At 64.7% G+C, this 56,663-nt stretch carries 54 protein-coding genes and 1 riboswitch (2 of these 55 running past the window's edge); of the genes, 35 read left to right on the top strand and 19 right to left on the bottom strand.

Features of this window, described 5'->3' with window-relative positions; translation table 11 throughout:
* From ASH04_RS19090 to ASH04_RS19100, 3 genes are all read left to right on the top strand, one after another.
* Positions 1–419, top strand: the end of a protein-coding gene (locus ASH04_RS19090; RefSeq protein ID WP_156394603.1) for a hypothetical protein. Its footprint begins 424 nt before the window's first position; the window shows 419 of its 843 coding nt (coding positions 425–843); its start codon lies off the left edge, out of view; it ends in the stop codon at positions 417–419.
* Positions 420–554: 135 nt separating this feature from the next.
* On the top strand, positions 555–1,133 hold the full coding sequence (locus ASH04_RS19095; RefSeq protein WP_027496363.1) for a sigma-70 family RNA polymerase sigma factor: 579 nt from the start codon (positions 555–557) through the stop codon (positions 1,131–1,133).
* Entirely contained in the window at positions 1,126–2,142 is a 1,017-nt protein-coding gene (locus tag ASH04_RS19100) for an anti-sigma-D factor RsdA (RefSeq protein WP_051365104.1), read from the top strand. Before ASH04_RS19095 ends, ASH04_RS19100 begins: the two co-directional genes overlap by 8 nt.
* Positions 2,143–2,221: 79 nt before the next feature.
* On the opposite strand, the gene ASH04_RS19105 is transcribed toward ASH04_RS19100, so the two are convergent.
* A complete protein-coding gene (locus tag ASH04_RS19105) occupies positions 2,222–2,626 on the bottom strand; it encodes a DUF5319 domain-containing protein (protein ID WP_027496364.1) in 405 nt (134 codons plus the stop codon).
* 300 nt (positions 2,627–2,926) lie between these two features.
* On the opposite strand from ASH04_RS19105, the gene guaB reads away from it, so the two are divergent.
* The 4 genes from guaB (at position 2,927) to guaA (ending at position 9,227) form a co-directional block, all read left to right on the top strand.
* Positions 2,927–4,450 carry an IMP dehydrogenase gene (gene guaB / locus ASH04_RS19115; protein ID WP_032365609.1) on the top strand — a complete coding sequence of 508 codons (1,524 nt, stop codon included), beginning with the start codon at positions 2,927–2,929 and terminating at the stop codon, positions 4,448–4,450.
* 54 nt (positions 4,451–4,504) lie between these two features.
* Positions 4,505–5,644, top strand: coding sequence for a GuaB3 family IMP dehydrogenase-related protein (locus ASH04_RS19120; RefSeq protein WP_027496367.1), 1,140 nt, complete (start codon positions 4,505–4,507; stop codon positions 5,642–5,644).
* Positions 5,645–5,832: 188 nt separating this feature from the next.
* On the top strand, positions 5,833–7,587 hold the full coding sequence (locus tag ASH04_RS19125; RefSeq protein WP_032365607.1) for an FAD-dependent oxidoreductase: 1,755 nt from the start codon (positions 5,833–5,835) through the stop codon (positions 7,585–7,587).
* Positions 7,588–7,637: 50 nt separating this feature from the next.
* Entirely contained in the window at positions 7,638–9,227 is a 1,590-nt protein-coding gene (gene guaA, locus ASH04_RS19130; RefSeq protein WP_032365606.1) for a glutamine-hydrolyzing GMP synthase, read from the top strand.
* Positions 9,228–9,232: 5 nt separating this feature from the next.
* Here the strand turns inward: guaA and ASH04_RS19135 are convergent, their stop codons facing one another.
* Entirely contained in the window at positions 9,233–9,490 is a 258-nt protein-coding gene (locus ASH04_RS19135; RefSeq protein WP_027496370.1) for a hypothetical protein, read from the bottom strand.
* Positions 9,487–10,869: a PspC domain-containing protein gene (locus tag ASH04_RS19140; RefSeq protein ID WP_057474306.1), complete on the bottom strand. Its 1,383-nt coding sequence runs from the start codon at positions 10,867–10,869 to the stop codon at positions 9,487–9,489. Before ASH04_RS19140 ends, ASH04_RS19135 begins: the two co-directional genes overlap by 4 nt.
* A gap of 278 nt (positions 10,870–11,147) precedes the next feature.
* Between ASH04_RS19140 and ASH04_RS19145 the strand changes: the two genes are divergently transcribed.
* The 3 genes from ASH04_RS19145 to ASH04_RS19155 are packed head-to-tail and all read left to right on the top strand — an operon-like array spanning position 11,148 to position 14,100.
* Positions 11,148–12,395, top strand: a complete 1,248-nt coding sequence (locus ASH04_RS19145) for a sensor histidine kinase (protein ID WP_045842100.1) — start codon at positions 11,148–11,150, stop codon at positions 12,393–12,395.
* Positions 12,392–13,039 (top strand): response regulator, encoded by a 648-nt coding sequence (locus ASH04_RS19150; RefSeq protein WP_032365604.1) that lies wholly within the window; start codon positions 12,392–12,394, stop codon positions 13,037–13,039. Before ASH04_RS19145 ends, ASH04_RS19150 begins: the two co-directional genes overlap by 4 nt.
* 53 nt (positions 13,040–13,092) lie before the next feature.
* Positions 13,093–14,100 (top strand): DNA polymerase III subunit beta family protein, encoded by a 1,008-nt coding sequence (locus ASH04_RS19155; protein ID WP_032374665.1) that lies wholly within the window; start codon positions 13,093–13,095, stop codon positions 14,098–14,100.
* A gap of 23 nt (positions 14,101–14,123) precedes the next feature.
* Here ASH04_RS19155 and ASH04_RS19160 read toward each other — a convergent pair whose 3' ends face one another.
* Positions 14,124–15,344 carry a serine/threonine-protein kinase gene (locus ASH04_RS19160; RefSeq protein WP_200937342.1) on the bottom strand — a complete coding sequence of 407 codons (1,221 nt, stop codon included), beginning with the start codon at positions 15,342–15,344 and terminating at the stop codon, positions 14,124–14,126.
* Positions 15,345–15,549: 205 nt separating this feature from the next.
* Here ASH04_RS19160 and ASH04_RS19170 point away from each other — a divergent pair, with 205 nt between their 5' ends.
* From ASH04_RS19170 to ASH04_RS19185, 4 genes are read left to right on the top strand one after another with little or no spacing between them, the layout of a single operon-like run.
* Positions 15,550–16,413 (top strand): hypothetical protein, encoded by an 864-nt coding sequence (locus ASH04_RS19170; RefSeq protein WP_032400129.1) that lies wholly within the window; start codon positions 15,550–15,552, stop codon positions 16,411–16,413.
* Complete coding sequence (locus tag ASH04_RS19175) at positions 16,410–17,984, top strand: DNA polymerase Y family protein (protein ID WP_027496378.1); 1,575 nt, start codon at positions 16,410–16,412, stop codon at positions 17,982–17,984. The genes ASH04_RS19170 and ASH04_RS19175 overlap by 4 nt, the downstream gene beginning before the upstream one ends.
* Before the next feature lie 20 nt (positions 17,985–18,004).
* Entirely contained in the window at positions 18,005–18,763 is a 759-nt protein-coding gene (locus ASH04_RS19180; RefSeq protein WP_032365599.1) for an alpha/beta fold hydrolase, read from the top strand.
* 9 nt (positions 18,764–18,772) lie between these two features.
* A complete protein-coding gene (locus ASH04_RS19185; RefSeq protein WP_057474254.1) occupies positions 18,773–19,282 on the top strand; it encodes a hypothetical protein in 510 nt (169 codons plus the stop codon).
* A 12-nt stretch (positions 19,283–19,294) separates the two neighbouring features.
* Here the strand turns inward: ASH04_RS19185 and ASH04_RS19190 are convergent, their stop codons facing one another.
* Complete coding sequence (locus ASH04_RS19190; protein WP_230591929.1) at positions 19,295–19,894, bottom strand: methyltransferase family protein; 600 nt, start codon at positions 19,892–19,894, stop codon at positions 19,295–19,297.
* A 120-nt stretch (positions 19,895–20,014) separates the two neighbouring features.
* Entirely contained in the window at positions 20,015–20,974 is a 960-nt protein-coding gene (locus ASH04_RS19195) for an ArsR/SmtB family transcription factor (protein ID WP_032365676.1), read from the bottom strand.
* Between the two features lie 55 nt (positions 20,975–21,029).
* On the opposite strand from ASH04_RS19195, the gene ASH04_RS19200 reads away from it, so the two are divergent.
* On the top strand, positions 21,030–21,794 hold the full coding sequence (locus tag ASH04_RS19200; RefSeq protein ID WP_057474255.1) for a class I SAM-dependent methyltransferase: 765 nt from the start codon (positions 21,030–21,032) through the stop codon (positions 21,792–21,794).
* An 8-nt stretch (positions 21,795–21,802) separates the two neighbouring features.
* On the opposite strand, the gene ASH04_RS19205 is transcribed toward ASH04_RS19200, so the two are convergent.
* Together ASH04_RS19205 and ASH04_RS19210 are read right to left on the bottom strand one after the other, a co-directional pair.
* Positions 21,803–23,803, bottom strand: a complete 2,001-nt coding sequence (locus ASH04_RS19205; RefSeq protein ID WP_057474256.1) for an SDR family oxidoreductase — start codon at positions 23,801–23,803, stop codon at positions 21,803–21,805.
* Positions 23,804–23,837: 34 nt separating this feature from the next.
* Positions 23,838–25,967, bottom strand: coding sequence for an MMPL family transporter (locus ASH04_RS19210; RefSeq protein ID WP_032365595.1), 2,130 nt, complete (start codon positions 25,965–25,967; stop codon positions 23,838–23,840).
* A gap of 127 nt (positions 25,968–26,094) precedes the next feature.
* On the opposite strand from ASH04_RS19210, the gene ASH04_RS19215 reads away from it, so the two are divergent.
* Entirely contained in the window at positions 26,095–29,370 is a 3,276-nt protein-coding gene (locus ASH04_RS19215) for an error-prone DNA polymerase (RefSeq protein ID WP_032365675.1), read from the top strand.
* A 54-nt stretch (positions 29,371–29,424) separates the two neighbouring features.
* Complete coding sequence (locus tag ASH04_RS19220; RefSeq protein WP_032374686.1) at positions 29,425–29,925, top strand: metallophosphoesterase family protein; 501 nt, start codon at positions 29,425–29,427, stop codon at positions 29,923–29,925.
* A gap of 19 nt (positions 29,926–29,944) precedes the next feature.
* Here ASH04_RS19220 and ASH04_RS19225 read toward each other — a convergent pair whose 3' ends face one another.
* From ASH04_RS19225 to ASH04_RS26255, 3 genes are all read right to left on the bottom strand, one after another.
* The gene (locus tag ASH04_RS19225; RefSeq protein WP_032374658.1) at positions 29,945–30,670 is read right to left on the bottom strand and encodes an SDR family NAD(P)-dependent oxidoreductase; all 726 of its coding nucleotides are present in this window, start codon (positions 30,668–30,670) and stop codon (positions 29,945–29,947) included.
* A gap of 55 nt (positions 30,671–30,725) precedes the next feature.
* Positions 30,726–31,679, bottom strand: a complete 954-nt coding sequence (locus tag ASH04_RS19230; RefSeq protein ID WP_032365671.1) for a methyl-accepting chemotaxis protein — start codon at positions 31,677–31,679, stop codon at positions 30,726–30,728.
* Between the two features lie 76 nt (positions 31,680–31,755).
* On the bottom strand, positions 31,756–31,977 hold the full coding sequence (locus ASH04_RS26255) for a hypothetical protein (protein ID WP_032374657.1): 222 nt from the start codon (positions 31,975–31,977) through the stop codon (positions 31,756–31,758).
* 99 nt (positions 31,978–32,076) lie between these two features.
* On the opposite strand from ASH04_RS26255, the gene ASH04_RS19240 reads away from it, so the two are divergent.
* Positions 32,077–32,709, top strand: coding sequence for an SDR family oxidoreductase (locus ASH04_RS19240; RefSeq protein WP_080733352.1), 633 nt, complete (start codon positions 32,077–32,079; stop codon positions 32,707–32,709).
* A 26-nt stretch (positions 32,710–32,735) separates the two neighbouring features.
* Here ASH04_RS19240 and ASH04_RS19245 read toward each other — a convergent pair whose 3' ends face one another.
* The 4 genes from ASH04_RS19245 to ASH04_RS19260 form a co-directional block, all read right to left on the bottom strand.
* Entirely contained in the window at positions 32,736–33,290 is a 555-nt protein-coding gene (locus ASH04_RS19245; protein ID WP_196249569.1) for a DUF6764 family protein, read from the bottom strand.
* Positions 33,291–33,779: 489 nt separating this feature from the next.
* Positions 33,780–34,247, bottom strand: a complete 468-nt coding sequence (locus ASH04_RS19250) for a MerR family transcriptional regulator (RefSeq protein WP_032390007.1) — start codon at positions 34,245–34,247, stop codon at positions 33,780–33,782.
* 28 nt (positions 34,248–34,275) lie between these two features.
* On the bottom strand, positions 34,276–35,148 hold the full coding sequence (locus ASH04_RS19255; RefSeq protein WP_057474257.1) for an SDR family oxidoreductase: 873 nt from the start codon (positions 35,146–35,148) through the stop codon (positions 34,276–34,278).
* Between the two features lie 43 nt (positions 35,149–35,191).
* Positions 35,192–35,656 (bottom strand): tRNA (cytidine(34)-2'-O)-methyltransferase, encoded by a 465-nt coding sequence (locus ASH04_RS19260; protein WP_179271319.1) that lies wholly within the window; start codon positions 35,654–35,656, stop codon positions 35,192–35,194.
* A 33-nt stretch (positions 35,657–35,689) separates the two neighbouring features.
* On the opposite strand from ASH04_RS19260, the gene ASH04_RS19265 reads away from it, so the two are divergent.
* The 3 genes from ASH04_RS19265 (at position 35,690) to ASH04_RS19275 (ending at position 37,540) form a co-directional block, all read left to right on the top strand.
* The gene (locus ASH04_RS19265; protein WP_032366683.1) at positions 35,690–36,298 is read left to right on the top strand and encodes a pentapeptide repeat-containing protein; all 609 of its coding nucleotides are present in this window, start codon (positions 35,690–35,692) and stop codon (positions 36,296–36,298) included.
* 56 nt (positions 36,299–36,354) lie between these two features.
* Positions 36,355–37,212, top strand: coding sequence for a bifunctional methylenetetrahydrofolate dehydrogenase/methenyltetrahydrofolate cyclohydrolase (locus ASH04_RS19270; protein WP_027496398.1), 858 nt, complete (start codon positions 36,355–36,357; stop codon positions 37,210–37,212).
* A gap of 82 nt (positions 37,213–37,294) precedes the next feature.
* Positions 37,295–37,540: a DUF3017 domain-containing protein gene (locus tag ASH04_RS19275; protein ID WP_048319895.1), complete on the top strand. Its 246-nt coding sequence runs from the start codon at positions 37,295–37,297 to the stop codon at positions 37,538–37,540.
* A 20-nt stretch (positions 37,541–37,560) separates the two neighbouring features.
* Here the strand turns inward: ASH04_RS19275 and metX are convergent, their stop codons facing one another.
* Entirely contained in the window at positions 37,561–38,694 is a 1,134-nt protein-coding gene (gene metX / locus ASH04_RS19280; RefSeq protein WP_027496400.1) for a homoserine O-acetyltransferase MetX, read from the bottom strand.
* A gap of 8 nt (positions 38,695–38,702) precedes the next feature.
* Positions 38,703–40,052 carry a bifunctional o-acetylhomoserine/o-acetylserine sulfhydrylase gene (locus ASH04_RS19285; RefSeq protein ID WP_080732016.1) on the bottom strand — a complete coding sequence of 450 codons (1,350 nt, stop codon included), beginning with the start codon at positions 40,050–40,052 and terminating at the stop codon, positions 38,703–38,705.
* A 154-nt stretch (positions 40,053–40,206) separates the two neighbouring features.
* A riboswitch (SAM riboswitch) is annotated at positions 40,207–40,329 on the bottom strand.
* A gap of 355 nt (positions 40,330–40,684) precedes the next feature.
* Between ASH04_RS19285 and ASH04_RS19290 the strand changes: the two genes are divergently transcribed.
* Positions 40,685–41,824 (top strand): MFS transporter, encoded by a 1,140-nt coding sequence (locus ASH04_RS19290; RefSeq protein ID WP_032367243.1) that lies wholly within the window; start codon positions 40,685–40,687, stop codon positions 41,822–41,824.
* A 3-nt stretch (positions 41,825–41,827) separates the two neighbouring features.
* On the opposite strand, the gene ASH04_RS19295 is transcribed toward ASH04_RS19290, so the two are convergent.
* Positions 41,828–42,877 carry an ABC transporter substrate-binding protein gene (locus ASH04_RS19295; protein ID WP_027496403.1) on the bottom strand — a complete coding sequence of 350 codons (1,050 nt, stop codon included), beginning with the start codon at positions 42,875–42,877 and terminating at the stop codon, positions 41,828–41,830.
* A 135-nt stretch (positions 42,878–43,012) separates the two neighbouring features.
* Here ASH04_RS19295 and ASH04_RS19300 point away from each other — a divergent pair, with 135 nt between their 5' ends.
* The 9 genes from ASH04_RS19300 (at position 43,013) to yhjD (ending at position 51,074) form a co-directional block, all read left to right on the top strand.
* Positions 43,013–43,687, top strand: coding sequence for a response regulator transcription factor (locus ASH04_RS19300; protein WP_057474258.1), 675 nt, complete (start codon positions 43,013–43,015; stop codon positions 43,685–43,687).
* A complete protein-coding gene (locus ASH04_RS19305) occupies positions 43,684–44,658 on the top strand; it encodes a HAMP domain-containing sensor histidine kinase (protein WP_032366682.1) in 975 nt (324 codons plus the stop codon). Before ASH04_RS19300 ends, ASH04_RS19305 begins: the two co-directional genes overlap by 4 nt.
* Positions 44,659–44,756: 98 nt before the next feature.
* Positions 44,757–46,187: a DUF4153 domain-containing protein gene (locus ASH04_RS19310; protein WP_057474307.1), complete on the top strand. Its 1,431-nt coding sequence runs from the start codon at positions 44,757–44,759 to the stop codon at positions 46,185–46,187.
* 41 nt (positions 46,188–46,228) lie between these two features.
* Positions 46,229–46,513 carry a DUF6412 domain-containing protein gene (locus tag ASH04_RS19315; RefSeq protein WP_057474259.1) on the top strand — a complete coding sequence of 95 codons (285 nt, stop codon included), beginning with the start codon at positions 46,229–46,231 and terminating at the stop codon, positions 46,511–46,513.
* A 61-nt stretch (positions 46,514–46,574) separates the two neighbouring features.
* Positions 46,575–46,964, top strand: coding sequence for a DUF6412 domain-containing protein (locus ASH04_RS19320; RefSeq protein WP_052067012.1), 390 nt, complete (start codon positions 46,575–46,577; stop codon positions 46,962–46,964).
* Between the two features lie 63 nt (positions 46,965–47,027).
* Positions 47,028–47,930: a membrane protein insertase YidC gene (yidC, locus tag ASH04_RS19325; RefSeq protein ID WP_057474260.1), complete on the top strand. Its 903-nt coding sequence runs from the start codon at positions 47,028–47,030 to the stop codon at positions 47,928–47,930.
* Between the two features lie 52 nt (positions 47,931–47,982).
* Positions 47,983–48,789, top strand: a complete 807-nt coding sequence (locus ASH04_RS19330) for an exodeoxyribonuclease III (protein WP_027496409.1) — start codon at positions 47,983–47,985, stop codon at positions 48,787–48,789.
* Between the two features lie 138 nt (positions 48,790–48,927).
* A complete protein-coding gene (trpS, locus tag ASH04_RS19335; RefSeq protein WP_057474261.1) occupies positions 48,928–49,968 on the top strand; it encodes a tryptophan--tRNA ligase in 1,041 nt (346 codons plus the stop codon).
* 86 nt (positions 49,969–50,054) lie between these two features.
* On the top strand, positions 50,055–51,074 hold the full coding sequence (gene yhjD / locus ASH04_RS19340) for an inner membrane protein YhjD (protein WP_027496411.1): 1,020 nt from the start codon (positions 50,055–50,057) through the stop codon (positions 51,072–51,074).
* Positions 51,075–51,117: 43 nt separating this feature from the next.
* On the opposite strand, the gene ASH04_RS19345 is transcribed toward yhjD, so the two are convergent.
* Positions 51,118–52,434 (bottom strand): D-alanyl-D-alanine carboxypeptidase family protein, encoded by a 1,317-nt coding sequence (locus ASH04_RS19345; protein WP_057474262.1) that lies wholly within the window; start codon positions 52,432–52,434, stop codon positions 51,118–51,120.
* Between the two features lie 260 nt (positions 52,435–52,694).
* Between ASH04_RS19345 and ASH04_RS19350 the strand changes: the two genes are divergently transcribed.
* From ASH04_RS19350 to ASH04_RS19365, 4 genes are all read left to right on the top strand, one after another.
* Positions 52,695–53,645, top strand: a complete 951-nt coding sequence (locus ASH04_RS19350; RefSeq protein ID WP_032367238.1) for a substrate-binding domain-containing protein — start codon at positions 52,695–52,697, stop codon at positions 53,643–53,645.
* Between the two features lie 27 nt (positions 53,646–53,672).
* A complete protein-coding gene (locus ASH04_RS19355; RefSeq protein ID WP_032366677.1) occupies positions 53,673–54,731 on the top strand; it encodes an ABC transporter permease in 1,059 nt (352 codons plus the stop codon).
* 2 nt (positions 54,732–54,733) lie between these two features.
* The gene (locus ASH04_RS19360; RefSeq protein ID WP_032371015.1) at positions 54,734–55,537 is read left to right on the top strand and encodes an ATP-binding cassette domain-containing protein; all 804 of its coding nucleotides are present in this window, start codon (positions 54,734–54,736) and stop codon (positions 55,535–55,537) included.
* Positions 55,538–55,622: 85 nt separating this feature from the next.
* Positions 55,623–56,663, top strand: partial view of an acyl-CoA dehydrogenase family protein gene (locus ASH04_RS19365; RefSeq protein WP_057474263.1) — the 5' portion only. The gene runs 198 nt beyond the window's last position; only the first 1,041 of its 1,239 coding nucleotides appear in the window; its start codon is at positions 55,623–55,625; its stop codon lies off the right edge, out of view.

A 56,663-nucleotide genomic window follows, 5' to 3' on the forward strand; every position in this document is an offset into this window, starting at 1 on the left:
ATGCGTTCCTGGCGCGCAACGCAGAGCTGCTCTCGGTGCGTGGCGGGTCGGATCTGTGGCGTCCGGCGCTGCGCGCGCACTGGGTGGCAGCCGAGCTGGCAATGATGCGTGGGGACGGCTCGGGAGCGCTCCGACACGCCGAGTCTGCTCGCGCACTTGCCGACGACACCGATTCGTTACGGCATCGCATCAAAACCGATCTGGTGATGGCCGCTGCCCTGAGCTGCGCCGGTGCGACCGAGCGCGCACGTGCAGGAGCCGTCGACGTGGCCTGCGCTGCGGCGATGCACGGTTTACTGCCCCTGCGCTGGGCCGCGACGATGCTGTGCGAAGGAACCGGGGGAGCGGATCCGAATATGGTTCCGGCGCGCGACCTGGGAGCCGCACTCGAACGACTGGGTGGATCCGCGGTCGGTTGACCTGGACCGTAGCCGCACACGGACCGAGCGGTTCGATTGTGGGCCGTCGGTATCGCTATCCTTGGTTCGTTCCACCACCACGTGGAAGCGCTCCCAGGCGGGTGCGTACCTGTAACGCGGGGAAATTTGTCGACGATGAACAGTGCGGGTGAGGAGTTGGACTCTTTCGTCGTTGCCGCAGCGCAAGGCGATCGACTGGCTCTGTCCCGGGTCTTGGAATTCATCCGACCACTCGTCGTCCGGTATTGCCGGGCTCGAGTCGGTTCGGCTGAGCGTGGTCAGCTTTCGGCCGACGACGTGGCGCAGGAGGTCTGTTTGGCAGTCATGACCGCCTTGCCGCGTTACCAGGATCAAGGTCGTCCGTTCATGGCATTCGTGTACGGCATCGCGGCGCACAAGGTCGCAGATGCTCATCGCAGTGCCTCGCGTAACAAATCGGACCCGGCCGCCGAAGTACCAGATGTCGTGTCGACAGAACACGGTCCGGAGCAGCGAGCTCTGGAATCCGAGTCGAGTCGTCAGATGACTGCACTACTGGACACCTTGCCCGCTAAGCACCGCGAGATTCTGGTGCTCCGACTCATCGTCGGATTGTCGGCCGAGGAGACGGCAGCTGCGGTCGGCAGCACTGCAGGCGCTATCCGCGTGGCTCAGCACCGAGCTATCGCAAAATTGAAGAACGAAGTTGTGAGAGCAGGTGAAATGTATGGCTAGGGACAATGGTCACGGTGGCCCCGGTGAGACCCCGCGTCGCGGAATCTCGCGTATCGGAGAGCACGTGACACCCACTGGACCGAAGCAGAACGATCCCTATGCCGACATCGGCGCAGACGGTGGTCCCGTGGACCTCGTCGCCGTTCGTCGTGACGATGCCTTCATCGACGCGATCAGTGGTGACGGACCGATCGCAACCGATGATGCGGACGATTACCAACTCGCGCTCCTGCTCGCCAATTGGCGAGCGGACGTGATCACACCGTCCATGCCGGCCGGTCCTTCTCTCGACACCGTTGTTGCGGCCGTCGAGCGCGAGAAGGTGGCAGCCGACATGGCTCGATCCAGCGCGGCGAACCGCGGGGGCCGGATGCGTCTGTTGCGTCCGCTCGCCGGTGCCGCCGCCGCGATCGCAGTCGTGTTGGGCGGTCTGGTGGTCATCTCGTACAACTCGACGCCCGAGGATCCGCTGTGGAGCGTCAAGTCGGTCGTGTTCTCCGAGCAGGCCGATTCGACTGTCGCGCAGATAGATACGACATCGAAGCTGCAGGAGGCGGAGAACCTTCTGTCGTCCGGCGATGCCGACGCTGCCCGCGCTCTTCTCGACAACGCATCGAACCGCAGTTCCGCGGTCATCGACGATGCTCAGCGAGCCGAACTCGACCAGTGGCTGGCCCGTTTGCTGCAGGAGTTGCAGGCCATGACGGTGCCGCCCGTGGTACCTCCGATGGGTGTGGCCCCGGCAGCCCCGTTGTCGGTGCCCAGCCAAGCAACTCTGGTTCCGACGGCTCCGGTGGAGACGGTTGCACCGGAATCCACCGCGGTTCCGAGCACGCCGAATCCGGAAACGACGACACCGGTCAGCCCGCCCGTCACCACGAGTCCGAGTCCGACGACCACCGACGTCACGCCGACGGTGCTCGACAACCCGAATCAGCCGACGGCCACTGCCAGTGGCAGTTCGCCCGAGAACGGCGACCGCATGTCGGTTCCGTCCGGCGGAAGCTGAGCGACAGGCCCTGTTCGACGACGCAGACGAAGAAGCCCGACACGATGATCGTGTCGGGCTTCTTCGTTTGTCTGGGGTCTCAGCTCTCGAAACCGTCTCCGTGCAGAGCGTCGTTCATGGATGCATCGGCGAAACCGCGGCAGTAGTCCCAGGTGACGTACGCGTCGGGCACCGGGTCGTAGGCCGGCTCGTGCGGACGCACGGTGCCGTCGACCAGGAGCTGCAACAGATTGGCTCGCAGCATGTCCCAGTCGTGGTAGTGGTCCTGCTGGCAGTCCTCGCAGCACACGACGAGTCCACGAATACCGCGGTGGCCCAGGAGTGCCTCGTAGACAGCGAGGTCAGCCAGGTCCTCTTCCACGGCCAGTCGTTCTTGGGGATCAAGAGGCTGGCCGGGCTCGATTGCATCGAGGGCGGCCGACGGGTCGGCTGGGTCTCCGGCGAACGGATCCGGGGGTAGACCGGGAGGCAGTTGATCGCGCACGCCTCCACGGTACGCAGAACTGGTGGGTCTGCGCCAGCCGTTCGACCGCGACATGCCGGACGATCCGTACCGCCGACCCCCGTACGGTCTGCGATTCGGTGCCTCCGAGCGTCCGCAGCGGGAGGCGTGCGCACTGATTGTGCCGCAGGCCGATACCATGGTTCACGGCGCTGAACAGATGAGTGCAAGTGCCGAAACTCCATCCGTTCTCCAACACCGCACCGCGGTGCGCCTGCGAGCTCTCACCGGCCGCATGCCGCGCCCACGATGCAACCAGGCTCTAGGGAGGGCCAGATTCGTATGAGTAGTCCCGGAGCCCACGTCCGCACAGGCGGCGACGATCCCAACAAGGTCGCGATGCTCGGCCTCACGTTCGACGACGTCCTGCTGCTGCCGGCCGCTTCGGATCTGATCCCCAGCGCCGTGGACACGTCCAGTCAGATCACCCGTGAGATCAGATTGCGAGTTCCGCTGGTCAGTTCTGCGATGGATACCGTCACCGAAGCGCGGATGGCCATTGCGATGGCACGTGCAGGCGGCATGGGTGTGCTGCACCGCAATCTCTCGCTGCACGATCAGGCGTCTCAGGTCGAGACCGTCAAGCGCTCGGAGGCCGGGATGGTCACCGACCCGGTCACCTGCAAGCCCACCGACTCGCTGGCCGAGGTCGACGCGATGTGCGCGCGCTTCCGTATTTCGGGGCTCCCGGTCACCGACGAGACCGGTGCGCTGGTCGGCATCATCACCAACCGCGACATGCGGTTCGAGGTGGATCAGAACCGTCGCGTCGCCGACGTCATGACGAAAGCTCCGTTGATCACCGCGCAGGAGGGGGTCACCGCCGAAGCGGCCCTCGGCCTACTGCGTCGCCACAAGATCGAGAAGCTACCGATCGTCGACGGCAAGGGCGCACTCACCGGCCTGATCACGGTGAAGGACTTCGTCAAGACCGAGCAGCACCCCGACGCCACCAAGGACCGTGACGGTCGTCTGCTGGTCGGCGCGGCAGTGGGCGTCGGGCAGGATGCGTGGGCCAGGTCGATGGCACTGACCGATGCCGGTGTCGACGTCATCATCGTCGACACCGCGCACGGCCATAATTCCCAGGTCCTCGAGATGGTCAGCAAGCTCAAAGCAGAGGTGGGCGAGCGCGTTCAGGTCGTCGGCGGAAACGTCGCCACCCGCGCGGGCGCACTCGCCCTCGTCGAGGCCGGTGCCGATGCGGTGAAGGTGGGCGTCGGACCCGGATCGATCTGCACCACCCGCGTGGTCGCCGGCGTCGGCGCTCCGCAGATCACCGCCATCCTCGAAGCCGTGGCCGCGTGCAAGCCGCACGGTGTGCCGGTCATCGCCGACGGCGGTATGCAGTTCTCCGGTGACATCGCCAAAGCACTCGCCGCAGGCGCGTCGACCGCGATGCTCGGATCGTTGCTGGCCGGCACCGCCGAGTCTCCGGGTGAGCTGATCCTGGTCGGTGGCAAGCAGTTCAAGAGCTACCGCGGAATGGGCTCGCTCGGTGCGATGCAGGGACGCGGGGGAGCGAAGTCGTTCTCGAAGGACCGCTACTTCCAGGACGACGTGTTGGCCGAGGACAAGCTGGTTCCCGAGGGGATCGAGGGACGCGTCCCGTACCGGGGTCCGTTGAACCAGGTCATCCATCAGCTCACCGGTGGGTTGCGCGCTGCCATGGGGTACACCGGGTCGACGTCCATCGAGCACCTGCAGCAGGCTCAGTTCGTGCAGATCACCGCGGCCGGTCTCAAGGAGAGTCACCCGCACGACATCACGATGACCGCTGAGGCTCCGAACTACACCACCCGATAGTCGTGTCGGCCCGTGTGGCCGATCGATTCGCTCTCGAAGTAGAAAGGTGCGCGCGTGCGCGACCTCGTTGAAATCGGCATGGGCAGAGAAGCCCGTCGCACCTACCAGCTGGACGACGTCGATATCGTGCCGTCTCGGCGCACCCGGTCGTCCAAGGAGGTGTCGACTGCCTGGCAGCTCGATGCCTACCGGTTCGACATCCCGGTGCTCGCCCATCCGACCGATGCGTTGGTCTCGCCTGCGTTCGCCATCGAGCTCGGTAAGCAAGGCGGGCTCGGGGTGATCAACGGCGAAGGGCTGTGGGCGCGGCACGCCGACGTGCAGGCCAAGCTCGACCAGTTGATCCACATCGCCGAGACCGATCTCGATCCCGACGCGCCGATCGCATTCCTGCAGGAACTGCACGCTGCGCCGTTGCAGCCCGATCTGTTGGCCGCCGCAGTGGGCCAGGTGCGTGATGCAGGCGTCACTGTCGCTGTACGAGTGAGCCCGCAGAACGCCCGTGCTCTGACGCCTGCGCTGATCGCATCGGGTCTGGATCTGCTGGTCATCCAGGGCACGATCATCTCCGCCGAGCACGTTGCGCACGGCGACGACGAGCCGCTCAACCTCAAGACGTTCATCGCAGAGCTCGACGTCCCCGTCATCGCCGGCGGCGTCAGCGATCACCGGACCGCGTTGCACCTGATGCGCACGGGTGCGGCCGGCGTCATCGTGGGCTACGGCTCCGTCGAAGGCGGCACCACCACCGGTGAAGTTCTCGGCATCGGTGTTCCGATGGCCACTGCGATCGCCGACGCGGCGGCCGCACGTCGGGACTACCTGGACGAGACCGGTGGACGCTACGTGCACGTCATCGCCGACGGTGACATCACCACGTCCGGCGCACTGGCGAAAGCCATCGCCTGCGGCGCGGATGCTGCGGTGCTCGGTGCGCCGTTGGCCGTGGCCGCCGAGGCTCCCGGTGGCGGCTGGTACTGGCCGTCCGCCGCGGCGCATCCGTCGATGCCGCGTGGCGCGTTGCTGCCGATGTCCGCGGGGGAGCGTCCGAGCCTCGATCAGGTGCTGCACGGACCGTCGCGTGAGTCGTACGGCTCGATCAACCTCGTCGGCGGATTGCGTCGCTCGATGGCGAAGTCGGGCTACTCCGATCTGAAGGAATTTCAGAAGGTCGGCCTGAACGTTCGGGCCTGACAGAAGCCCCATACGACAGGGCGCGCACTCGATCTTCGGGTGCGCGCCCTGTGTCGTTCGTCGGGCAGGCACCGGTAAGCCGACCCTCGGTTGGTGATACCTTCCGTAACAGCTAGAATCGCTTGTGGCGGTAGTCACACAGCGATGTGCATACTGTTCGACAGGTAACGGACGTAGCGGAGGTCACCATGGGTTCAGCTGGACGCGCAACGGATTACGACGTTCTCATCGTCGGTTCGGGCTTCGGTGGAAGCGTCACCGCGCTTCGGCTGGTGGAGAAGGGATACCGCGTCGGAATCCTGGAAGCCGGGCAGCGATTCGAGGACAAGGACTTCGCCAAGAACAGCTGGGATCTCAAGCGCTTCCTGTGGGCACCCAAGCTGGGTCTCTACGGCATCCAGCGGGTGCATCTGCTGCGCGACTGCCTGATCCTCGCCGGTGCAGGGGTCGGCGGCGGATCGCTGAACTACGCGAACACGCTGTACAAGCCGCAGGCACCGTTCTTCGAGGACAAGCAGTGGGCGCACATCACCGACTGGAGCAGTGAGCTCTCCCCGTTCTACGACCAGGCCACCCGCATGTTGGGTGTCGTGCGCAACCCGCACATGACCCCCGCCGACGAGGTGATGAAGTCGGTGGCCGAGGACATGGGCGTCGCCGACACGTTCATTCAGACACCGGTGGGCGTGTTCTTCGGAGACGAACCCGGTAAGACCGTCCCGGACCCGTACTTCGGTGGTGCCGGCCCCGAGCGCACGGGATGCATCGAATGCGGCGAGTGCATGACCGGGTGCCGCCACGGTGCCAAGAACACTCTGCTGAAGAACTACCTCGGGCTGGCCGAACGTGCCGGAGCCGAGATCGTGCCGATGACCACGGTCACCGGCCTGAATCCTCGGTCCGACGGCACCTGGGACGTCGACACCGAGCGCACCGGGGCGCGTCTGCGCAAGGGTCGCAAGACGTACAGCGCTGCCAATGTCGTGCTGGCAGCCGGCACGTGGGGCACGCAGAACCTCCTGCACAAGATGAAGGACACGGGCACGTTGCCGCGGTTGTCGGACACTCTCGGTGAGCTGACCCGCACCAACTCGGAGTCGATCGTCGGAGCCGCGAAGTTGGCGGTCGATCCGAACATGGATCTCACGCGCGGCGTCGCCATCACGTCCTCGTTCCACCCCAGCCCCAACACCCACATCGAACCGTGCCGCTACGGCAAGGGCTCCAACGCGATGGGCATGCTGCAGACCTTGATGACCGACGGCGGAGGAAAGATTCCGCGTTGGCTCAAGTTCGTCTTCGCGCTGATCGCGCATCCGATCCAGTTCGTCCGCGTCGTCAACGTCCGGCACTGGAGCGAGCGGACCATTATCGCACTGGTGATGCAGAACCTCGACAACTCGATCACCACGTTCACCAAGCGGGGCCCTTTCGGTCGCAAGATCTCGAGCCGCCAGGGACACGGTCAGCCCAACCCGACGTGGATTCCCGAGGGCAACGACGCCACTCGGCGCATCGCGAAGAAGATCGGCGGCGTCGCGGGTGGGACGTGGGGCGAGCTGTTCAACATCCCGCTCACCGCACACTTCCTCGGCGGGTGCGCTATCGCCGAGGACGCCCAGCACGGTGTCATCGACCCGTACCACCGCGTCCACGGCTACCCGACTCTCAGCGTGGTCGACGGTGCGGCAGTCTCGGCCAACCTCGGAGTCAACCCGTCGCTGACCATCAGCGCGCAGGCCGAGCGGTCGGCGGCTCTGTGGCCGAACAAGGGCGAGTCGGACCTGCGTCCGGCGCAGGGCCAGCCCTACCAGCGCCTCGATCCGATCGCTCCGAACTCCCCCGTCGTGCCCGTCGACGCACCCGGCGGCCTGCGGCTGCCGATCGTGCAGATCAGGTCCGGTTCGGCGGCCATGCCCGTCGAACATTCGGGTGTCGCGTGAGCGATTCGGGTGCTGCGAGTACACCGAAGCCGTCCCACTAGACTGACCAGGTGACCGACTCCTCTGCACACGATCCCGCACACGCACGGCCGGTTCTGGTCGTCGATTTCGGAGCCCAGTACGCACAGCTGATCGCCCGCCGGGTGCGCGAGGCCAGCGTGTACTCCGAGGTCATCTCGCACACCGCGACCGCCGAGGAGATCGCCGCCAAGGATCCCGTTGCTCTGGTGCTGTCCGGTGGGCCGTCCAGCGTCTACGCCGAGGGCGCACCCGAACTCGACTCCGCTCTGCTCGAACTGGGCGTCCCGGTATTCGGTATCTGCTACGGCTTCCAGGCCATGGCGCAGGCGCTCGGCGGAACCGTCGAGCACACCGGAACGCGTGAGTACGGGCGTACTCAGCTCAGCGTCGACGGCGGCCGCCTGCACGACGGTCTGCCTTCCACCCAGCCGGTCTGGATGAGTCACGGTGACGCGGTCACCGCTGCTCCCGACGGCTTCACCGTCACCGCGACCAGTGCCGGGGCTCCGGTTGCTGCCTTCGAGAACGAAGAGAAGCGGATGGCGGGTGTGCAGTACCACCCCGAGGTACTCCACTCGCCACACGGACAGCAGGTCCTGAGCCGATTCCTGCACGAGACCGCCGGAATCAAGCCGGACTGGACCGCCGCCAACATTGCCGACGCGCTGGTCGACGCCGTCCAGGAACAGGTCGGTCCGACGGGCAAGGCGATCTGCGGCCTGTCCGGTGGTGTCGATTCCGCGGTGGCCGCGGCCTTGGTGCAGCGTGCGATCGGTGATCGGCTCACCTGTGTCTTCGTCGACCACGGCTTGCTACGCGCAGGCGAACGCGAGCAGGTGCAGCAGGACTTCGTAGCCGCGACCGGTGCCAAGCTCGTCACCGTCGATGCCGTCGACACCTTCCTCGGGGCGCTCGAAGGCGTGTCGGACCCCGAGGAGAAGCGCAAGATCATCGGCCGCGAGTTCATTCGCAGTTTCGAGGGTGCCGTTGCCGAAGTGCTGGGGGAGAACGCCGAGCACGGTGATTCTGTCGAGTTCCTGGTGCAGGGCACCCTGTACCCGGACGTCGTGGAGTCCGGTGGCGGTTCGGGTACCGCGAACATCAAGAGCCATCACAACGTCGGCGGTCTGCCCGACGACCTGCAGTTCGCGTTGGTCGAGCCGTTGCGTGCGCTGTTCAAGGACGAGGTGCGCGCCGTCGGACGCGAGCTGGGCCTGCCCGAGGACATCGTCGGCAGACAGCCGTTCCCGGGACCGGGACTGGCCATTCGCATCGTCGGAGAGATCACCGCAGACCGACTGGCCACGTTGCGTCACGCGGATTCCATTGTTCGAGAAGAGCTTACGGTCGCAGGCCTGGATCAGCAGATCTGGCAGTGCCCGGTGGTGCTGTTGGCCGACGTGCGCAGCGTCGGCGTGCAGGGTGACGGTCGGACCTACGGACACCCCATCGTGTTGCGTCCGGTGTCGAGCGAGGATGCGATGACCGCGGACTGGACCCGGTTGCCGTACGACGTGCTGGAAACGATTTCGACTCGGGTGACCAACGAGGTTCCGGAGGTCAACCGAGTCGTACTCGACGTCACGAGCAAGCCGCCGGGCACCATCGAGTGGGAGTAGCGGGTTCAGTGCTTTCTGCTGGGACCCAGCAGTAAGGCCGCACCCACCACTACCGCAGCGATGACGAACACCCAGCGGAACTGAACCTCGGCCAGGGCGGTGACGGCGTCCTGGCCGATCAGCGCGGCGATCGCCACGATCAGCGCGGCGAGTCCGGCGAGGAACAACGGAGCCGACGGGCCCTGCCTGCTCGAACTCTGTGCCGCGGTGTCCGAAGAACTGTCTCCGTGGCCGTATTCGGTGTGAATCCCGTTGTCGCTCATTGCTGCACCACTTTCAGTTCTCCGAATGTCGCATCGCCTTCGATCGTCAAGACCGGCGCGTCGGGTCGTGCGTCCTTTCCGGCGCGGACGCCGGGATCACCGCACTCGGCCGAACCGAATTCGGCGTTGCATTTCGTCTCGATGCTCATCGTGCTCGGTACGGTCACCACAGCACTGCCGAACGTCACATCGATCGTCACCGTCTTGTTCTCGGTGAGCGTCAGGCCGGTGAGGTCGAGGTCCAGTTCACCGAAGCCGACGTCATAGGCGGGGGCAAGTGCGGCGGCGGTGGTCGGGGCAACCCGTTGCGCGCCCGACACACTGTCGTCCAGATTCACCGGCCCGACAACCGATGCCAGGATGACAAACCCGGCCAGCGGCGCGCCGACGACCAACAGGCCGTAGCCCTTTCGGAGAAATGCACCCAGGATCAGACCCACTGCGATGATCGACAACGCGACGGCACCGACGCGGCCCGGAGTGATCCAGTCGGAACCTGTCAGAGCTCCGAGTCCGGTGGTGACGGCAGCGCCGAGCAATGCTAGGCCGAGAAAGCTTGCCGTCCAACGCGATCGACGCTTACGTTCGATCGCTGCCGGTGGGAAGGTGCCGGCCGGTTCGGGGAGGTCCCACGCAAACGGTGCCACTCCCAACGGGTCCCACGACGGAGGTGTCACGGCCTGGGGTGTGGTCGGAACGGCAGTGGCAGAAATACTTTCGGCACGTGTGCTCTTGGTGAGGTCGACGGTCGGTGCACTACCGGATTCCGATACCGGCTGCGGTGTCGGCTCGTAGCTCTTGGGCAGCGTCGTGTACGGGGTGTACTGCTCGTACTGGAACTGCGGCGGCCGGTATTGCGCGGCGGACCACTGCTCCGCGGAGGTGGTGGACGAGCCGAAGGGCATCGGTGCGTACTGCTGCCGGGTGAATTCCGCTGTTCGCAGGTACGGCGGCGGCTCGGGGCAGCGCTGGTGAAGCAACCACAGTCCGCCGAGCATCGCCGCGAGAGAGATCACGCCGGATCCGCCGAGTCCCACACCGGCCGGACCGAGTGTCGACAGTGCGATCACCAACGCGACCGCCACGACGACGGTCTTGGTCGTCGAATCGGAGCTGTGCCCGCGGCCCACCATGGATTCGACCCCCGAGGCGGAGTCGCCGGCGCGGCTGAGGACCAGCCACGCCGCCAGGTACAGCACGATTCCGGTGCCGCCGAAGAGGGTGGACACGACGAATGCGACCCGGATCAGTACGGGGTCGACGTCGTATCGGTAGCCGATACCGGCTGCTACACCCGCCACGTGTCCGCGTTGCGGCAAGCGGTGCGGACGGGTGCGCCACATCTGCTGTAGCTGATCCGAGACGGTCACGTTGTTCATGATGACCATCGTGTCGGCTCCAACCTCGGAGCACATCAGGGATTCCCCTGATCTCGTACCCCGGACTTGCACCCGGGTCTGTTGCAAGGGCGAAAGATCAGGGCGAACCCTGATGCGGTACCGCCCTCGGCCGTGCCAGGATCGTGGGCGTGCACCCTGTCGACAATCCAGCCGTTGACGCCGCCGTCGGCGCGTCCGCCGCGCCCGGTGCTGCGCCGTCGACCCGTCCGCTCCCGCCGCACCCTGTCGTTGCGTCGGGTTCGGCTTCTCGTGCAGCGTTGGAACGTTCGGCCCCCGCACCGTATCGGCGCCGCGGCGGCGGTCGTATCGTCGGCGGCGTCGCGGGCGGACTCGCCGATCATCTGGGTGTCGACGTGTTCAAGATCCGGGTGGCGTTCGCGTTGCTCGCGGCGTCAGCCGGTGCAGGGATCGTTGCGTACGGCCTGATTTGGATGTTCACCCCGGTCGGTGACGACACGGCACGCCCGAGCGCTACCGAGCGGCAACGAGCATTGGGACTGGCCGCCATCGGCCTCGGACTCGCCGTCGGGCTGGCCTGGTTGCTCAGTGGTACTGCGGCATCGGTTGTCGTGCCGGTCGTCGTGGTCGTCGTCGGTGCTGCCCTGGTGTGGCGAGAATTCGATGCCGAGGGGCCGCGGACGGCGCTGGGGCTGCCCAAGCAACCGACCGTGCTCAGCTGGGCTCGTGTCGTCGGCGGCGCGACGTTGATCGTCCTGGGCCTGGCCGTGGTGGTGTTGGCCCGCGTCGATCTCGCGTCGCTTCGGTCGTCCCTGTTGGCGGTGGTGGTCACCCTCGTCGGAGTCGGTCTGTTGACGGTGCCGATCTGGTTGCGGACCTGGCGTGCGCTCGGGGCCGAGCGATCGGCGCGTATCCGAAACGACGAGCGTGAAGAGATTGCGTCGCATCTGCACGATTCGGTGCTGCAGACGCTGGCGCTCATTCAGAAGCAGGCGGATCGGCCGCAGGAGGTCATGCGGCTGGCGCGTGGGCAGGAGCGAGAACTGCGCAAGTGGTTGTTCGACGGCGGCGACACAGACAATTCGAGCTTGGCCGATGCGCTCAAGACCATCTCCGGCGAGGTCGAGGATCAACACGGCGTGACGGTCCGTCCCATCACGGTCGGGGACGTGCATCTGTTGCCGGACGACGTCGAATCGGGGCTGTCGCGCGAGAGCTTCACCGCGCTGCTGGGGGCCACTCGTGAAGCTCTGGTCAACGCGGCCAAGCATTCCGGTGAGACCAACATCGATCTGTTCGCCGAAACCGAACCCGAGCAGGTCAGTGTGTTCGTCCGCGACCGCGGTACGGGTTTCGACGAGTCTGCGGTGCCCGAGGACCGACAGGGACTGGCCAAGTCCATCCGTGGACGAATCGAACGCCGCGGCGGTTCCGTACAGGTGCGGTCCACAGTCGGTAAGGGAACCGAAGTACGAATCTTCATGCCACGCAACGGCGGGGCAGTGACCACCGAATCCGAATCCAACCATCAGGAGCAGCCGACGTGACCGACCCTTTCCGCGTTTTTCTGGTCGACGACCACGCGGTGTTTCGCTCGGGAGTACGCGCCGAACTGGGCCGTGAGGTGGACATCGACGTCGTCGGGGAAGCAGGCGGAGTCGCCGAGGCGGTGTCGGGGATCGATTCCACCAAGCCCGACGTGGTGCTGCTGGACGTGCACATGCCCGACGGTGGTGGCGTGGCCGTGCTCAACCGAATCGCCGAGGGCCCGGTGTGCTTGGCGCTCAGCGTGTCCGACGCAGCGGAGGACGTCATCGCCGTCATCCGGGCCGGCGCGAGGGGGTATGTCACCAAGACCATCTCCGGCTCGGAACTGGCCGATTCCGTCCGACGCGTAGCCGGGGGAGACGCGGTGTTCAGCCCGCGTCTTGCCGGCTTCGTCCTCGACTCGTTCACCGGCCGCAGCGCAGCGCCCGAGCCGCCGTTGGATCCGGAATTGGATTCGTTGACGCCCCGTGAACTCGAAGTGCTGAGGTTGCTGGCGCGCGGCTACACGTATCGGGAGATCGCCGAGGATCTGTTCATCTCGGTCAAAACCGTCGAAACGCACGCGTCCAATGTTCTTCGGAAGACCCAGCAATCGAACAGGAATGCACTGACGCGGTGGGCGCACAAGCGTCGAATCGATTAGGCCGTCTGCGTTGGGCTTGACCTTCGACCGACGGGAAGCTTCAGGATTTCGGCATGACTGATTCGGACGAAGAATTCCTGACCATCGGTGTGTTCGCGCGCGAGAGCGGGCTGACCCCCAGCGCGCTGCGGTTCTACGACGATTGCGGCTTGCTGGCCCCGGCGTCCATCGATGCACAATCGGGTTATCGCTACTACACCCGCGCACAATCGCAGCGGGCGAACATCATTCGCCAGCTGCGCGAGATCGGGCTGCCACTCGACAAGGTTGCCGCTGCCCTCGACGGCGATGGAACTGCCGCCATCGAAATCGTGGATCGACACGTCGAAGCTCTGGCTGCACAGGCGCGGGCGGCAGCCGAGGCAGCAGTGTCGATTCGCCGACTGTTCGACCAGAAAGACTGCACGGCAACGGTATCAGCCGAGGATTTGGCCTCGGCGATGGCGCAGGTCTCGTCGGCGGCCGGGACGAGCGAAGAATTTCCGGTACTGCAGGGCGTACTGATCGAGGTGGACGGAAGCAGTGTCACCCTCACCGCGACGGATCGGTATCGATTGTCCACGCGCAGTCTCGTCGCGCAGTGCTCGCCCGGATTACCGTGGTCGCGAATCGTAGCCGTCGGATCTCTCGAGGCCGTCCCCGCGTCGGGCACCCTCGTGCTGACGCGAACCGAGGAGTCGATGGTGATCGACTCCGACGGTTCTCGGGTGCCGGTGAACACGGTCGACGGTGAATTCCCCGACTGGCGCACGATGATGGACGGTCTGGCTCCGACCGTGACGAGGGTTGTGCTGCAACGAGATTTCGTTCCCGTCGACGGCAGTACCCTGCGTATCGAGGCCGGGCCCGACGGTTTCTCGGTCGATGGTGTTCCGGTTCCTGCACGGGTGACCGGTTCACAGAGCGTTGTGTTCTTCGATGCGGCCGTTCTGCAGGCCGCCGTTGCATCGGCCGTCGGACCGGATCTGATGCTCGATATCGCTGCACCGGATCAACCGATGCTGGTGCGTTCCGCGGTCGACGGCGCTCTGACGACGTTGGTGATGCCGGTTCTCGGCTGAACGGACGGAGTGTGCGGGAGTTGTTACAGCAACAGGACGACGGCCAGGATCAGAAGAATCACGACCACGACGAGTCCGCCGAGGACGGCCGTTGCCGGGCTGGACGTCCGGTCGCCGATGACGTCCTCGATGCGCATGAGTGCGTCCTGGACCGGGTTCTTTCTCTTCTTCGGCAGGTCGAACGGCGGCGGTGAGTACGAGGAGGGAGTCGGATCCGTTCGGCTTTCTCCCGGTTGCACGGCGGGCAGACCGGCGATGGTGCGTCCGAATTCTCGGGACGGTCGACGAGATTCCGAGACGGGAGTCGACCGTCTCGCCCAGGCGGGGACGACGCCGTCCGCTGAGGTCAGAGGTACTCCGCGCAACTGAGAGATAGTGCCGCGCTTGCTTATTGCGGCAAGAATGATCTCGTCACGGGCCTGCGCCATGGTGGGGCGTCGAGCTGGATCGGGCTCGAGCATGTGCAGTAGTGGGCCGGTGAGGTCTCCGCTGCGAGTGGGAGAGATGATCTGCCCCTTGGCAACTCGGTGCAGGAGCGCAATCGAATCGTGATCGATGCCGAAGGGCGGCGCACCTTCCATTGCGGTGTACAACGTGGCACCGAGGGAGAACACATCGCTGGCCGCAGTGGGGTCCTGGCCGCGGGCGACCTCGGGGGCGAAGTATGCGGGGGTGCCGGTGATGACGCTGTCGTCGGCTTCCTCCACGTCACCCTTGGCTCGAGAGATGCCGAAATCGCTGATCTTGACGATGCCCAGATCCTTGCCGCGGTCGGCGATCAGAATGTTGCCCGGCTTGATGTCGCGATGCACGATTCCGGCGTCGTGTGCTTCGGTCAGGGCGTCGGCGATCTGCGCACCGATCTGAGCGACTTCGAACGGTGGTAGTGAGTCGGTGACGCCGAGCGCCTGCGCGAGGCTGCGTGAGGACAGGTATTCCATGATCAACCACGGCTCGCCGTCGACGAGAGCGACGTCGTGCATCGCGATGGCGTGTGGGCTCGACAGGCGGGCCGCGATCCGTCCTTCGCGCATGGCCCGGTTGCGCACGTCCACTGCCTGTTCCGGGGTCAATCGGGTGGTGGAGGTGACCTGTTTGACGGCCACCTGCCGGTGCAGAAGGGTGTCGGTGGCGAGCCAGACCGCGCCCATGCCGCCACCGCCGAGTTTGCCGGCGAGACGGTATCTGCCGGCGAGGAGGTAGTCGGGCCCGACTCCCCGTCGAACACGCTGCTGATCGGTCACGTCCACAGGTTAGTGGACGATGCCGCGGTGTGCCCGCAGCAGCGGTACTACCGCCTCTACCAGGGGCTACGGCATCGCCTTGACGAGTTGCCGTCCGAACGGCTTTACTGGGTGCAGATCGAAATTGTGTTCGAATACGTCACTTCCCGCGTCCGTCGAACACCGGTGTTTCGGCTCGATTTTTCATGCAGTGAAGGGGAGTGACATGTCTGTTTCCGAGGCTGCAGCACAGGCTTCCGTACCGCCGGATGCGCTCGACGGGTTGTCGCTTCCCGAGCGGGTGGCGCTGCTACGCAGTCGGATGGCTGCCGTACCGTCTCGCGGTGAAACGGCCTCGGTGCGCATCGAGAGTTCTGCTTCCGTTCGTCCCCGCCCTACCGACCCCGATTCCGACCCCGATTCCGACGTCGTCAACGGCTCGGAGCAGGTGTCGATACCGACCCGTAGGCGGCCTGTTCTTCCAGTGCCGTCGGCGCTGATGGAGGTTCTTCCGCACGGTGGTCTGGTGCGCGGAACGGTGGCCTCGGTGTCCGGTGCCGGTTCGTTGTTGATCGGGTTGGTGGCCGCGGTGACCGGTGCCGGTGGCCATGTCGCCGTCATAGGTCAGCCCCGCTTCGGGCTGCTGGCTGCGGTGGAGATGGGCGCGCAACTGAGCAAGTTGGCTCTGATTCCCGATCCCGGCCCCGACCCGGTGGAAGTGGCGGCGATCCTGCTCGACGGCGTCGATCTCGTCGTCCTCGGTCTCGGCGGCCTGTCGGTACCACCGACTCGGGCCAGGGCAGTAGTGGCGCGCGCCCGCAGCAAAGGGTCGACGTTGGTGGTGACCGACGGGCACTGGGACGGAGCCGAGCTACGACTCGACGCGTCGGTGCACGGTTACGACGGCCTCGGCACAGGCCGTGAGCTGGGGCGTGGCCGGCTGCGTGGGGTTCGATTGTCGGTGTGCGCGCGGGGCAAAGCGATGCGTCCTCGTACGGTTCGATTCGACTTGCGTGCGGAGAACGGCCGCATCGAATGGCATGCCGAACAGCAGGAGTCGAATCCGTTGTCGATCGCGGTCTCGACATGAGTACCGGCCAGTCCAACCGTGTTCTAGCGCTGTGGTGTCCCGACTGGCCTGCCGTCGCCGCAGCAGCTCAGGCCGATCTACCGGCGACGCACCCGGTGGTCGTCACGTCGGCCAACCGAGTCGTCGCCTGCTCGGCCACGGCACGGGCGTCGGGCATCAAGCGTGGCCTACGTCGCCGGGAGGCGCAGGCGCGGTGCCCCGACGTGCATGTGGCCGTTGCCGATACCGATCGTGATGCACGCCTGTTCGAGCCCGTGGTCTCGGCTGTCGCGGCCATCGCCCCCGGCGTCGAAGTGCTTCGGCCGGGCCTGTTGGTTCTTGCAGCGCGTGGTGTCGGACGGTACTTCGGTACCGAGCATCGCGCCGCGGAGCGGTTGATCGACGAAGCGTCGGCTGCCGGTGTCGAATGTCAGATCGGGATTGCCGACGAGTTGTCCACCGCAGTCGTCGCCGCACGGTACGCACAGGTGGTGCCGCGCGGTGGTGGTGCCGGGTTTCTTTCGCCGTTACCGATTGCCGAACTCTCGGCGGAACCCAGTATGGCCGCAGCCGATCGTGGTGAACTCGTGGATCTGTTGCACCGCTTGGGTTTACGCAGAATCGGGGACTTCGCTGCCCTGTCTCCGTCGGATGTGGCATCGCGATTCGGTACCGATGCCGTGCTGGCGCATCGCAGTGCCCGCGGTGAGCCCGAAAGGCCGCCGTCTGCGCGTGCTCTGCCTCCCGACCTGGATGTGGAGTATCTGTGCGATCCGCCGATCGACCGGGTGGATGCAGCCGCGTTCGCCGGGCGCGCATTGGCCGAGCAGCTGCACACCAAGCTTGCCGCGGCTGCTGTTGCGTGCACTCGGTTGCTGGTGCACGCCAGTACCGGCAACGGTGAGAATCTGTCGCGAATCTGGCGGTGCGCCGAGCCGTTGACGCCGGAGGGCACGGCCGATCGCGTGCGGTGGCAACTCGACGGCTGGATCACCGGACGCAGCGAGAACAAGCCGACGTCGGCGATCACCGTCCTGCGCCTCGAGCCGATCGAAGTGGTGGCAGCAGGGGAGTTGCAGCTGGGTTTGTGGGGCAGTGTCGGTGACGAGGACGACAGGGCGCGTCGGGCGTTGGTACGCGTTCAGGGTCTGCTCGGCGGCGAATCGGTGCTCGGGGGTGTTCTCAGCGGTGGACGCGGGCCGGCAGAGCGGATCACGTTGCGTCCCCTGGGAGACGAGCTGGTGCCGCTGTCCGATCCATCGGCCCCGTGGCCGGGCCGACTACCCGAGCCGGCACCGGCGGCGGTGATCGAGACACGCCCGGCAGTGACGCTGATGAATCGAGCGGGTTCGGGAATCGGCGTCACCGACCGCGGTGTGTTCGATGCGCCGCCCAAGAGATTGCGGTGGGGGACCAAGGAATGGGAGTTGACGGGCCTGGCCGGGCCGTGGCCCGTCGACGAACGGTGGTGGGACAGCGGGCAAGGATCGACGGGGCCGACGGCGCGGGCACAGGTGGTGCTCGACGACGAGAGAGCGTTGCTGCTGGTGTTCGACGACGGTCTGTGGCGGGTGGAAGGAATCTACGAGTAGGAACCGCTACCGTCGGGGAAATGCAGATGATGTCCGAGACGGTCGACCTCGATGGCGTCGACATCGCGTATCGCTCGTTCGCGCCGCTGGAACACACGAGCGCGGTGCCAGTGATGCTGGTGCACGGCATGGGCGGAGACAGCGGAACCTGGGATCGCTTCGCTCGGGCTCTGACCGCGCACGGTCGCCGGGTGATCACCGTCGACCTCCGAGGGCACGGCAAGAGTGCCCATACGCCCACGTACGAGTTCGACATGTTCGGCGGTGATCTTCTCGCCCTGATCGATCACCTCGGGCTCACCGAAGTCGATCTCGTCGGGCATTCACTCGGTGGATACGCGGTCTCGCTCGTGGCGCAGCGTCGCCCGTCTCTCGTCCGACGCCTGGTTCTCGAAGAACTTCCGATACCGATCAGGCCGGGGGACGCCCCGCCGACCCTGACCGGGCGGATGCCGTCGGTCACCGAACTCTGGCATGCGGCGACCAGCGTTGTTCTGCATCCCCGTGCAGTACTCGCGTTCGATCGATCGATGACCGCCACTGCTCTCGAGCAGTTCCGTCGGCCGAACCCGCGGTGGTGGGAGTCGTTGGCCGACATCACTGCTCCGACGTTGGTACTTCGTGGAGGTCCGGGCGGCATGGTCGATCCGGTTCGGCTCGACGCGATGGTAGCGAGCATTCCGAACTGTCGAGTGGAGGCATTCAGGACCGGACACAGCATCCACCGCGATGGCTACTCAGCCTTCGAAGCGGTAGTTCGTCCATTTCTGACGCAGTAATCTGCTCTCATGTCGCTGACTGTGCTGGATCGGAAGCTACTGGGATGGTCGGCGTTGTTCGTCGTCTCCCAGGCCAATATCGCCCGGTTGCTCGGGCCCGCGGCACCGAAAGTGCTTGCCGTGCAGACGGCCTGGTCCGAACAGCGGTACCGGCAGATTCTGGCGAGCATGGACGAGACGGAGATCGCCCGCTTCCGCAGTCATTATCTGCCCGACTTCGTCCACCCTGCCATCTATGCCATCGCACTGCGTGCGGGTGCGAGGAGCTTGGCTGCGAAGACTCCGCTGAGCCCTGCAGTAACGACGGCATTGGTCGTCGCTCCCGTGGCCTCCGCTGCCGGTGACTACATCGAAAACATCGTCGGGCTGATACTGGTGGACAACCGAGAACAGATCTCCGACACCGTCGTACGGGCCACCACCGTGGTCAGCACCGTCAAATGGATACTGGCCATCGGCTCATTGACATACCTGAGTCAGGGATTTCTGCGAGTGTGGGCAAGAGCTCTGTTGCGCTGAGGAAAAACCAGGCTAGAAAACGAAGGGCACCAATCGTTTCGAGCGTGCCATGTAGTCGGCGTACGCGTCTCCCAATCCCTCGAGCATGGCCTTCTCCTCCGATGGGATTCTGCGTACGTATCCTCCGGCCAGAAATGCCACCATGGCGGGAGAAAGCCAGTTCCCGTACGCAATACAGAAACCGAGCGCACAGATCAGTGCGCCGGTATACGACGGGTGGCGAATGAACCGATACGGGCCCGTCCGAACCACGAGTTGCTCAGGGTGTGTGTGGACCACGAAGGTGAAGGACTCTCCGAGTGTGCGAGCTGCCGAGACCCGAAGTGTCTGCCCGAGGGTTGCGGTGGCCAACCCTGTCAGGAACACCGCCCGTCGGTGGCGGGTGCATACAGTGGCAGGCGAGATCACGCTCAGGAGAAGGCCTCCGCCATACGAGAGCACCAGGCCGCGGCCGACGGCGCGACCGGAACCATTGTCTCGATTCGAAGAGCCGGCACGCGGCTTCCGCATTCCCATCTTGTATTCCGACCACACGAAACCGGTGAATGCTGCCGCCAGAACAGCAGCGGCCGCACGATCGGTCACGAACAACGGCAGCTTCTCGGCGATCACGCGTGACAGCTTCGCAGACGTGGACCCGTAACGGAACATCACCCGGACCGCCCACTCCATGATCGAGTGATGCGATGTCAGCGCGGTGAATCACCGACTGACAGCGTGACGGTGGGCGGTCTATCGACTCCGCCCGAGCAGCTCGTCCCCCAGCGAAGTGCGTACGTACAACACCGATCGTCCCTGTCTGACGCGTCGCACCACCGCTGCTTCGCGCAGAACGCGAAGATGCTGGCTCGCTGCGCTGGGTGAGACGGCCAGTGCCGCAGCGAGTTCCCCGGTGGTGGTGGGCGCATCGAGCAGCGTGAGAATCGTTGCACGTTGGGTGCCGAGAAGATTGGTCAGCGCCCGGTTCGGAGCTGTCCGCCCCATGTCCCACACTGCGCCTCGCCCGCGGGCCGGATACACCAGGGAGGGAGCTCGCGTCGGGCTCGTCTGCGTGATCGCGCCGTGCACGAACACCGACGGAATGAGAGGAAGTCCACGTCCGTCGACGTCGACCCACACCTGGTCCTCTAGCCTGTCGACCCACAGCACGCCATCGTCCCATCGGACACGAGAATCGAGATGCTCGAACATCTTTCGTGCCCCGAAGTGCGAAAGCTGTTGCGCGCGGTAGTCCAGATCGCCATCCAATACTGCTCGGATCCTGGACCAGTCGGGTTCGAGGCACGTTGCCCAGTAGTGCGAGAGCGCATGGACTGCACGGGTGCGCACCTCTCGGGCCGGACCGACGAGGACCGCAGGAATGTCAGCGGAGAAGGCGGCCGCGATATCGCGTCGCATCTCCGTTGCCGGTGTTGCCCCGACAACAGCGATCTCGTCGTCGAAAGCCGGCGACTGAGTGGGCGGTCGGGGTGCGAGGAAATCCGGGATTCTCCCATCGGGAGAGACCAGCGCCGTCAGCATCTCGGTGTCACACTGCTGCCATGCCGATCGGACGCGTCGTCGCCAGGGCTCGTGCAGCGGGTGCCGGTTCGGAGCGGTCCATGTGCGCAGGCTCAGGACCGTCTCGAACAGAGGCGAGACGGTCAGTGACGTGTCCGCCAAGTCGGCGGCCCGAAGATGCAGAGCCAACATGTAGCCCCACACTAAATGGTGGACGCCCTCGGTGTGGCTCGCTGTACTCGTTCACATGCCTATCGACTTTCGTGATCCGCGCAACAACAACACCTACTCGAACCGTGAGGCCGACTCCTCTTGGAGCGACGCCGTCGTCCGTATCGTCGATCCGGTCGGAGCGCACGTGGTCGATCTCGGGTGCGGCGGCGGAACCTATGCGCGGGCATGGCGTTCTATGGGGGCGAGTGTGACGGCGATCGATTCGAGTCCGCCGATCCTCGAATCGGCCCGACGCTCGTCGCCCGAAGACATCGAATTCGTCTGCGCTGGTGCCGAGCACACCGGCTTGCCCAACGGACAAGCCGACATCGTGTTCGCTCGCGCCCTCGTTCACCATCTGCCCGACGCCTACACACTGGCGCTCGAGTCTGCTCGGCTTCTACGACCGGGTGGGACGGTGATCATCCAGGACCGCACGGCCGAGGACGCCGGGCTGTCCGGCTCTGCAACCAACCCGCGCGGCTATTTTTTCGACGCCTTTCCACGGCTGATGGACATCGAACTTCGACGACGGCATGGCGTCGACGATGTCCGTGACGCGTTGTCCCGAGCTGGATTCGTCGATGTCGCTACGCAGCAATTCTGGGAAACCCGTCGCCGCTACTCCGGCCGTGACGAATACCTCGACGAAATCGCGGGCAGAACAGGCCGCTCGATCCTGCACGAACTCTCCGACGTCGAACTTACGGAGTTGGTCGAGCATCTGAGGGCTCGCCTGGCCGAAGGTGAGTTGATCGAACGCGATCGCTGGACCCTGTGGACTGCCGTGGCCCCCTGACGTGCACGTCACCAACTGGTGCCGGGTACCAACCTGCCGATGCGGCGGACGACCTTGCCTATACGCGCGCTGGGGGTCGACGGGTCGTACGGCCGAACCCGATAGGGCGCTTTCCCGTCTTCGACGGGTACCGGCGTTTCGCCCTTGGCGGCGGCCGACTCGGCGAATTTTCGGTAGTGCTGATGCATCGTGCGATCTTTGCCCTTGGGGCTGAAGATGGCCCCGAACTGTCCGAGTGTTCCCAGTGGGGTGTCGATTCGCTTCGGCTTGTCGCTCAGCGCGCGGATGACGATCGCGGCCGCCTTCTCCGGTGAGAAGACAGTGCCGACGTTCTTGTCGCCCGTCGGGGTGATCATCGGGGTGTCCACCAGCGGCATGTGAATGGTCGTGTAGGTGATTCCGTCCGAGAGCGTCTCTGCTGCAGCAACATCGGTGAAACCGTCGAGTGCTGCCTTGCTCGCCACGTACGCCGAGAACCGAGGAGGGTGCCCCAGCACTGCAGCGCTGGAGATGTTGACCACATGCCCGAAGCTGCGTTCGCGCATGTGCGGCAGTAGCGCCAACACCACACGAATCGCTCCGAAGTAGTTGACGGCCATGGTGCGTTCGTAATCGTGCAGTCGGTCGGTGGAACGGTAGAGCGCGCGGCGAATGGATCGGCCCGCGCTGTTGACGAGCATGTCCACATGCCCGTGGTCGTGCAGTATTGCTTTCACTGTTCGTTCGACCGACTCGCTGTCGGTGACATCGCACGAATACCCATGAGCGACATGGCCGTCGGCGCGAATCTGCTCGACGACCTCGTCCAACTGATCTTGGCCGCGCGCGAGCACGATGACCACCGCTCCTTTTCGCGCTGCGGCCTCCGCACTGGCTCTGCCGATACCGGAGGACCCGCCGGTGATGACGATGTGGCGTCCGAACAGCGGACCGCGTGGATCGTCTCGGCGGTTGCGTTTGGGGTCGAGATTCTCCATCCAGTATTGCCACAGGCGGTCGGCGTACGTCCGCAGCGGCGGCGGTGCGATGGAGCTGCCCTGCAATGCTTTCTGTGTCGTTGCGGACTCGAAGACGGTCGGCAGAGTTAGATGATCGAGCATCACCGGCGGCACGCCCAGATCGCGAAGCGCAGCGTTGCGTTGTTTCCGAACCGCTGCGGATGTGGGTGACACCACGGGGGCAACCAGCTTCCCTGGGATGTCGACGATTCTGGCGCGGGATCCGGCAGCCGAAGAGAATGCGGAGTACACCTCGGCCATCGACTGAGGCTCCGGATTCACCAGGTGAAAAACGCTGCCGGACGCGGTGTCTCGGTGAACCAGTTCCACGATGGCGTCCGCGACGTAGTCGACCGGAACCAGGTTGGTGTGTCCGATCTTGGGTACCGTGATCGGCAGGAACGGAGGCAGTTTCGCCAGCTCGGCGAACAGTGGAAAGAAGTAGTACGGGCCATCGATCTTGTCTGTCGCGCCGGTCTCGGAGTGTCCGACCACGGCAGCGGGGCGGTACACCCGCCAGTCTGCGGAGCTGCCGCGAACCAGTTTCTCGGACTCGAACTTGGTGCGGTGATACGCCGTCGGAAAGTTCTGCCCCTTGTCGAAATCGTTCTCGGAGAACGTCCCTCGGTAGTCACCTGCCACTGCGATCGACGAGATGTGGTGCAGACGAGCGCCGGTCCTTTTTGCCAGTTCGACCACCGACGCTGTTCCGGCGACATTGGTCGGGGTTTGCTCGTCTCCCGCCGTGAGGTCGTAGACGGCACCGAGATGCAGAATGTGATCGACGTCGGCCGGAACGTCTTTCAGACCGAGCCCGGGTTCGACGAGATCGCCGATCAGTGGGCGGATTCTGTCGCCGCCGTCCAGATCGTCGGCCAGCTTCTCGAGTCGAGCGACCGATTGCGGTCGAACGAGTACATGGACGAGGGCGTCCGCATCACGTCCGAGAAGTCGGGGCAGCACGTTCTTGCCCAGAAACCCGGTACCGCCGGTCACGATGTAGCTCGCCATGCGAGGCGACCTTACTCCTCGGTAAGTTTGACGGCTAGTGCCCCATACCGGCCTTCTCGTGCACCTTCTTCATCCACGCCGGGGCCCACCAGTTGGCTTCGCCCATGAGCTTGACCAAGGAGGGCACCAGCAGCATGCGGATGATGGTGGCGTCGATGATCAGCGCCAGAATCACGCCGAAGCCGAGGAACTTCATGATCGACAGGCCCGAGATCGTGAACGCTCCGGTGACGACGATCAGGATCAGGGCCGCGGCAGTGACGATGCGTCCGGTGCGTTGGGCTCCGAAAATGACGGCCTCCTCGGTGGAAGCACCTGCCGAGCGCGCTTCCACCATCCGAGACATCAAGAACACTTCGTAGTCGGTCGACAGGCCGAAGATGACTGCGAGAATGAGTACGACGAAGGTCGACTCGAGCGGACCGGGCGTCACTCCCAGCAAGCTTGCACCGTGACCTTCCTGGAACACCCAGGTCAGTGCTCCGAAGGTCGCTGCCAGGCTCAGCCCGGCCATGAGAACTGCTTTGATCGGCAGCACTATCGAGCCGAAGGCCAGGAACAGCAGGACCAACGTCGAGATCACCATGATCGCGATCATCACCGGCAGCCATTTCGCTATCGCGGCATTACCGTCGTCGACGTTCGCGCGTCCGCCGCCGACGAGGATTTCGGTGCCGTCCGGTGGAGTGATCGCTCGGAGGGCAGTCACCGCATTCGATTGGGACCGAGCCTCGGTCGTTCCGTCGCTGGGTTCGCTGTAGGACGCCTGGAATGCCACCAAATCGTCCTTGGATCCGAGGAATTCGGCTCGGGCCACGCCGGGGGTGGTGTTCATCGCTGCGGTCAGTTCCGCAACGGGCGGGCCCTGAGGCTTGACGCCGTCGAGACCCCGCAGCACCACGGTGGCACCGTCGCCGGTGGACTCGAAGTCGGTGGCGAGGGTTTCGAAGGCTGCCCGTGCCGGGTCGTTCTTCGGTAGTGCGGTGTAGTCGACCTCCCCCAGGGAGACCTTCAGAATCGGGGTGGCGACAATCAACAAGCCGGCGACGATGACGGCGGCGACGATTCCTGGATTCTTCATCACTCGGGTGACGACACCACCCCAGAACTTGTGTGCGCGTGCGTCGCTGCGGTCCGAGGCGGTACGCGACCAGGTCCAGGAGTTGATGCGAGTGCCGAGAAGGGCGAGCAGGGCGGGCACCGCGGTCAGGGACAGCAGGGCGGCGCTGGCCACCGCGGCCATGGCACCGAAACCGAGGGATCGGATCACCGCCTGCGGGAAGACCAGCATGCCCGCGAACGCGCAGATCAGGAGCAGTCCGGAGAAGACGACGGTGCGCCCTGCAGTGGACACGGTACGTACGGTCGCCTCCATCGACGACGACCCAGTGCGGAGTTCCTCGCGGAATCGACTGACGATGAACAGTCCGTAATCAATGGCCAAGCCGAGGCCGAGCAGCGACGCGACGTTGATCGAGAACGAGCTCACCTCGGTGAATTCGGTGAGCACCCGCAGGATTGCCAGCGAGCTGAGCACACTGAGAATCCCGACGAATACCGGTACCGCTGCGGCGATCACGCCACCGAAGATGAAGACGAGAAGCAGAAGTGTGATGGGGACGGCGATGATCTCCGAGCGCACGAGGTCTCGCTCGAGGGTTTGGCTGAGCGAGACTCCCACGACCGATGCGCCGGCGAATTGCGACTCGATGCCGGGGACGACGAGTTGTGGAGGTAGCTCACCGAACGTGTTGAACGTAACTCCCGATTTCGCACCGAGGGAGATCGTCACCAGTGCTTTGGTTCGGTCTTTCGAGACCAGGAATTCCTTGGTCACCGGGTCTGCGGTCCAGTAGGAGTTCACGTTTCCGAGGGTGTAGCGGCTGCGGAATTCGTCGAGTGTCGACTGCACCTGTGGTCCGATGTCGTCGATCGTTCGTCCGTCGGGTGCGGTGTAGATCGCGACGATGTCGGGGGTCGGTTGGCCGATGCCCTGGACCAGCCGCGCGACCTGTGACGATTCGCTGCCTGCGTCGGCGTATCCGCCCTCGCTCAGTTTCGAGAAGACGCCCAGTCCCAGCACGCCGCCGACGGCTACGACCGCGACGACGACGGCGAGCACCCATCGCTTGTGCGATACGACGAACGATGCCCAACGCGTCACAACTGTGCTCCGGCTCTGTGGAAGGGGTGAGTAGCGATTCGACTGTAGTTGATCGTGTCGGACCCTCGTGTTCTCATTAGAACAAGTGTTCGACGATGTGTGTGACGGTGTGAAGGAGGTGGTCTCGATGGGATGGAACGACGGGCCGCCCACCTGGTCGGAAATGGAGCGAGTCCTCTCCGGGCGCCCCAAGCCGGTCGTCGAAGGCGATGGGGGCGACAGCCCGGCGTGGTCGCGCAAACGCGACGCCTACCAGGGTCGCCGGCCCGATTCGGTGGGGCCGTCCACACCGTACGCAGAACTGCATGCGCATTCTGCGTTCAGCTTTCTCGACGGAGCATCGCAGCCGGAGGAAATGGTCGAGGAAGCGGTGCGTCTGGGACTCGAATCCATTGCGATCACCGACCACGACGGCTTCTACGGCGTCGTACGTTTCGCCGAGGCAGCACGAGCCCTCGGCATCGGAACAGTGTTCGGTGCCGAGCTGTCACTCGACACCCACCGGTCCAGGGCCGGAGCGACCGATCCCGACGGTACGCATCTTCTGGTGCTCGCTCGTGGACAGGAAGGGTATCGGCGGCTGTCGCGTCGGATCGCGGCCGCGCATCTGGCCGGCGGAGTCAAGGGTGAGCCGCGGTACGACGTGGACGAACTCACCGAATCGGCGGGAGGGCACTGGCAGATCCTGACCGGTTGTCGCAAAGGGCATGTTCGCCAAGCACTCTCGCGGGGTGGGCCGGAGGCGGCCGATCTCGCGCTGCGTGATCTGGTCGATCGGTTCGGGGCCGAGCGCGTCACCGTCGAGCTCACCAGGCACGGTACTGCCGACGACGACGAGCGCAACGACGCTCTCGCGGCGCTGGCTCGCCGGTACGGTCTGCCGATGATCGCCACCACGGCGGCGCACTACGCCAGTCCACGTAGCCGAAGGTTGGCCATGGCGATGGCTGCGGTACGTGCCCGGAGCAGTCTGGACGAGGCGGCAGGGTGGCTGGCACCGACGGGTGGTGCACATCTGCGGTCGGGGGCGGAGATGGCGGAGTTGTTCGAGCACTATCCCGGTGCAGTGCGCGGTGCCGTCGAACTGGGTCGAGAATGCACGTTCGATCTGAAACTGATTGCGCCTCGTCTCCCACCGTTCGAGGTGCCCGACGGTTACACCGAGATCAGTTACCTGCGGCGGCTCACGTTCGAGGGTGCTGCCCGGCGGTACGGCCCGCAGTCGGCGAACCCGGCTGCATATTCGCAGTTGGAGTACGAGCTCGACATCATCGAGCGGCTCGAATTTCCGGGCTACTTCCTGGTGGTGCACGACATCGTTCATTTCTGCAAGACCCACGACATTCTGTGCCAGGGGCGAGGTTCGGCGGCGAACTCGGCCGTCTGCTACGCCATCGGAATCACGAATGTCGATCCGGTTGCCAACAAGTTGCTGTTCGAGCGGTTTCTCGCACCCGAACGCGACGGACCACCCGACATCGACATCGACATCGAGTCGGATCGGCGGGAAGAGGCCATTCAGCACGTGTACGCCAAGTACGGCCGTACCCATGCCGCTCAGGTCGCCAACGTCATCACCTATCGCGGGAAGTCCTCGGTACGAGACATGGCCCGCGCTCTCGGGTTCTCCCAGGGGCAACAGGACGCGTGGAGCAAGCAGATCACCCGGTGGTCCGGAATCGGCGAACAGGACGGCGACGGGATCCCCGATTCCGTTCTCGACCTCGCGCGTCAGATCGAGGGCTTTCCGCGTCACCTCGGCATCCATTCGGGAGGAATGGTGATCTGCGACCGACCGATCGCCGACGTGTGCCCGGTGGAATGGGCGACGATGGAGAATCGCAGTGTGCTGCAATGGGACAAAGACGATTGTGCCGCAGTGGGTTTGGTCAAGTTCGACATGCTCGGGCTCGGGATGCTCTCGGCTCTGCACTACATGATCGACCTGGTCGCCGAGCACAAGGGCATCGAGATCGACCTCGCCTCGATCGACCTGTCCGAACATGCGGTGTACGAGATGCTGCAACGGGCCGATTCGGTCGGTGTGTTCCAGGTCGAGTCGCGGGCCCAGATGGCCACTCTTCCGCGGCTCAAGCCGCGTAATTTCTACGATCTCGTCGTCGAGGTCGCCTTGATTCGTCCCGGTCCCATCCAAGGTGGCTCGGTGCACCCGTACGTCAAGCGGCGCAACGGACTCGAACCGGTCACCTTCGATCATCCGTCGCTGAAGAAAGCTCTCGATCGAACTCTCGGCGTGCCGCTGTTCCAGGAACAGCTGATGCAGATGGCCATCGACGTCGCGGGCTTCAGCGCCGCCGATGCCGATCAGCTGCGTCGAGCCATGGGATCGAAACGGTCTCCGGAGAAGATGGAATTGCTTCGTGGACGGTTCTACGACGGAATGCGTGATCTGCACGGCATCACCGGTGCAGCCGCGGATCGAATCTACGAAAAGCTCTCGGCGTTCGCCAACTTCGGCTTTCCCGAGAGCCATTCGCAGAGCTTCGCCTCGTTGGTCTTCTACTCGTCGTGGTTCAAGCTGCACCATCCGGCGGCGTTCTGTGCTGGTCTCCTTCGTGCTCAGCCGATGGGCTTCTACTCACCTCAGTCTCTGGTGGCCGATGCCCGACGGCACGGCGTGATCGTGCACGGTGCCGACGTCAACGCCAGTCTCGGTCATGCAAATCTCGAGGCAGACGGTCTCGAGATCCGCATGGGTTTGGCGGACGTGAAGTTCATCGGGACGACACTTGCCCAGAAGATCGTCGACGCGCGAGATGCACACGGGCCGTACACCTCGTTTCTGGATCTGACGGGACGCGTCGAACTGTCGGTGGCGCAAGCGGAAGCACTGGCCACGGCCGGCGCTCTGGGGTGTTTCGGCATCACTCGTCGAGAGGCGTTGTGGGCTGCCGGAGCGGCCGCGGGGGAGCGGCCCGGTCTGCTCCCCGGCGTCGGCGCATCGACGAAAGCGCCTGCGCTGCCGGGTATGACGGACCTCGATCTGGCGTCGGCCGATGTCTGGGCCACGGGAGTGTCACCCAATTCCTACCCCACTCAGTTCTTCCGGGATCGGCTGGATTCCCTCGGCGTGGTGCCCGCGAATCGGCTGCTGAAGATCCCCGATGGCGACCGGGTTCTCGTCGGCGGTGCAGTGACGCATCGTCAACGTCCGGCGACCGCGGGAGGCGTCACGTTCATCAACCTCGAAGACGAAACCGGCATGGTCAACGTCGTGTGCTCGGTGGGGTTGTGGGCGAAGTACCGCAAACTCGCAATCACCGCTCCGGCGTTGCTCATTCGCGGCAAAGTGCAGAATGCCGAGGGAGCGGTGACCGTGGTGGCAGACCATCTGCAATTGATGGATCTGCGAGTTGCGTCCCGATCCAGAGACTTTCGCTGATGAACTCGGCCTGCCCGCGCGTCATCGAGCAGGACGCCGGTGCAGAATCGAGGCGTGAAGCTACTGATCATTGCGGACACTCACTTGCCCACCCGAGCGAAAGTGCTGCCCGATCAGGTGTGGGCCGCCGTCGACGACGCCGATGTGGTGATCCATGCCGGCGATTGGGTGAATCTCGCGACGTTCGAGGCACTCTCGCAACGATCTCGTTCGCTGGTCGCCTGCTGGGGAAACAACGACGGCGACGAGCTGCGTGCGGTCATGCCCGAACGTGCCGACGTGGTACTCGGCGGCGTGCGCTTCACCGTCGTCCACGAGACCGGAGCCGCGACAGGACGCGAGCGCCGGATGGCGACCGCATACCCCGATACCGACGTCCTCGTGTTCGGACACAGTCACATTCCGTGGGATACGACGGCCGACAACGGTCTACGGCTGCTCAACCCCGGATCTCCGACGGACCGGCGTCGGCAGCCGTTCTGTACCTACCTCACCGCCGTTGCCGATGGCGGCGAGCTGACAGACGTCGAGCTGCATCGACTTCCGCCTCGCTGATCGGCATGCCGAGTGTCCGTCACATTCCGCCTGCGACTCTGACGACCGTTCCGGTGGCGTAGCGCGAATCCTCGGACAACAGCCACGACACCGCGCCGGCGATCTCGTCGGGCACTCCGGGGCGGCCGAGGGGGATGCTCGGCGCCATCTTCCGTGGTCGCTCACGGTCTTTGTGAAACTCGGTCTCGATGACCCCCGGCGCGACGGCGTTGACACGAATGTTCTGCGCGGCAAGCTCTTTGGACAGACCGACCGTCAAGGTGTCGACGGCTGCCTTGGCCGCGGCGTAGTGCACGTACATGCCGGGACTTCCGATGGTGGCTGCCGCGGAGGAGATGTTGACGATGGCACCGCCGTGGTCGGCCATCGCGTGTATGGCGTACTTGCAGCAGGTCATGACGCCGAGCAGGTTGACGTCCAAGTCTGCCCTGATCGTCTCGATGTCGTTGTTCGCCAGGGTCCCTACTGCACGCGCCGATCCGGCGTTGTTCACCAATCCGGTGACAGTGCCGATCTCGGCAGCCGCAGCGAACAGATCGATCACCGACCGCTCGTCGGTGGTGTCGGCACGTATCGCGACGACCGTTCGGTCGGCGCTCGACAATTCGTTCACCACTGCGTCGGCGGTCGCAGAATCCGAGCGGTAGGCGATCACGACGTCGTGCCCATCGGCCACGAGACGCCGAGATACTGCGGCTCCGATTCCGCGGCTGCCGCCGGTCACGATCGTCAAAGGGGCATTCATCGTTCGACAATAGCGAGCGGCTCGGCGGCGACAGCTAACCGTCACTGCTGGGTTCTCACTGCTGGGTAGGTGCGGGCTCTCTGGCATGGTCGACCAAGTCGTGCACCAGTCCGATGATGACGTCCATCTGTTCGATGACCTCCACGCGCAGTCGGTCCTGTTGCTCGTCGGGCATGACCGGGGCATTCGGGCCGTCGAGGGACATCAACAGATCGATGTTGGTGCGCAGAGCGGTCAACGGTTCCATCAGTTCGGCACCGGCGTCGACTATCAACTGTCCCTGTCGTGCCCGCGACCGCGAGAGCGCAGCCAGCATCTCGTTGAAACTGTTGGCGAGAGAGGCCAGTTCGTCGTCTCCGTTGACGTCGATGGGCTCGAAGGCACCCGTCCTGGCCACTCGTTCCGTTCCGGCGCGCAACCGTCTGACCGGACGAAGTCCGGTGCGAGCGACGGCTGCGCCGGCCACACCAGCGAGGGCCACGAGGAACGCCCCGACGAGGATCAGGGCAAGCGTGAGTTTTCCGAGCAGTGGTGACGTACCGCTCAGGGCTTCGGCCACCATGATCGTCTCACCGGAATCGGTGCGCTCGGCGGAAATGTAGTAGCCGCGAACCTCCCGCAGTGACCGATCGGTGCGGCCCTCGGTAACCGCCTTTTCCGGATCGTCGAGCCCACCATCGGAGTTGGTGAAAGGGTAGGTGCCGTTAGACGAGGACACCAAGGTGCCATCGGTGGTCATCAACGCAACTTTGACCGCGGTTCCTTCTGTGTCTTCGATCCCGAACCCGAACAGATCGGCCGGCACTCCCGACGCTGCGCTGGCGATCAGCGCATCGCTGTTTCGGCCGACACGGTCGATGATCTGCGAGCGAAGCGACTGCTCTGCGACGAGGTAGATCGCCAGAGCGCTGACCGCAACGGCGAGCGCGGCCAGGCTCATCGTCAACACTCGAATCCGTCCGTGCAACGACAGCGCCCTCGGGCGGGTGTGCGCACGTGAATACCTCATGGATCGAGTATGCCGGTCGGCAGCGACCAGAATTCGCGAGGCCGCCATGAGTAGGCACCGCAGAGCGCACCGATACTCAGAATGGCGGCTCCTCGTCTTCTTCGTTGGTCGGTTCTGGTTCGGGGGTCGGGTTGTCGGGTGGGTCGGGGTAGGCGATGATGCCGGATCGTTTGGGTTGGGTGGGGATGTGTGGCCGGAGGTCGTTGCCGATGATGGGTACTGTGGTTCCGTTGGCGGGCAGGGTGATTCGGGTTGTCTTCGAGGTGGAGGTCCATAGGATGGCGCCGCCTGGGAGCATGGCTGCGGTCCAGTAGCCTGCGGTTTTGAGGCTGTGGTGGTATTCGCAGAGGCATTGGAGGTTGTTGACGGTGGTCCAGCCGCCGCCTAGGGGGTTGGCGTGGTCGAACGGTGCGATGTGGTCGAGTTGGCAGCGTGCCGCGGCACAGCACTTCCTGTGGGTGCCGACGTCACCGACGCTGACGCGATCGACGCCATGTTGCACGTTGTCGTTGCCGAGTTCGGCGCAATCGACGTTTTGGTTCTCAATGCCTCGGGTGGCCTGGAGTTCGGTGCAGAACCCGACTACGCGATGAGTATCAATCGCGACGCGCAGGTGGCGCTGGCTCGCGCGAGTATCGCCCGTATGGAGCCGGGCTCGCGGATCGTCTTCCTCACCAGCCACCAGGCGCATTTTCACGGCAAGAAACCGGTCCCCGTCGAATACGAACCCGTTGCTGCGAGCAAACGGGCGGGGGAGGATGCACTGCGTGGGATGATTCCTGAATTGGATTCTCGGGGAATCGAATTGGTCGTGGTGTCCGGGGACATGATCGAGGGCACGATCGTGGTCACCCTGCTCGAACGCCGTAATCCGGACTCAGTCGCTGCGCGAACCGCGCAGGGTGCGCTCCCGACCATTGCGGAGTTCGCGTCGGCTGTGACTGAGGCTGCAATCGGACCCATCGAGAAGTCCGGCCGGACTGTCTACGTAGGTGGAGCCGACTACCTCGACGGGTCCGTGTCGGGGTAGTCGGCTCCACTCGATCGGATGAAGAATCAGCTACCGAGAACGCAGAACTGACCGCTCGTGAGGTTCAGTGCCAACGACAGCGGCCCGACGCAGTCGACGCCGCGTGCCTCGGATGTGGCACCGGATCCCCATCCTGCGACCGCGAGGGTCGTCTGGCCGGCATCTGCCCACGAGTGCGCGATTCCGCCGCCGAGTGCGAGCGCGTATGCCGTGCCCGCGTTCTTGCTTGCTCCGAGCGCAACACCGTAACCGTTGGCGTAGGTGTTGGTTGCGCCCGGCCCGTCGTTGACACTGACGGCAGTTCCGCTGTCAGCGGCACCGGCGGTGGCGGTTCCGGGTCCGTTCGAGGTGGCTCCGCAGCTCGCTGTGCCACTCACCTGGATGTCGTTGGCCGAGGGCGGCGACACGCATGTGACCGGTGCCGCCGACGCGGTGGCGGTGCCGGCGAAGGCGGCCGCCGTCAGGCCCGATCCGATGGCGAAAATAGCTGCGGTGCGGGCGATTCGACTACCGAACCGACTGAACGTTCGCGCGGAGGAGGAGTTGGAAGAAACCGTACGGGGCAGGGAAACAGAGAACAACAGAAAGCTCCTTCACGAGCGAAACGGGTCGGTGCGGCACACCGTACCCCGCTCCGGGGGTCCGTGACAGCAAGCAGACACAGATTGTGTAACGGTGCCGATGGCATCGCGAGATGAATCGTCGTAGAAGTCCGATTTCTCGGACCCCTGCGGTATCGGTCGAGCCGGTTCTTACCGCCTTTGTACTGCCCAGGTTCTACGTGCGCAGTCCGGTCGATTCCGTTCCGTCAGTTCATGATTGGGGCTTGTTTGTCGGCTCGGTGCCGGTGTCCGAAGCGGGTGGCGATGCTCCGAGTCGGCATGCCCGGGCGACCGCCGAACGAAAGGAAATTGTTATCGGAGGGCTGGCGAGCCGTCGGACGCGGCTCGATAGTTGGGTCTCACAGCGCAGGTGCCGTTCCGACCAGATCGATTTGTCGACGCTCACAATCGATTTGACGTGCGAGGACGCAGACATGCCCACCGGGCCGAACGGTTGTTTCACCCGGATCACGGACCCGTGGCGCCGCCGTATGTTGCGATCTTGTACTCGGTTGCCACGAGAGACAGTTGCAGTTCTCGGATGCGCTTGTGAACAGCGTCGCGATGCGCGACGAGCATCTCGAGTCGTTCCGGGACAGTCTGGTCGCCGCTGTCGACCAGCGCGACGTATCTCCGGAGGTCGCGCATGGGCATACCCGAGAGCCGCATCCTTGTCAGGAACACCAATCGACGGACGGCCGCGGAATCGTATCGTCTGTGCTCGAGTCCGTCGCGATCGACGTCGATGAGGCCGCATCGCTCGTAGTACCGCAGCGTGTGTGTGGAGATGCCGAGTAGTTCGGCTACCTCGGCGATACCGAGCGGTTCGGGCAGTTCCGACGGCTCGATCAGGTCGTGCAGCAGCTCCACCTTCAGGGGCGCAGCCGAGTCCACGGCCGCCGACAGCGCCCTGTTCATCAATTCGTTCGTCGACATGAGAGGGAAGATAGTCCTACCTGGGCAGTCATACCGGACGGACGGATTCGGGCACACCGGGGAAATCCGCGCTTGCGGACAATTCGGCATGTGTGTTCAAGGAGTCGAGTTCCCGATGGTACGACTCGCGTAGCCGTCGAACCGCTTCTCGCCCCAGTGGGATGCGCAAGGGAGCGGATTCGGCGTCGACCAGTCGGCGGATGATGTGCGCGGCGCGGGCCGGATCGCCTTCTTGCCATCCGTCGACGTCGAGCATGTCGACTCTGAGCGCGCCCAACACTGCGGTGTAGGCATCGATGGGGTCTGCGATCTCGAGTACATCGGCATTGTTGAACCCGGTCCTGAACCGACTCGGTTCGACGATAAGAACTCGAATGCCGAACGGAGCAACCTCGCCGGCAAGGGCTTCCGACCAGCCTTCGAGCGCGAATTTACCTGCAGAGTACGAGCCAGCACCCGGGAACGAGACGCGGCCGCCCTGGCTGCTGATCTGCACGATTGTTCCCGCGCTCCGTTCTCGCATGTGAGGCAGGACTGCGCGGTCCAGAGCAGCAGGCCCGACCACGTGTTGTTCGAGCATGTCGCGCAATCGCGTGTCGTCTATCTCCTCCGCCGCACCGATCTGCCCGACGCCTCCGTTGTTCACCAGTACGTCGACGCGTCCGAACCGGCCGATCGCGGCCTCGACGACGGTCGGCGCGGATTCGGTGTTTCTGACGTCGAAGGCGATGGTCAGTAGGGATTCCGGGTTCTCGGCAACCAGGTCGTCGAGACGTTCGGGTCGCCGCATCGCTGCGACGACGGTGTCGCCTGCCTCCAGGGCGGCGACGGTGAGCGCCCGACCCAGGCCGGAGGATGCTCCGGTGATGAGCCAATGCCGTTGTCCGAGCGGTTGTGTCATGAACGGAAAGCTATGGCTTCGAGCGCACTCGAACGCAAATCGTTCAGACGCTGCCCTGATAGTCGTGTTGGCGCCAGGCCTCGTACATTGTCACTGCTGCGGCGTTCGCCAGGTTGAGTGATCGGCGTCCGGGGATCATCGGGATGCGCAGCTGATCGGTCACATGGGGGTCGTTCAAGACGTCGTCGGGGAGTCCGGTGGGTTCCGGTCCGAACAGTAGGACGTCACCGGGTTGGTAGGCGACGTCGGCGTAGGAGCGTGTTGCGTGCGCGGTGAAGGCGAAGACCCGTTCCGGGGCCAGTGCGGACCACGCCGACGGCAGGTTCTGGTGCACGGTGACCGACGCGAGGTCGTGGTAGTCCAATCCCGCACGTTTGAGCTTGGGTTCGGACATGTCGAACCCGAGGGGGCCCACGAGATGCAGTTCGCATCCGGTGCCGGCGACGAGGCGAATCGCATTGCCGGTGTTCTGCGGAATCCGGGGCTCGAAGAACATGAGTCGAAACACCCGGATCACTCTGCCACCACGAGCCCGGGGAGGATGGGGCAGGTGGACGACGAACAGACCATCGGCGAAGATTTCTCGGATTCTCGACTCGACGGGCGGGAGTGGTCGGGCAGGCAGTTCGTCCGGTGCACCTTCCGTGACGCGGACATGAGCAATGTGCGGACCGACTCGGTCGTCTTCACCGAATGCGACTTCACCGGTACCGACCTCACGGATTCGGTGCACACCAACTCGGCCTTTCGATCGTGCACGTTCACTCGAACCAACCTGCAGCACAGCGTCTTCCGTCACTCGACGTTGATGGGATCGGTGTTCGTGGACACTCGCATGCGTCCGGCCACCTACGACGAAGTCGATTTCACGTTGGCCTCGCTGGGTAATGCCGACCTGCGCGGCGTCGATCTGACCGGATGTCGGATGCGGGAGGCGAACCTGACCTCGACCGATCTTCGCAAAGCGGTGCTGCGGTCCGTCGATCTCGCGGGCGCACGAACCGTCGGTGCCAAAATGGAGGAGTCGGACCTGCGCGGAGCCGTCGTCGATGCGTCGCTGTGGGTCGGCGCAGGGGTGCGCGGGGCCAAGATCGAACTGATGCAAGCAGTGGCCTTCGCGGCTGCGCAGGGTCTGATCGTCGAGAGCTGACCGCGGTGATCGGCCCGGCGCGCCGCCGGGCCGACAGAACCTGAAACAATGGCCCGGTGACTGCAACGATCCTCGATGGCAAAGCGACTCGTGACGAGATTTTCGTCGACCTCACCGCCCGTGTGGCACGTCTGCGGGAGCAGGGCATCACTCCCGGCCTGGCGACGGTGCTCGTCGGAGATGATCCGGGTTCTGCCGCATACGTGCGGGGCAAGCACAACGACTGCGCGAAGGTGGGCATCACTTCCATCCGACGCGATCTTCCCGCGGATATCACTCAGTCCGAACTCGAAGCGGTCATCGACGAGCTCAACGCCAACCCCGACTGCACCGGGTACATCGTGCAGCTTCCGTTGCCCAAGCATCTGGACGAGAACGCCGCGCTCGAGCGCATCGATCCCGACAAGGATGCCGACGGTCTGCACCCGATCAACCTCGGCCGCTTGGTGCTGGGCAAGGACGCCGCATTGCCGTGCACCCCGCGGGGCATCGTCCACTTGCTGCGGCGCTACGACGTCGCACTCGACGGGGCGCGCGCTGTGGTCATCGGTCGCGGTGTGACGGTGGGCCGGCCGATCGGACTGCTGCTGACCCGCCGTTCGGAGAACGCGACGGTCACGTTGTGCCACACCGGAACTCGTGATCTTGCCGCAGAGGTCTCCCGCGCCGACATCGTCATCGCGGCCGCCGGGGTTCCCGGTTTGATCACCGCAGACATGGTCAAGCCCGGGGCGGCTGTGCTCGACGTCGGGGTCACCCGCACCGAGGACGGATTGCGCGGAGACGTCGCGGACGACGTCGCCGAGGTGGCCGGTTTCCTGTCGCCCAACCCCGGTGGAGTCGGGCCGTTGACGCGCGCGTTTCTGCTGTCCAATGTCGTGGAGCGAGCCGAACGCGCTGCGGCCCAGAGTTGAGCGAGCCGAGGTGAACGACGTACAGGATGCGCGAGGCGATCACGTGCCGGGTTTCCGAGCGGCGCTCGCTCGAAATCTACCGATGGTCGTGGTGTCGGTCATCGTGCTCGCTGCGCTGGTCCTGGTTCTCGCCGACCGTTGGCGGCGCGGCTCGTTCATCTTCGGGTGTGCAGCGGTGGTGGCAGCGTTGCTGCGACTGTGCCTGCCCGAGTCACGCGTCGGCACCCTGAAGGTGCGCAGCAGGGGATTCGACGTATTGGCGCTGGGAGGCGTCGGCGGCGCCATCGTCTTTCTGTCGCTGTCGATCGATCCCCTGGGGACGGACTGACGTAGACCGATCGACTCGGGTCAGCGCCGTCCGAGGCGGGCGAGCTCCATCGTCTCGGCCAGCAACTTCGCCACCGAATCGGCCTCGGTGAGAAATCCGTCGTGGCCGTCTCGCGACTGGATCACTTCGAGCCCCCGGCACTGTGGGAGTTCACGCGCAATTTCTTTCTGCAGTCGAAGCGGGTAGAGGCGATCGGAATCGACGCCCCCGACGATGGTCGGAACCGGCACGGACGCAAGGGCTTCGGCGACTCCGCCGCGTCCTCGGCCCACGTCGTGCCGGTTCATCGCTTCGCTCAGAAGAACGTACGTCGCCGCGTCGAATCGATTGACCAGTTTGGCGGCCTGATGCTCGAGGTAGCTCTGCGCGGAGTACCTGCCGCCGGCCCACGGATCCTCGTCGTTCTGCGGAGAGTTCCCGAACCGAATGTCGAGTTCGCTCTCGGTTCGGTACGTCAGATGCGCGATGCGACGAGCGATCCCGAGTCCGGCGGTCGGGGCGGTGCCGGTGTCGTGGTAGTTGCCGCCGAGCCAACCCGGATCGGCCTTGATCGCAGCGATCTGGGTGGTTTGTGTCCCGATCTGGTCCGCTGTCGCGCGGGCACCGACGGCGAGCACCAGCGCGGCACCCACCCGATCCGGATGTCCCACAATCCATTCGAGGGTGCGCATGCCACCCATCGACCCGCCCACGACGGCGGCGAACCGATCGATGCCCAGAACGTCGGCCACCGCGACCTCTGCCGCCACCTGATCGCGAATCGAAATTTCCGGGAAGCGAGAACCGTACGGGGTGCCGTCGGGGGAGATGCTGCTCGGCCCGGTGGTGCCTCCGCATCCGCCGAGCACGTTGGTGGCGACGACACACCATTCGTCGGTGTCGATGGGGCTGCCCGGGCCGACCATCCCGTTCCACCAACCGGGCAGTACGTGGTCGGCATCCGGCGGTCCCGAAACGTGGGAATCACCGGTCAACGCATGTTCGACGAGCACGACGTTGCTGCGATCGGCCGCCATCTCGCCCCAACGCTGCACCGCCACGGTCACGTGCGGAATGTGAGAACCGTTCTCGAGATCGAGACCACCGATGTCGATGGTTCCCAACCGCCCGTCCGGAGACGGAAGGACCGCCTCCGGACGAACGCCTGTGTTCAAGCTGTGGCTCAAGACGCCGCCGCGCGGAAGCCGACCTCGAGATCGGCGATGATGTCGTCGATTCCTTCTATACCGACGGCCAGACGCACGAGGCCAGGAGTGACGCCGGAGGCCAACTGCTCTTCCGGGGTCAACTGCGAATGCGTGGTGGACGCGGGATGGATGACGAGAGAACGCACGTCTCCGATGTTAGCCACATGACTGTGCAGAGTGAGAGCGTTGACGAACTTCTTGCCCGCGTCCACTCCTCCCTTCAGCTCGAACGCGATGATCGCGCCCTGCCCCTTCGGGAGCAGCTGCTGCCCGCGCTCGTACCAGGGCGAGGATTCGAGTCCGGCGTAGTTGATCGAGACGACGTCGTCGCGACCTGCCAAGAAGGCGGCCACCTTCTGCGCGTTCGCCACGTGCCGCTCGATTCGAAGACTCAACGTCTCGAGGCCCTGACTGATGAGGAACGCATTGAAGGGTGACACCGCAGCCCCGATGTCGCGCAACAACTGCACCCGCGCCTTCAGCGCGAAGGCCGGAGCGCCGAGATCGGCGAAGACGACACCGTGGTAACTCGGATCCGGGGTGGTGAAGTTGGGGTGACGGCCTTGCGTCCAGTCGAACGTTCCGCCGTCGACGATGACGCCCGCGATCGCCGTGCCATGACCGCCGAGGTACTTCGTCGCCGAGTGCACCACGATGTCGGCACCGTGCTTCAGCGGCTGCAGCAGGTACGGCGTCGCGACGGTGTTGTCGACGATCAGCGGAATGCCGTTCTCGTGGGCGATCGCCGAAATGCCGGGGATATCGAGAACGTCGTTCTTCGGGTTGGAGATCGTCTCACCGTAGAACGCTTTGGTCGACGGTGTGATGGCCGCGCGCCACTGCTCGAGATCGTCCGGATCGTCGACGAACGAGACGGTGATCCCGAGTTTGGGAAGCGTGTAGTGGAAAAGGTTGTACGTGCCGCCGTAGAGCCGCGGGCTCGAGACGATGTGATCGCCCGCCTCGGCGAGATTTAGAATGGCGAACGTTTCTGCTGCTTGGCCCGACGCGAGCAGAAGCGCTGCTACGCCCCCTTCGAGAGCGGCGATGCGCTGCTCGACGACATCCTGCGTGGGATTGATGATGCGGGTGTAGATGTTGCCCGGTTCCGCCAGGCCGAACAGTGCGGCCGCGTGGTCGGTGTTGTCGAAGGTGTACGAGGTGGTCTGGTAGATGGGCAACGCACGAGCCCTGGTGGTGCCGTCCGGTGTCTGACCCGAATGGATCTGCTTGGTCTCGAAGCTCCAGTCGGCCGAGGGATCGGTGAACGGATCCTCGGTGGGTGCTCCGGTGGCGTCTACGACGTCGGGGGTCGAATCGGTCATGGCTGGTGATACTCCGTTTTCTCAGACGTGTTTTCTGTCGAATGAAGCTCGAGAACTCGAGCGTTACGGGGCGTATCGGTACAGCAACACATGAGAACCTCCTGACATGCCTCGGCCCGTGGGGACCGAAGATCAGTGGGTCCGCTTCGGAGCGGACCCGCGCTTGTCGATACGACACGGATGTGTTGCATCGGCCTGGTCGTTCACCCGGGGCACCCCACCGCGGTTGGAGGGTTGCCGGCCAGCAAGCCGGGGCTCGATGCTGGCACTCATGACCTGGCAGGAATCTTAGCGGGTACGGGTGTCTCGGGGGAACGAGGGCGCTCACGACCCTCGAGCAGATGCTCTGGTGAGGACAATCACCGCCCGACGACTCGAAAACCGGTCGCCTCGGGGAAGACAATGAACACGACGAACGTTGTGCCGTCCGGCCGGGCTGTACTGAATCGATCCATCAGGTCGTCGATCCACCAGCCCCTGGCCCGCTCTGTAATCCGATTGCTTACGAAGGTTGTTCTGCTGTGACTGTCACCGATTCCGCTCTCGCCAGAAACGTCAGCGCCGTGCGCGGCAAGGTGTCGAGTGGGTTGAGTGTCGGCCATCGACCGCACTCGATCCGCCGCAGGCTCGCCATGCTGGCCCTGTCCATCGGCGGCTTCGGCATCGGCACCACCGAATTCGCGTCGATGGGCCTGCTCCCGGACATCGCGACGACGATGGGAATCTCGGAGCCGTCGGCCGGCCACATGATCTCCGCCTACGCGCTCGGCGTCGTCGTCGGTGCGCCGACCATCGCTGCTCTTGCGGCGCGTGTTCCTCGGCGCATGTTGTTGCTGGCGCTGATGGTGGCGTTCACGCTCGGCAATCTCGGGACGGTCTTCGCGCCGAGTTTCAACGAGTTGGTGGCGTCCCGGTTCGTGGCCGGTCTGCCGCACGGCGCGTATTTCGGCGTTGCGGCACTGGTGGCAGCGCACCTCGCCGAACCGGGTAAACGGGCCAAAGCCGTCGCGATGGTGATGATGGGTCTATCGGTGGCGAACGTCGTCGGTGTACCGGTGGCGACCTGGATCGGCCAGGCACTCGGGTGGCGAAGCGCATTCGCCCTCGTCGCCGTGATCGGGTTGCTCACCGTCAGTGCACTCGTCCTGTGGATGCCGCGACTCGACGCCATGCCGACCACCAGCCCGATCACCGAGCTCGGTGCCCTCCGCCGTGGCCAGGTGTGGATGACCCTGTTCGTCGGCATCGTCGGATTCGGCGGCATGTTCGCGGTGTACACCTACATCGCGTCGACCCTGACCGACGTCGCAGGCCTTGCCCGTGCACTGGTTCCGGTGGCCTTGATGATCTACGGCCTCGGCATGGTTGCCGGCAACTACGCGGGCGGTTGGTTGGCCGACAAGTACAAGCTCAAAGGCACCTTCATCGGGCTGGCCGCGACCGCGGTGTCCCTGGCCGTCTTCGTCGTCGCGGCTCACAACCCGGTGACCGCGCTGCTTCTCGTGTTCTTGATCGGCGCGTCCGGCTCGTCCGTCGTCCCCGGACTTCAGACCCGTCTGATGGACGTGGCGGAGGACGCGCAGACTCTCGCCGCGTCACTCAATCACGCGGCGTTCAACCTGGCCAATGCCATCGGAGCCGCGGTGGGCGGTGCGGTGATCGCCGCAGGTCTCGGCTACACGGCACCGGCCGCCGTCGGCTCGGGTCTCGCTGTTGCCGGCCTGGGCGTTCTGTCCGTCGCCATGTGGATGGAGAAGCGCTCGGCGGCATGAGAGTCAGGACGTGATGGTGGTGGCGGTTCCGCCGAGCGCCTCGGACATTGCCGGAGCCACCTTGTCGATCACGTACGGCAGGCTCAGCACACTCGTGAAGTAGATCGCCCCCGCCGTCACCCCATCGGTGAAGACGAGGTTGCCGTCCTTCACCGGCTGCAGAGCGTTGTACACCGGTTCCTTCTCCAACTGGCCGCGATCGCCCGGGTTCTCCGTTCCCCAGATCAGCACATCTGCAGTGTCGAGGACCGACAGGTTCTCCAGCGGGATGCTCGCCTGCGCACTGCCGTCGGCCGGCACGAACGCGTCGATGTCGTCGGGGATCACAAAACCGAGCTTCGTCAGGAAGTCGGTGCTCAAACCGTCCTGGTACGCGATGGCCTTGCCCTCGTAGAACGCGTTCTGCAGGAAGATCGCCTTCTTCCCTGCGAACTCGGGGTGAGCCGCCGCGGCATCGGCGAACTTCTGATTCACACCGTCGATGAGTCCGTCCACTTCGGCTTTCTTGCCCATCGCCCGGCCGATCTTCTCCGCCTGTACGTCCCAGGGCTCGAAGTAGGCGGTCGACGCGTCGGACTGGGCGAGCGTGGGTGCGATGTTGCTCAGAGTCCGGTAGCTGTCCGCGGTGAGACCGGCGTTGGTGGCGATGATCAGATCGGGCTCGAGGGCGGCGATCTTCTCGGTCTCGAAACCGTCGCCGTTGTTGGTGAGCACCTCGGGCTGGGCATTTCCCAGCGCGGCCCGAGCCCAGGGCCAGGTCGCGTACGGCTGGTCGCCGTACCACTCCGTCACTCCGACGGGGATCACGCCGAGGGCCAACACCGTGTCCTGTTCGGTGTATCCCGCCACCACGACGCGCGTGGGTTCCTCGGGAACGACGGTCTCGCCGAACGCATGCTTTACCGAGACGGGAAAGACGCCCGAGCTGGCGGTCGTGGGGGAGTCGGGGCCGTCGGACGTGCCGTCCGAGTTCGAGCAGGCGCTCAGTAGTCCCGCCGTGGTCAGCGCGATCGCGCACACCGCCAAAGTTCTCCGAAGTGGTCGGGTACGCATCGAGTGGGCCTTTCGTCAGGTCGGGTATCGAAAGGAAGGGTAGCCCACCCTTAGTTCGACTTTCAGGTCAACCTTCACCGAACCTCCACATTTCCCGACGAAGTCCTCCATGTGCGACCTCTAGGGTCAATTCTCATGAGCCGCACAGTTCTCGTAGTCGACGACGAACCCACGATCTCCGACGCCGTGGCCGCTCGACTGCGAGGCGAGGGGTACGAGGTGGTCACTGCCGCCGACGGCCCCTCCGCGGTGGAAGTGTGCGGCCGGATCGACCCCGACGTGGTGGTGCTGGATCTGATGCTTCCCGGTTTCGACGGACTCGAAGTGTGTCGACGCATCCAGGCGTCCCGGCCGGTACCGGTACTGATGTTGACGGCCAAGTCCGACGAGACCGACATGCTCGTCGGGCTGGGCGTCGGTGCAGACGATTATCTGGGCAAGCCGTTCAGCATGCGTGAACTGGTCGCGCGTGTGCACGCTCTCATCAGGCGCGCCGAGCGCGTCGTCACTCCCGAGCAGTACACCACTCGAATCGGCGACGTGCACATCGATCATCGGGAGCGACGCGTCTCCACCGACGCGGGCGACATCCACGTCACCAGAACCGAATTCGACATCCTGGCGTATCTGGCCGCTCGACCTCGCACGGCGGTGTCCAGGGAGACTCTGCTGTCGGAACTGTGGGGTTGGGACGATTCGGCTCGCAGTCGTACCGTCGACAGTCATGTGAAAGCGTTGCGGCGCAAGCTCGGTGGCGACCTGATTCGTACCGTCCACGGCGTCGGATACGCCGTGGAGGCACCGCGATGAGGCCGATGCTGCCGCGTCCGCTCGATCCCTTGCGGTCGTTCAAACTCAAGGTCTCGCTCGTGGTGGGCATCGTGCTGGTGCTGGCGAGCGTCGTCTTCTGGATCGGGGCCGGCTGGCAGTTTCGCTACACACTTCTCGCCGCATTGATCGTGTCTTTGGCCGCAACACAATTCGTCGCGCACGGCATGACGTCGCCCCTGCGAGAGATGACCTCGGCAGCCAAAGCGATGGCGCGAGGCGACTATTCGACCCGGGTGCGTGCCACGTCCCGCGACGAGGTGGGCGAGCTCGCCACCGCGTTCAACACCATGGCGAGCGACTTGGAAGCCGCCGAGAAGTACCGCCGCGAGCTGATCGGAAACGTCTCCCACGAATTGAAGACTCCGATCGCTGCCTTGCGGGCAGTGCTCGAGAACATGGTCGACGGGGTGACCGAACCCGACCCGGCCACGTTGTCTGTCGCCCTGGGCCAGACCGAGAGACTGGGAAACCTGGTGACCGAACTGCTCGATCTGTCGAGGGTCGAGGGCGGAGTGCTGAGCATCGCCCCGACGGAATTCCCGGTGCGCCCCTTCCTCGAGGAGGCGACCGGCGTCCACCGAGAACGAGTATCGATCGTCGTCTCACCCGGTGCCGGGACGGTCGTCGCCGATCGCGCTCGAATGACGCAGGTGATCACCAATCTCGTCGACAACGCCGTACGGCATTCGCCGCAGTCGGGCACGGTGAGTATCCGGGCGCATCGAGCCGGGGACCGGTTCGCGTTCGATGTTCGCGACGAGGGTCCCGGCATCGCACCGGCCGACCGTCACGCGGTGTTCGACCGGTTCACACGCGGCGGATCCACCGACGGCGGAACAGGTCTCGGACTCGGAATCGCGCGGTGGGCCACCGAACTGCACGGCGGGACCATCGACGTTCTCGACAGTGAATCGGGCTGCCACATCCGAGTGGCCATCCCCGGGCGCTGACGACCCACCTTCTCTCACACACCCACTCACCTCGACTGCTCGTCCCTGGACCGCAGCCGCGGTTCGGCATGCCTCGAACACAGAAATGGATCACAATCATGACCACGATCGGAATACCCATGCACCCCAGAACGCGGCCTCGTCGATCGCTGTGGAGCCCTCGAACCTGGCCGGTGCTGCGACACTCTCGGGCACCCCGCGCGGCACTTGTCGGAGCGCTCGCTGCCGGCCTCGTCAGTGCAGTGGTATTGGGCTACAACAACTTCGGCGTACCCATCACTGCCGCAAGCATCATGGCTGTCGTCGTAGCGGTACGACGCGCGTCGTTGTCGCCGTGGGAGTGGGTGGGTGTGGCGGGGGTCCTCGCCTTGTCCAGCGTCGCGGCGCTACGAGAGGCGGAGTGGATCGTCGCTCTGTCCGTTGCCCTTGCTGTCGTCGTCGGGTCGGTGGTTCTCTCGCGGGCCTGGACATGGACGGGCATCGCTCTCGGCGCCGTGCTGCCGGTACTGCTGCCCCTACGGGTCGTGCGGTGGACGCGACGAGGGGCGGGAACCATCGATCTCGACGGGCCCAAGCCGATCCGAATCGGCGTGGTCGCCGCCGTCACCGTCGCGCTCTGTGTGGTGTTCGCCGCGCTGTTCGGGGCGGCGGATCGACGGTTCGCGGATGCTCTGGGCTCGGTCACTCCGCAGTTCGATCTCGGATCGATTTTCGGGCGAGTGGTCGTATTCGTACTGACGGCCGCAGGTGCGCTCGCCGCCGCATACGTGGCCGTGCATCCGCCGCGCTTCGACCGCCTGGCGGCAACACCGCGTCGCACACTTCGGTTGTGGGAGTGGGCAATACCGCTCGGCGCTGTCGTCGGCCTGTTCGGCGTGTTCGTCGCCTTTCAGATTCCGAGCTTGTTCGGCGGCCAGGGACACGTTCTGAGCACCGAAGGTTTGACCAACGCCGAGTACGCACGGCAGGGATTCTGGCAGTTGCTGACGGTGACGGTATTGACCTTGCTCGTCATCGCGGTCACCGTGACCAAGGCCGAACGAACGGACCTACGCGACCGACTTGCATTGCGGGTTCTGCTCGGCGCGCTGTGCGCACTGTCGGTGGTGATCGTGGCGTCGGCGTTGCATCGAATGTCGTTGTACGAGGAGCAGTACGGCTACACCACCCTGCGGCTGTTCGTCACCGCCGTCGAGTGGTGGTTGGGTTCGGTGTTCGTACTGCTGCTCATCGCGGGCGTACGGATGTCGGGTCGCTGGCTTCCGCGAGCAGTCGGTGTGGGAGCAGTGCTGACCGTTCTCGCCCTCGCGGCCGTGAACCCGGACGCGTACATCGCGCGGCAGAACGTCGAACGATTCGAGGAGACGGGGCGGATCGACGTGTTCTACCTCGGCGGGTTGTCGGCGGACGCAGATTCCGAACTCGATCGCCTGCCCGAACGTGTGCGTGAGTGTGTTCAGGCCCGAGGCCCGGTCTCCTGGGGAGACAGCTGGTACCAGTGCACAGACCCGGCGGTATCTGTACCCTGAGCAACGACTCGACGATCGGTGACGAAGGACGGAGGTGCACGATGGGCTATCAGAACCTCGTCGTCACGTCGGTGCTGTTCTTCACGCTGCTGCTGACTGCTCCGGCCGGACCGGCGGATCTCGCGCTGATCATCGTCGCTGCTCTGGCGGCGGCGGTGTTCTACGCGCATCGTGCCGGGGCGCTGAGCCTTCTGTACCGTCCGTCGAACGTCGGACCGAATGCGGAGGAGCGCCACCTTCGTGGCTCGTTCCGACGTCAACATCGCCCCGACGCACCCGGTCGCCCGCAGCCGCGAGCACCCGGTCTCCTGGTGGGAGCGCTGTAGTTCGACAGCTCTCCCACACCTCACGTGCCCCTGGTCCACGAGGTTCATCGGGAGAATCACCATGTTGTCCATCGACAACGCCACCCGCCGTCTCGATTCGACGGCTGCATTCGACGTAATTTCCAGGCGTGCGGTGTCGCCGTGGCGAGCCGCAGTGGTCACCCTCGTCGGAGTGACGGCAGTCCTGCTGGTCGTCTTCGCCGTCGTCGATGCCCAGCCCGCGGCCCAGATAGCGATGTTCGGTGCGCTGGTGGCTGCGGCACTGCTGGTGACGGGTGCATCGGCCGACGTTCTCGTCGTGGTGCCGCCCGCGTCCACAACCGCCGGATCCGACGGCGGCAGACTCCGCGGGGCCTACCGCAGACAAGAGCAACCCGACGCGCCAGGCCGCCCTCTGCCGAGAGCACCCGGATCGGTTCACCGACCGGATCGGTGGCTCCAGTTCCGCTGAGCCACTGCGAGATCCGGTCGAGACGTCATCCGACCGATTTCTCTCTCAGTGAGGCACTCCATCATGCTCGATTTCGTCTATTACCCCGTCTCCGCGGTGCTCTGGTTCTGGCACCGGGTCTTCGGCTTCGTGCTCGGCCCCGACAACGGCGTCGCCTGGGCGTTGGCCGTCGTATTTTTGGTCTTCACGCTACGAACGCTGTTGATCAAACCGTTCGTGGGTCAAATTCGTTCACAGCTCGCCATGAAGAAACTCCAACCCAGGCTCGAGGAGGTACGGAAGAAGTACTCCGGTGACCGGGCTCGACAGGCCACGGAAATCCGCACAGTGCAAAAGGAACACGGGGTGAACCCACTGATGGGTTGCCTCCCGCTGATCGCGCAAGCACCGGTGTTCATCGGTCTGCTGCACGTGTTGCGCTCGTTCAACCGGACGGGAACCGGGTTCGGGCATCTCGGTATGTCGGCGCAGGAGAATGCGAGTACAGCCAACTACGTGTTCGGTGCGGGCGATGTGCAGTCGTTTCTCGACGCGCGGCTGTTCGGCGCACCGATCTCCGCTGCCGTCAGTAGCTCTCGAGATGTTCTCGAAGCGTTCGGTCCGTTCGGTGGGGTGCCGTCGGTGTGGAGCATCGCGGTCGTCGCAGTGCCGTTGATGATCGTTGCCGCGGTGGCTACCCACCTGAACGCCCGGGCATCGATCGCGCGTCAGGATGCGGCCGCCGCGGCGAACCCGCAGACCGCGATCATGAACAAGCTCGCGCTGTGGGTCTTCCCGGCCGGGGTGCTGATCGGTGGCCCGGTGCTGCCCGTTGCGGTGCTGCTCTATTGGGTGAGCAACAACATCTGGACCTACGCCCAGCAGCACATCGTCTACCGACGGATCGACCGGGAGCCGGTCGCGGTGCCGTCGATGACTTCGGCGGTGACGGCTCCGAAGCCAGGAGCCAAACCGAAGAGAAGGTGAGCCTGCGGAGGCCACCCGCCGGTTGTCGGTGGCCTCCGCTACGGTCGTCGGCGTGCCGATCACTATTTCCACTGTCAACGTCAACGGGATCCGCGCGGCTGTTCGCAAGGGCATGCTTCCGTGGCTCGAGGCCACCGATGCCGACGTCATCTGTCTTCAGGAGACGCGCGCCAACGACGGCGAGCTGACCACAGCACTGGCCCCGGCCCTCGATGCGGGATGGCATCTGGCGTCGGCGGAACCGTCGGCGAAGGGACGCAACGGTGTGGCCCTGTTGTCGAGGGCCGCGCCGGAGGCGATCAGAACCGGCATCGGAGTCGCTGAATTCGCCGACGCGGGTCGCTACATCGAAGGAGACTACGGTGACGTCACCGTGGCGAGCCTGTACCTGCCGTCGGGCGAGGTGGGGACCGACCGACAGGACGAGAAGGAACGCTTCATGGCTGCGTTCGCGAAGTATCTCGCCAAGACCGCCAAGGCAACGACGTCCGCCGAGCGCGACGTCGTGGTCTGCGGCGACTGGAACATCGCCCACACCGAAGCGGATCTGAAGTCGTGGAAGACCAACCGCAAGAAGTCGGGATTCCTGCCCGAAGAACGTGAGTGGGTATCGCGATTGCTCGCCGAGAAGTCACCGTGGACCGACGTCGTGCGTGAGCTGCACCCCGGCGTCGAGGGGCCGTACAGCTGGTGGTCTTACCGCGGCAAGGCGTTCGACAACGACGCCGGGTGGCGCATCGACTACCAACTCGCCACCAGTGATCTGGCCGAGCGTGCGAAAGAAGCTGTCACCGAAAGAGCGGAGGCGTACGACCAGCGGTGGTCCGATCACGCGCCGGTGACGGTGCGCTACCGCTAGGAGCGGAGCCTGCGGAGTGACCGGGGTGGTAGGAGCGGAGCCTGCGGAGTGACCGAGTTGCTAGGAGCGGAGCCTGCGGAGTGACTGGTGTGGCAAGGCAACGGGTACGGGTCGGGGACGGCGTGAAAAGATTGCAGCATGTCTTCTCCTGACTCGATCGACACGTCGCAGGGTCCGCGTCGTCGGGTGCTCTCGGGCATCCAACCGACGGCGGATTCGTTCCATCTCGGTAACTACCTGGGTGCGGTGCGGAACTGGGTGGAGTTGCAGGAGGAGTTCGATGCGTTCTACTTCGTTCCCGATCTCCATGCGATCACGGTTCCGCAGGACCCGAAGGAATTGCGTCGGCGCACCCGGATAGCGGCCGCACAACTGTTGGCGGTGGGTATCGATCCCGAGAAGTCGACGTTGTTCGTGCAGAGCCAGGTTCCCGAGCATGCGCAGTTGGCGTGGGTTCTCAACTGCATCACCGGGTTCGGCGAAGCCGGCCGGATGACGCAGTTCAAGGACAAGTCCGCCAAGCAGGGTCGCGATCACACCAGCGTCGGGTTGTTCACCTATCCCATTCTGCAGGCCGCGGACATCCTGCTGTACCGGCCGAATCTCGTTCCGGTGGGCGAGGATCAGCGTCAGCATCTGGAGTTGACTCGCGATCTGGCGCAGAGGTTCAACTCGCGGTTCAAGAAGACCTTCGTGGTTCCCGATGCACACATCATCAAGGGCACGGCCAAGATCTTCGACCTGCAGGATCCGACGGCGAAGATGAGTAAGTCGTCGTCGAATCCGGCGGGCATCGTCAACATCCTGGACGATCCGAAGGTGTCCGCGAAGAAGATTCGTTCGGCAGTGACGGACAACGAACGCGATATTGTCTTCGATCCGGAGAACAAGGCGGGCGTCAGCAATCTTCTGGTGATTCAGTCCGCTCTGTCCGGGAAGAGCATCGATGATCTGGTCGCCGGTTACGCAGGCAAGGGCTACGGCGATCTCAAGTCCGACACTGCCGACGTGCTGACCGAGTTCGTGGTTCCGCTGCGCGAACGAATGGACGGATTCATGTCCGACGTAGCCGAATTGGATCGCCTCCTCGCTGCCGGTGCGGATCGGGCCAGGGAGGTCGCGAGCAAAACGCTGGCTCAGGTGTACGACAGGGTGGGGTTCCTTCCTCCCGGCGCATAGCCCTGTCAGTACACGATATTCGCGCTACACGACATTTCGAGGACACGGCCCGAACAGCCGCCGACGACAGCGAAAAGGTGAGTGCCATGCCCGATTTCAAGGCCATGCTCGACGATCGGCGTGCTCGGTGGCCGTGGCTGGATCACACTGTTGTTGCCGCGCAGCGGTATCAGGGGCAGAAGGGCGATTACTACGCCGCGGGGATGACGTATTTCAGTGTGCTGGCGTTGTTTCCGCTGCTGATGGTTGCATTCGCCGTTGCCGGGTTCGTACTGGTGAATCAGCCCGAATGGCTTGCCGAGATTCAGTCGCAGATCGCCGAGAACGTCCCCGGTAGCTTCGGTGAGACGATCAGCTCGCTGATCGATACCGCGATCGAGTCCCGTACCGGTGTCGGTGTCATCGGCTTACTCGGCGCGCTGTACGCGGGGCTCGGTTGGGTGGCCAATCTGCGTGAGGCCCTGACCGCGATGTGGGAAAGCCAGCACGAGTCGGGCGGATTCCTTGCGACCAAGGCCAAGGACCTCGCGGCTCTGCTCGGCCTGGGAGCAGCACTGGTGCTATCTCTCGGGCTGTCCGCGTTGGCCGGGGGCGGCGTCATGCGTGGCATTCTCGAATGGTTGAACCTCGATTCCGTTCCCGGCGTCGGAGTGGCGCTGCGGGTCTTCTCGATACTGCTCGCGCTTGCCGGAACCTGGGCGCTGTTCACCTGGGTGATCTCACGTCTGCCCCGCGAACCGGTGTCGTGGCGCAGTGCGGCCAAAGGTGCACTGTTGGCCGCAGTCGGTTTCGAGATCTTCAAGCAACTCGGCGCGATCTACCTCGCGTCCGTCACGAGCGGGCCCGCCGGAGTCGTGTTCGGTCCGATCATCGGTCTGTTGGTGTTCGTGTTCACGACGTCGCGGTTGGTGCTGTTCTCGACTGCGTTCGCAGCCACCACTCGGGAGAGCCTTGCTGACGCTCATGTTCCGGCACCGGACCCCGCGGTGATCAACACCCGGGTCGAGGTGAGCGACGGCCCGGGTGTCAAGGGTGGTCTGGCCTTGGTGGGCGCGGGCGCACTGGCCGCTCTGGGTATCGCTGGACTTCGCAATCGGCGACGCTGATCCGAGGCAACCTACTTGCGAATGTGAGAGGCGGCGGGGGAGTTCAGGGGCGGCGAGACAGTGTGCGTGCGCCCCACAGCAAACCGGCCACGACCAGTGCACCGATGACCCCGATCGCGATGCGCACGACCGTGTCGCCCTGCGCCTGCAGATCGGATTGTCGGCTACCCGATTCGGCACTCGACGCCGACGCAGGGGGTTGAGCAAGGGTCGGCACCGCGCCGGTCGCACGTGTACTCGTCACCGGCGACGTGGAATCCGGTTCGACCAGATCGCCGACGCTGCTGCTCGTATCCAGGGCGAACCCGTAGTCGAGCAGCCGAGCCGCCTGTTCCCACGGCCGGATCGGTAGCACGTCACCCTTCATGAGCGTCACGACCAGACGGCGACCGTTGCGTTCGGCACCCGCCACGAAGGTCTGCCGGGCATCGTCGGTGTAGCCGGTCTTGCCGCCGAGAGCGCCCGGATAGTTGTAGAGCAGCTGGTTGTCGTTGGACAGCGTGAAACCGGGGCGGTCCTGGTCGTCGGGGATCGTGGGATCCTTCGGATAGCCGGGAAATTGCACGTTCTCGGTCGAAATCAGTTGCGCGAAGGTCGAATTGCGCATGGCCTCCCGGTAGAACAGTGCCAGGTCGTAGGCCGAGCTGGCCATGCCGGGCCCGTCCAGGCCGGAGGGAGTCGCGGTCCGTGTGTCGAGCGCGCCCAACTCTGCTGCCTTGGCATTCATCTTCTCGACGGTCGCGGTGTCACCTCCCAGCTGAGCCGACAAGGCATGCGCGGCATCGTTTCCCGACGCCATGACCAGGCCCTGCAACAGTTGCAGATTGGTGTAGACACCGTTCTTCCCGATGCCGACGGCGCTGCCTTCCGCGTCGGCGTCCTCGGCCGTTGCGGTGATCTGTTTGCCGAGGTCCAGCTCGTCCAGAGCGACGAGGGCGAGCAGTACTTTGATTGTGCTCGCCGGTCGGTGCCGACCGTGTGGATCCTTGGCGGCTACCACCGATCCGGAATCGAGGTCTGCCACCACGAACCCGGTTGCCGAGATGTCCGCGGGCAGTGGGGGCGCGCCGTCCGGCACGATCGCGCCGCACTCGGCCAGTCGGGATCCGCCCACCGGGTCCGCCGGGATCGGAACCGGTTGTGGCGCAGCGCTACCCGGAGCCGGAACTTCCGAGGAGTCGATCGCCGGGGGCGGAGAGGCCGCGAACGGGCACGCGTCGGTGTTCGGCGTCGTGAACGGTGGCGTCGTCGATGCGACGGGTGGCTCGACTGCCGGCTGCGCCGATGCCGGGCCGCTGCCGACGCCGGCGAGAGCGAGAGCTGTCGCCCACACGGCTACGAACTTTCGAGTCCTTTTCATCGCGAATTACCATAGGCGCTGCAGAGGTCACCGAGGCCGCGACCCACCGGGGAGCGGGCCGGTTCGAAGGCCCTGCCAAACTACGTCCATCGTCTGTGATCGGCATTACGTTGTACAGACAGTGATCCGCCGAGCTGTACTACCGACAGCTCGGTCGCCCGAGAGGAACCCGGATGACATTTCGACAGGCGGCCCGTACCGGCTCGCTCCGCTCGGTTCGACGCCGCGCCGGTGGGGCGGGTGTCGCACTCGGGTTGGTGATGGTGCTGACGCTGACGGCCTGTTCGAGCACCGGTGGGGCTCCACGATCCACCGACAACGGCAGCAATGCGGGAGTGGCGAACACGCCTGCGGCGACGGTAGCGATGATCACGCACGAGGTACCGGGCGACACGTTCTGGGATCTCATCCGAAAGGGAGCCGAGGCCGCAGCCGCCAAGGACAACATCGAGCTCCGCTACTCGGCCGATCCGGAGGCACCCAATCAAGCCAATCTCGTTCAGAGCGCGATCGACTCGAAGGTCGACGGCATCGCTCTGACACTGGCCAAGCCCGAGGCCATGGCTCCGGCTGTCGAGGCGGCAACCGCAGCGGGCATCCCGGTCGTCGCCTTCAATTCCGGCTACGACGCATGGAGCGCAATGGGGGTGCAGCAGTACTTCGGTCAGGACGAAACCATCGCGGGTAGGGCTGCCGGGGCGCGGCTCACCGAAGACGGTGCGCGAAAGACCTTGTGCATCATCCAGGAGCAGGGTGCAGTAGCGCTCGAAGCGCGCTGCGCAGGAGTTCGACAGGGCTTCACCGGGGGCAGCACCGAAATTCTGAACGTCAACAGCAAGGACATGCCGTCGGTCGAGGCGACGATCACCGCGAAGCTCCAGCAGGACCCGAGCATCGATCACGTGGTAGCGCTCGCAGCCCCGATCGCACTGACCGCGGTGCAATCGAAGACCAATGCCGGTAGCGACGCCACCGTCGTCACGTTCGACACCAACGCGGCCCTCGTCGACGCGATCGAGTCAGGTGACGTCGCCTGGGCCATCGATCAGCAGCCCTATCTGCAGGGTTATCTCGCCATCGACTCCCTGTGGCTCTACCTCAACAACGGCAACACCATCGGCGGCGGCACCCCGGTGCTCACCGGCCCGGCCTTCGTCGACTCGACCAACATCGAGGCCATCGCCGAGTATGCCCGCAACGGAACTCGCTGAGCGTCGTCCGGACGCGGAAGGAACATCATGCCAACACAGGCCGACCCGGCTTCGGGAACGCACGCCGTGATCCTGGACGAGCGGGTGAAGAAACAGAAACCGTTGCAGCGCTTGCTGATTCGCCCAGAGATGGGTGCCCTGTTCGGTGCGATCGCCATCTTCGTCTTCTTCTGCATCGTCGCGCCGCCGTTTCGGTCTCCCGAAGCACTGGCCACCGTGCTGTACGCGTCGTCGACGATCGGAATCATGGCGATCGGTGTCGCGCTGCTGATGATCGGCGGCGAGTTCGACCTGTCCACCGGGGTCGCGGTCACGTTCTCCTCGATCATGGCGTCGATGCTCGCCTACAACCTGCATCTCAACGTGTGGACCGGAGCTGTGCTGGCGCTGGGCCTGGCATCGGCGGTCGGCTTCGTCAACGGGTATCTGGTGACGAAGACGAGAATTCCGTCGTTCCTGATCACGCTGGCATCGTTCCTGATGCTCACCGGCATCAATCTGGCCGTCACCAAACTCGTCACCGGACAGGTTGCGACCCCGTCGATCTCGGACATGCAGGGCTTCGACTCGGCGAAGGCCGTGTTCTCTTCGTCGTTCTCGCTGTTCGGGGTCTCCATCCGTATCACCGTCGTGTGGTGGGTCGTGTTCACACTCGTGGCCACGTGGGTGCTCATGAGAACTCGCATCGGTAACTGGATCTTCGCCGTCGGCGGCGATCAGGAATCGGCCAGGGCCGTCGGTGTTCCGGTGACCAAGGTCAAGATCGGCCTGTTCGTGTTCGTAGGGTTCTGCGCGTGGTTCGTCGGGATGCACCTGCTGTTCGCGTTCGACACCGTGCAGTCCGGCCAAGGCGTCGGCAACGAATTCCTCTACATCATCGCGGCAGTCATCGGAGGGTGTCTGCTCACGGGTGGGTACGGCACCGCCGTCGGAGCCTTCATCGGTGCGTTCATCTTCGGAATGACCAACCAGGGCATCGTGTATGCCGGATGGAATCCCGACTGGTTCAAGTTCTTTCTCGGCGCGATGCTCCTCTTCGCCGTGATCGCCAACAACTCCTTCCGTAACTACGCGGCGAAAAGGTGAGCATGACTACCTCCTCGGACCAGCCCGTCCAGTCGCCGTCGGCGCCGCTCATCGAGCTGAAGAACGTCGGTAAGAACTACGGCAACATCGTTGCGCTGCACGGAATCGACCTACGCGTCGGTGCCGGTGAGGTCACCGGAGTTCTCGGTGACAACGGCGCAGGCAAGTCCACGTTGATCAAGATCATGGCGGGCCTGCACAAGCAGTCCGAGGGGGAGCTGTTCGTCGACGGCACACCGAGGACGTTCGACTCGCCGAGGGATGCTCTCGACCTGGGTATCGCGACGGTCTACCAGGATCTTGCCGTGGTCGCGCTGATGCCGGTGTGGCGCAACTTCTTTCTCGGCCAGGAGCTCACGAAGGGCAGATTCTTCAAGACTCTGGACACGAACGCCATGCGCGCGACGACCATCGAAGAGCTGCGCAAGATGGGCATCGATCTGCCCGACGTCGATGCCCCCATCGGGGCGCTGTCCGGCGGTCAGCGGCAATGCGTGGCAATTGCGCGCGCGATCTTCTTCGGAGCCCGTGTGCTGATTCTCGACGAGCCCACCGCGGCGCTGGGAGTCAAACAATCCGGGATGGTGCTGCGCTACATCTCCGCCGCCAAAGAGCAGGGACTGGGCGTCGTGTTCATCACCCACAATCCTCACCACGCGTACCTGGTGGGCGATCATTTCGTCCTGCTCGACCGCGGCCGCCAGAAATTGGACTGCACCTACGACGACATCTCGCTCGACGAGCTCACGACCGAAATGGCCGGGGGCCAGGAGCTCGCAACCCTCACCCACGAACTCGGTCGCTGACGACCCGCGATGGGTGAGACAGGGGCGCGGCGGGTAGAAGAGCAGTAGTGGTGCCCGAGCGCGGCACCGGACGAAGGAGTCGACCATGAGCAAGCACGAGCCCCTCGGGCCACTGTCGCCGGACTTCCTCGAATCGGATTTCTACGGGTATCAGGGCTTGCTCGACGAGGCCGAAGTCGACGTGGTGCTGCGTACCCGCCGGTTCCTCCAGGAGCAGGTTGCGCCGCGAGCCAACGAGTTCTGGGAGAAGGCCGTGTCACCGGTACACCTGATGCCGGCCATCGCCGAACTCGAAATCGCGGGTCTGGGATACACCTTCAAGGAACCGGGTCGTTCCGCAGGCTCCACTCCTGTTGACCGCAAGGCCTCCCGCAAACTACTCACCGGCTGGCTCGAAATGGAGTTCGCGCGGGTCGATCCGTCCACCGGAACGATGTTCAGCGTGCACAGTTCGCTGGCGATGAGCAGTATCTCGATTCTGGGGTCCGAAGAACAGCGCGAGCGGTGGTTGCCCAGCATGCGGCGGATGGAGACGATCGGGGCGTTCGGACTCTCCGAACCGCACGGCGGATCGGACGTCGCCGGCGGGCTGGAGACCACGGCTCGCCTCGATGGAGACCATTGGATACTCAACGGAAGCAAGCGATGGATCGGTAATGCGACGTTTGCGGACCTGACGATCGTCTTCGCCAAGGACGAGGCGGACGGCGAGGTCAAGGGCTTCGTGGTCGAGAAGGAATTCGAGGGGTTCCGGGCCGAGAAGATCGAGGGGAAGTACTCGCTTCGCGCCGTGGAGAACGCCGACGTTCATCTCGAGAACTGCCGCGTCCCGGTCGCCAACAAGCTGGCCGATGCCAACTCGTTCGCCGACACCGCCAAGGTGCTTCGATTGACCCGCGGGGGAGTGGCGTTCCAAGCCGTCGGCGTCATGATGGGCGCGTACGAGCGAGCCGTCGCCTACGCGCGCGAACGGGAGCAGTTCGGGTCTCCGATCGCGTCGTTCCAGCTCATTGCCGATCTCATCGCGCGGATGACGGCGAACATCACCGCGTCTCTGGGGATGGCCGTTCGCGTCGCACAACTGCAGGGCAACGGAGTTCATCACGACGAGCATGCGGCGCTCGCG

The sequence above is a fragment of the Rhodococcus sp. Leaf233 genome (assembly GCF_001426165.1).
Lineage (GTDB): Bacteria > Actinomycetota > Actinomycetes > Mycobacteriales > Mycobacteriaceae > Rhodococcoides > Rhodococcoides fascians.

Bases quoted from the DNA above. Each gene is read 5' to 3' on its own strand.
- ASH04_RS19095 (WP_027496363.1), top strand. From the start codon at position 555: ATGAACAGTGCGGGTGAGGAGTTGGACTCTTTCGTCGTTGCCGCAGCG.
- ASH04_RS19100 (WP_051365104.1), top strand. From the start codon at position 1,126: ATGGCTAGGGACAATGGTCACGGTGGCCCCGGTGAGACCCCGCGTCGC.
- guaB (WP_032365609.1), top strand. From the start codon at position 2,927: ATGAGTAGTCCCGGAGCCCACGTCCGCACAGGCGGCGACGATCCCAAC.
- ASH04_RS19125 (WP_032365607.1), top strand. From the start codon at position 5,833: ATGGGTTCAGCTGGACGCGCAACGGATTACGACGTTCTCATCGTCGGT.
- ASH04_RS19135 (WP_027496370.1), bottom strand. From the start codon at position 9,490: ATGAGCGACAACGGGATTCACACCGAATACGGCCACGGAGACAGTTCT.
- ASH04_RS19140 (WP_057474306.1), bottom strand. From the start codon at position 10,869: ATGAACAACGTGACCGTCTCGGATCAGCTACAGCAGATGTGGCGCACC.
- ASH04_RS19155 (WP_032374665.1), top strand. From the start codon at position 13,093: ATGACTGATTCGGACGAAGAATTCCTGACCATCGGTGTGTTCGCGCGC.
- ASH04_RS19170 (WP_032400129.1), top strand. From the start codon at position 15,550: ATGTCTGTTTCCGAGGCTGCAGCACAGGCTTCCGTACCGCCGGATGCG.
- ASH04_RS19175 (WP_027496378.1), top strand. From the start codon at position 16,410: ATGAGTACCGGCCAGTCCAACCGTGTTCTAGCGCTGTGGTGTCCCGAC.
- ASH04_RS19180 (WP_032365599.1), top strand. From the start codon at position 18,005: ATGCAGATGATGTCCGAGACGGTCGACCTCGATGGCGTCGACATCGCG.
- ASH04_RS19185 (WP_057474254.1), top strand. From the start codon at position 18,773: ATGTCGCTGACTGTGCTGGATCGGAAGCTACTGGGATGGTCGGCGTTG.
- ASH04_RS19195 (WP_032365676.1), bottom strand. From the start codon at position 20,974: ATGTTGGCTCTGCATCTTCGGGCCGCCGACTTGGCGGACACGTCACTG.
- ASH04_RS19200 (WP_057474255.1), top strand. From the start codon at position 21,030: ATGCCTATCGACTTTCGTGATCCGCGCAACAACAACACCTACTCGAAC.
- ASH04_RS19205 (WP_057474256.1), bottom strand. From the start codon at position 23,803: ATGGCGAGCTACATCGTGACCGGCGGTACCGGGTTTCTGGGCAAGAAC.
- ASH04_RS19215 (WP_032365675.1), top strand. From the start codon at position 26,095: ATGGGATGGAACGACGGGCCGCCCACCTGGTCGGAAATGGAGCGAGTC.
- ASH04_RS19225 (WP_032374658.1), bottom strand. From the start codon at position 30,670: ATGAATGCCCCTTTGACGATCGTGACCGGCGGCAGCCGCGGAATCGGA.
- ASH04_RS19230 (WP_032365671.1), bottom strand. From the start codon at position 31,679: ATGAGGTATTCACGTGCGCACACCCGCCCGAGGGCGCTGTCGTTGCAC.
- ASH04_RS26255 (WP_032374657.1), bottom strand. From the start codon at position 31,977: ATGCTCCCAGGCGGCGCCATCCTATGGACCTCCACCTCGAAGACAACC.
- ASH04_RS19250 (WP_032390007.1), bottom strand. From the start codon at position 34,247: ATGTCGACGAACGAATTGATGAACAGGGCGCTGTCGGCGGCCGTGGAC.
- ASH04_RS19255 (WP_057474257.1), bottom strand. From the start codon at position 35,148: ATGACACAACCGCTCGGACAACGGCATTGGCTCATCACCGGAGCATCC.
- ASH04_RS19265 (WP_032366683.1), top strand. From the start codon at position 35,690: ATGGGGCAGGTGGACGACGAACAGACCATCGGCGAAGATTTCTCGGAT.
- ASH04_RS19275 (WP_048319895.1), top strand. From the start codon at position 37,295: ATGGTCGTGGTGTCGGTCATCGTGCTCGCTGCGCTGGTCCTGGTTCTC.
- ASH04_RS19285 (WP_080732016.1), bottom strand. From the start codon at position 40,052: ATGACCGATTCGACCCCCGACGTCGTAGACGCCACCGGAGCACCCACC.
- ASH04_RS19290 (WP_032367243.1), top strand. From the start codon at position 40,685: ATGCTGGCCCTGTCCATCGGCGGCTTCGGCATCGGCACCACCGAATTC.
- ASH04_RS19295 (WP_027496403.1), bottom strand. From the start codon at position 42,877: ATGCGTACCCGACCACTTCGGAGAACTTTGGCGGTGTGCGCGATCGCG.
- ASH04_RS19300 (WP_057474258.1), top strand. From the start codon at position 43,013: ATGAGCCGCACAGTTCTCGTAGTCGACGACGAACCCACGATCTCCGAC.
- ASH04_RS19305 (WP_032366682.1), top strand. From the start codon at position 43,684: ATGAGGCCGATGCTGCCGCGTCCGCTCGATCCCTTGCGGTCGTTCAAA.
- ASH04_RS19310 (WP_057474307.1), top strand. From the start codon at position 44,757: ATGACCACGATCGGAATACCCATGCACCCCAGAACGCGGCCTCGTCGA.
- ASH04_RS19315 (WP_057474259.1), top strand. From the start codon at position 46,229: ATGGGCTATCAGAACCTCGTCGTCACGTCGGTGCTGTTCTTCACGCTG.
- ASH04_RS19320 (WP_052067012.1), top strand. From the start codon at position 46,575: ATGTTGTCCATCGACAACGCCACCCGCCGTCTCGATTCGACGGCTGCA.
- yidC (WP_057474260.1), top strand. From the start codon at position 47,028: ATGCTCGATTTCGTCTATTACCCCGTCTCCGCGGTGCTCTGGTTCTGG.
- trpS (WP_057474261.1), top strand. From the start codon at position 48,928: ATGTCTTCTCCTGACTCGATCGACACGTCGCAGGGTCCGCGTCGTCGG.
- yhjD (WP_027496411.1), top strand. From the start codon at position 50,055: ATGCCCGATTTCAAGGCCATGCTCGACGATCGGCGTGCTCGGTGGCCG.
- ASH04_RS19345 (WP_057474262.1), bottom strand. From the start codon at position 52,434: ATGAAAAGGACTCGAAAGTTCGTAGCCGTGTGGGCGACAGCTCTCGCT.
- ASH04_RS19350 (WP_032367238.1), top strand. From the start codon at position 52,695: ATGGTGCTGACGCTGACGGCCTGTTCGAGCACCGGTGGGGCTCCACGA.
- ASH04_RS19355 (WP_032366677.1), top strand. From the start codon at position 53,673: ATGCCAACACAGGCCGACCCGGCTTCGGGAACGCACGCCGTGATCCTG.
- ASH04_RS19360 (WP_032371015.1), top strand. From the start codon at position 54,734: ATGACTACCTCCTCGGACCAGCCCGTCCAGTCGCCGTCGGCGCCGCTC.